This is a genomic window from Pseudomonas sp. FW305-70, from assembly GCF_058783925.1.
The window spans coordinates 56,748-114,418 of record NZ_JBYSYZ010000008.1; the positions used below are offsets into that span (position 1 = coordinate 56,748).

The window sequence follows — 57,671 nt, forward strand, 5'->3', positions numbered from 1 at the left end:
TGTGGTGACTTCGCGCAGGATGCGCCGTTCGTTGGCGATGTAGTCCTTGAGGGTCGGACCGGCGCTGTTGGGACACCAGGGCTGGCCCCAGAGGGTTTTGTCCAGGTGTACGTGGCTTTCCACCAGGGCGGGGGTGAGCAACTGGTTCTGTCCGTCGATGTCGGTGGCGAGCAGTTCGGTAGTCGAGGCCGGGCGACGCAGGGTGAACCGGCCGTTTTCGATCAGCAGGTCTTCGGCGGGGGCGCCGTAGGGGCGCACGTTGCGCAGCCAGCGGGATTGGGTCATACAAACCTCATTCAGGTCTTTGAATTTTGTAGTGCCTGGGCCGGCCTCTTCGCGAGCAAGCCCGCTCCCACATTGTCCGTGTGAACATTGGAGATCCCTTGTGGGAGCGAGCTTGCTCGCGATGGCCGCGACTCGGTTTCAAGTCAAACAATCAGCCCTTGAGCTTGGCCCAGATCCGGTCCTGCAGCTCACGCGCCTTGTTGCTGCATTCCTTTTCCGGACGCAGGCGCGAGGCGAATTCGTCGGGCATGTTGATGGCATCCATCACCCGCCATTTGGCGTCGATCAGCTTGTCGCTCTGGATGCCGTTGGCGTAGGCGATGGCGTTGGACACGGCGGCGGCGTTTTCCGGTTTCATCATCCAGTCGATGAAGATCTTCGCGTTGCCGGGGTGGGGCGCACTCTTCGGCACGGCGAAGTTGTCCTGGAACATGGCCAGGCCTTCCTTCGGATACACGTACTTGATGGTGCTCTTCTGCAGGGTGGCGCGGGCAGTGGAGCCGTTCCAGTTCTGCATCATGATCACTTCACCGGAGGCCATGCGGTCGACGGTGTTGTCCGAGCTGTACATCTTCAGGAAGGGTTTCTGTTTTTGCAGCAGTTCGAGGATGCGCTTGGCGTCCTGCGGGTTTTCGCTGCACTCGTCGACATTCAGGTAGTGGCTGGCGGCGTTGATCACGCTACTGGAAGTGTCGAGGGCGGCGAGCTGGCCTTGCAGTTCCTTGCGCGGCTCGAAGAACTCTTTCCACGAGTCGTCGAGCTTGCCGCCGGGCACCCGGGCGCTGTCATAGGAGAACCCGGTGGTGCCCCACAGGTACGGTGCCGAGAACTTGCGGCCCGGGTCGAAGCTCGGGTCGCGGAACGCCGGCTTGACGTACTGGAAGTTGGGCAGGGCCGAGGCGTCGATTTCCAACAGCAGGTCCTGGTTGATCAGGGTGCGCATGATCGATTGCGACGGCACGATCACGTCGTACGCCGCGCCGCCGGCCTGCAATTTGGCCAGCAGGGTTTCGTTGCTGTCGTAGCCGTCCATGGTGACCTTGATGCCGGTCTCCTTTTCGAACTTGGCCAGCAGGTCGACCGGGTAGTAATCGGTCCAGTTGTAGAAGAACAGTTCCTTGGGCTCTGCGGCCTGGGCGCTGGACGCAGCGAACGCGGTGAAGCAACTCAAGGCCAGACCGGCAACGGCGAAACTGGCAGCAGCAAAACGGGGGCTTTTCACTTTCTTGCTCATAAAGAAGTCTCCAGGCTCATTGTTGTTTGCCGCGCTGTCCCAGCCAGAAGGCCAGCACCACCAGCACGATGGATATCACCAGCATCAGGGTCGAAATCGCATTGATCTCCGGCGTCACGCCGGCCTTGATCGCCGAGAAGATGTACACCGGCAAGGTGGTTGAACCGGGACCTGCGACGAAGAAGGTCATGATGAAATCGTCGAGGCTGACCACGAACGCCAGCACCGAACCGGACAGCACCGCCGGCCACAGCAGCGGCAAGGTCACCCGGCGAAACACCTGCCAGGGGTTGGCGTACAGGTCGTTCGCCGCTTCCAGCAGGCTCTTGTCCAGGTCATTGAGCCGCGCGCGGATCGGCAGGTAGGCAAAGGGGATGCAAAAGCCGATGTGGGCGACGATCACCGTCAGCAGACCGAGCTTGATTCCCAGCGCCATGAACAGCAGCAGGGTGGCGACGGCCGTGACGATCTCCGGCAGGATCAGCGGCAGGTTGATCCCGCCTTCGACCATTTTCTGTCCGTAGAACGGCCGGTACGTCGCCAGCGCCGCGAGCAGGGCAATCGCCGTGGCGCAGACCGTGGCGATGCTGGCGATGATGATCGAGTTCAACGCCGCGGTCTGGATCGACGGGTTGGCCAGGATGCGTCCGTACCAGGCAAACGAGAACTCGGTCCACACCGTCGCCGAACGGTTGGCGTTGAAGCTGTAGGCGATCAGCACGAAGATCGGCAGGTACAGATAGGCCAGCATCAACAGGCTGACTTCACGGGTCAGCGGCAGTTTCTTCAGGTGCAGGGCAATCATGCTTGGGCTCCTGGGCGTTGGGTCTTGGCGGCATTGCGGCTATAGAGGGCGTAGAGCACCAGGGACAGCAACATGATCCCCAGCAGCAGGAACGACAGCGAACTGCCCAGCGGCCAGTTGCGCGCGGTGCCGAACTGCTGCTGGATCAGGTTGCCGATCATCAGCGTCTTGCCGCCACCGAGGATCGCCGGGGTAATGAAGGCACCCAGGCTCGGCACGAACACCAGCAAGGCACCGGCAATCACCCCCGGCATCGACAGCGGCAAAATGATCCGCCGCAACGCATGCCAGCGGTTGGCGCCCAGGTCGTAGGCGGCTTCCACCAGACGCCAGTCGAGTTTTTCCAGGGTGGAGTAGATCGGCAGGATCATGAACGGCAGGAAGCTGTACACCAGGCCGACGCTGACGGCGAAGTCGTTGTAGAGCAGGGTGATGCCACCGGCCTGGGGGAACAGCGCGTTGAGGCTCTGGGCGACCCAGCCGTGTTCGCGCAGGATGATCAGCCAGGCATAGTTGCGGATCAGCAGGTTGGTCCAGAACGGGATGGTGATCAGCAATACCATCAGGTTGCGCCGGCGGGGCGTCAGGCTCGACATCCACAACGCCACCGGAAAGCCGAACAGGAAGCACAGGACCGTGGTGCCACCGGCCTGGAACACCGAACGCAGCAACGCCTGGGCGTAGACCCAGTTCAGTTCCAGTTCGCCGTCGAAACCTTCCTGGAAGAACAGCTGCACATAACTTTGCAATTGCCAGTTGGCCTGCCAGTCGACGCCGCCATAGACGTTGCGCGGCAACAGGCTGATGTAGCCCATGATGCCCAGCGGAATGGCGATCAGGGCCAGCAGGGTCAGGACGACCGGGCTGAGCAACAGCGCGCGGTTGAGGGCCGGGGAAGTGCTGCTGACGCTCATCTCAGGCCTCCATCAGCAGGCAGGCGTGGGGCGGCAGGTTGACCGCGACGCGATCGCCCACCACCCGCCCGTGGTTAAGGCCTTCGTTGTTCTCGCGCAGCATGACCTTGATGTCGTTGTTCAATCGGCACTGATAGAGCGTGGCCGTGCCGACGTACAGCACGGCCTCGATCACGCCGCGCAGGTGATGGGGCTGCGACGGCTCGACCAGTTGCGAACGTTCGGGGCGGAACGCCAGTTGCACCTTGCTGCCGTCAAAGCCCTGGGCCGGGCAGGGGATTTCCACGGGCATGCCGTTGGGCACGAAGAGCTTTTCGTTCTGCTGGCCGCGCTTGAGGTGCCCGGGGAGGAAGTTGATGTCGCCGATGAATTGCGCGACGAACTGATGCTGCGGACGCTCGTAGATTTCGTTGGGCGTACCGATTTGCAGGATCTTGCCGGCGGACATCACGGCAATGCGATCGGACAGGGTCAGCGCTTCTTCCTGATCGTGGGTGACGAAAATGAAGGTGATCCCGGCCTCTTTTTGCACGCGCTTGAGTTCGACCTGCATTTCCTTGCGCAGCTTGAGGTCCAGCGCCGACAGCGGCTCGTCGAGCAACAGCACTTTCGGTTTCGGCGCCAGGGCCCGGGCCAGAGCCACCCGTTGCTGCTGGCCGCCGGACAGTTCGGCCGGTTTGCGTTTGGCCAGGTGCTGCATTTGCACCAGCGCGAGCATTTCCTCGACCCGCTGCGGGATCAGTTTGCGATCAAGGCCCTGCATCTCGAGGCCGAAGGCGATATTCTGCGCAACACTCATGTGCGGAAACAGCGCGTAACTCTGGAACACCGTGTTGACCCGACGCTTGAACGGCGGCAAATCGTTGACCGGCTCGCCCGCGAGGCGGATCTCACCGTCGCTGACGTGCTCGAAGCCGGCAATGGTGCGCAGCAGGGTGGTCTTGCCACAGCCCGAGGGGCCGAGCAGGGTGAAGAATTCGTTGTCGGCGATGTCGACGGAAACATTGTCGAGGGCTGGCGCCAGCCCGGGGTCGTCGGAATATCGCTTTGAGACGTTTCGCACTTCAATTGCAACTGGATGACCCATAATGGTGCATTCCTCTAATTATTGTATGCAAAATCTGGATGCAATTTAGAAATACCCGGATTAATCTGCTCGTGCAAGCCCCTTTTTCAAAGGCTGATCATTCGCCAGGGTTGTTTGCACGGGGCGCAAGGAGTTGATGAATGACGGAAAAGAAACTGGAAACCACGGTCGACCGCGTCTACCAAGGGGTTTACGAGGCGATCAGCAAGCGCTCGTTGCGTCCGGGGATGAAGCTGGGCGAAGCCTCGCTGGCCGAGCTGTTCAGCGTCAGCCGTACGTCTGTGCGGGCTGCCCTCAAGCAGTTGGAAGCCGATGGCTTGGTCACCACCGAGCCCAATAAAGGTGCATCGGTGTCATTGCCCAGTGACGAAGAGATCCGCTCGCTGTTCGAAACCCGGCGCCTGGTCGAGATCGGTATCGTCAGTGAACTGTGCCGTCGCCGGGATACGGCGGTGACCCAGGACCTGCGCGATCACCTGCTGCTGGAAGATGAAGCGCATCAAAGCGGTGATCACGAACGGCTGATTCACCTGCTCGGCGAGTTCCACATCAAACTGGCCCGCAGCCTGAACAACCCGGTGCTGCTCGACTGGTTCCAGAAGCTGATTTCCCGGGCCTCGCTGTATGCCGCCGCGCTCGATGACGACAGCCACGAAGCCTGTCGCGACGATGAACACCTGCGGTTGATCGAGTACATAGAGGCGGGCAACCAGAGCGCGGCCATCGAGCTGACCTGCATGCATTTGAATGGCATCGAGAAGGCCATTCTCGATGTCGCGGCCACCCTGAAAAGCAGTTACAACCCGCTCAAGCATTTGATTGAGGTGTAGTGCACGGTCTCTCGGTTACTGAGGACCAAAATGTGGGAGCGGGCTTGCTCGCGAAAGCGGTGTATCAGCAGACGAATATGTTGAATGACACACCGCTTTCGCGAGCAAGCCCGCTCCCACAGGGGATCTCCGGTGGCCCGCCAGAATCAGCTATACCTCTATGAAACGAATCGCGTGCAGCATGCTCGAAACAAACGGGTGCCATTTACCGGGATAGAGCCAGCCGATGCAGTTTCTAGCGGATAGCCACGGGTGTGCCGGGTGGAACGGCGAAATGGCCGGGCGCATTCGTGCGTTCGACTGGAGCCAGACCGAGCTTGGCCCGCTCGACTCATGGTCCAGGAGCCTGAGCAGCGCGGTGCAGTTGATGCTCGCCTCGCCACTGCCGATGGTGATGCTCTGGGGCCAGTCCGGGTACATGATCTATAACGACGCTTATTCCAAGTTTGCCGGTGGGCGTCATCCGTACCTGCTCGGCTCCGCCGTGGAACTGGGTTGGCCCGAGGTCGCCGAATTCAATCGCCACGTGGTCGACACCTGCCTGGCGGGCGGCACCTTGTCCTATCGCAACAAAGAACTGGTGCTGCTGCGTGACGGGGTTCCGGAAGATGTCTGGATGGACCTCTACTACAGCCCGGTAGCCGACGATGACGGACGCCCGGCCGGGGTCATGGCGATGGTGGTGGAAACCACGGATCGGGTGATCTCCGAACGTCGGCGACAGGCGGCTGAAAACGCCTACCGCGCCGACAACGAACGGGTGCGCCTGGCGCTGAACGCCGGTGCATTGCTCGGCTCTTTTGTCTGGGACATCAAGGCCAACGTGCTGTCGGGCGATGAACGTTTTGCCCGCACGTTTTCCTATCCCCTCGGACAAGACCTGGAAAACCTGTCCCAGGAAATCGCAGAAAGCCGCATCCATCCAGATGACCGCAGCTGGGTCCGGGAACGCGTCAAATTGTCGGTGGAGACGGGCGAGCCCTATAACGTCGAATACCGGATCCGGCGCCCCGACGGCAGTTACCTCTGGGTACTCGCCAGTGGCTGTTGCGAGTTCAATGAACAGGGCGAGGCGTTTCGTTTCCCCGGCGTGCTGATCGACATCCACGAACGCAAGACCGCCGAAGAGTCCCTGCTCAAGTTCACCCGCAACCTGGAGCACCGGGTGGCCGACGAGGTCGAGGCGCGGCTGGCGGCGGAAGAACAATTGCGCCAGTCACAGAAGCTGGAAGCCATCGGCGGCCTCACCGGCGGTGTGGCCCATGACTTCAACAACCTGTTGCAAGTGATCGCCGGCAACCTGCACTTGCTGGCGCGCCATGAGCGAGGTAACGCCAATGTGCAGCGCCGGGTCTCGGCGTCGATTGCCGCTGTCGAGCGCGGTGCCAAGCTGTCCTCGCAATTGCTGGCGTTCGCCCGCCGCCAACCCTTGTCGCCCGCGGTCTTCACATTGCGGCAGATTTTCGATGGCCTGGCGGAGTTGTTGCTGCGTGCCCTGGGTGAAACCCTTCAGGTTCACATGACGGCACCCGAAGATTCATGGAATGTGTTTGTTGATCGCAACCAACTGGAAAACGCCATTCTCAATCTGGCGATCAATGCCCGTGACGCCCTTCAAGGCGAGGGCAGGATTGACCTGTGCGCGGAAAACATCGTCCTCGATCGCAAGTTTTGCGCCGGTAGGGGCATATCCCCGGGGGACTATGTGCGGGTGTCCGTGACGGATACCGGTGTCGGCATGCCGCCGCAGGTGCTGGCCCAGGTGTTCGAGCCATTCTTCACCACCAAGGCCGATGGACAGGGCACCGGTTTGGGTTTGAGCATGGTGTTTGGCTTCGTCAAACAGAGTGGCGGTCATATCGAAATCGCCAGTGACGTGGGGCGGGGGACCCGGGTGCAGTTGTACTTTCCGCGCACCTTGCGCGCGGTACCCAGTGAAACGCCGGGCCCCGATATGCCGCAACGGGGTGGGCACGAACGCATCCTGGTGGTCGAGGACAATGAGGCCGTGAGAGTGTCGGCGGTGGAGTTGTTGTGCGAGGAGGGCTATCAAGTCCTCACGGCCACCAACGCAGACGCTGCCATGCAAATGTTGCTGGAAGGGGTGTCGGTGGACCTGATATTCACCGACGTGGTCATGCCCGGCCTGATCAAGAGTTCGGACCTGGCGGCCTGGGCGAAGGTGCAGGAGCCGCCGGTGGCGGTGCTGTTCACTTCGGGGCATACCCGCGACATCATCTCGCGCAATCACCAGCTTAGTCCGGATACTCATTTGCTCAGCAAACCCTACAGTCCTGAAGCGTTGACGCAAATGGTGCGGACCGTTCTTAACGGGTGACAAGGCCAGCGATGGCGCGGCGCAGCGTCAGTCAGCTATGAGGGCCAGGTAACGCACGTTGAGTCTGTCCATCGGTGATTCTCCACACAGGTTTTCAAAGGTGATCGAGTGATCGTTAACCGGTGGAGGCGGCGGTGCAGACAAAGGTTTTATCGCATTTGCGACAGGACGACGAACGGGCACCGCTGGTCTGACAGATGGTCGACAGAACGGGCCAACCGAGGCCATTCTGATAGTTGGTGAACGCAATCAGTCGGCGTTTGCTACCGATTAACAAACGGAGGTGTTCCATGCCGGTGCCCCATGACCTTTTTCAGGATCTGAGTTGCACAAAGGAAGAAATCCAGCAGAAACGCACCAAGGATCCGTTACTGGATTCACTGATCAACAAGTATTCCCTGGCTGATGCCGAAGTGGTGAAAGCGGAGGAAGCCAAATCCAGCGATGATGCGGTGACGAAGCTCAAGGCGAAGCGCTTGGAGGTCAAGGACAAGATCGTCAAACAACTCCAGTTACGGTCCTGATCCAGCGTGCCTGACACCGACGATCGGTGACTGGAAAGTTGGAAGGACCACCAGAACCGGCACCTCGAATGCTCAGAGACCGATATTACGGCTCTCAACGAGGTGCCTCACGACCCGGCCCGAATATCCCGGTGAACTGAACGCTGTCCCCTGTGGGAGCGGGCTTGCTCGCGAATGGGGCCTGCCAGTCAATGTCGATGTTGAATGTGCTGACGCCTTCGCGAGCAAGCCCGCTCCCACAGGGGTTCTACGGTGAATTCAGACCGGTGCACTGTTTATTGCAACGCCTTGCTCAAAGGCAACCGCGCCATGTTCTGTGCCTTCAGTGAACCGAAATACAACCAGTCCCCATACTCGCGCACCGTGGTGATCGGTGAGTAGTTGTCGGTGCTGGCGTCCTGCAGGTTGGCGATCACCTTGCCTTCAAGGTCCAGGCCCAGGGCGAACCCGCGCTTTTCCACCGGTTTGGGCAGGACGGTCATGGCTCGCACGATCATCTTGCGCACGAACGGATGCGCCGCCGTGCCGTCGAGCAGGGCATTTCGAGGGGCATACAATGCCACCCAGAACCGGTCGTGACCATTGAACGACAGGTTGTCCGGCAGGCCCGGCAGGTTGTCGATGAACAGGTCTTGGGTGCCGGCCTTGGGGCCGCTGAGCCAATAGCGGCTGATGCGGTAGGCGCCGGTTTCATTGACCAGCACGTAGGCATCGTCCGGTCCCAGGGCCACGCCGTTGGCAAACTCCAGCTTGTCCAGCACAACCGACGTTTTGCCGGTCTGGAAGTCGTAGCGCAGCAATCGACCGTCACCACCGTGTTCGAGCACGGCCTCACCGTCGTGGCCATAACCGAAGCGGCTCGAAGCATCGCTGAAATAAGCGTAGTGACCGGGTTTGTCGATGACCACATCATCGGTAAAACCGAAGGGAACGCCGCCGGCCTCTGTGGTCAAGGCCACCAGGCGACCCTGGGCGTCGAGGGACAACAAACCCTTGACGGCATCGGCGATCACCAGCAGGCCATTGGGATGCCGGGCCAGGCCCAGTGGCCGGCCACCGGTGTCGGCCAGGACTTTGGTGGTCTTGCCATCCAGGCTGGTGCGGATCAGGCGCCCGTCGTGCAGGCCGGTGATGAGCGTGTCGTTTTCCAGCAACAGGGCTTCCGGCCCGTCGATGTCGGCGGCACCGACGCGCTCCATGCCTTTGAGGCGCTGATTGTCGGCGTAGACTCCGCTGGAGAGGGACGGCGCGGGTTGTGGCGTCCAGGCCACCGGTCGCACCTTGGTCGGCATCAGCAGCAGGAAGGCGCCGATGACGACAAAGACCAGCAGCAGGCATTTGAGGATTCTGCTCACGCGTTGACTCCGGTTGCCACCAGGTATTTCTGCGCCATCTCGCGCAACGCTTGCATCGACGCCGCCGATTCCCGGTCGATGCGCCGCTTGAGCAACAACCGGTTGGCAAGCCGCATCGCCAGGCCGCTGAATTGGTACTCCAGGGTGCGGACGAAACGTGTGTCCTTGCCCAGGGCTTCGCATTCGTAGGTGACCACCAGCGACAGGCCATGGTCACCCTGGGCACGCGCGCTCCAGCGCTGGCCGGGCAGGTACTGCGCCACTTCCCAGCGCAAGTGTCCTTCACGACCGCCGGCGCGGATGTCCTCCTCGAAACGTGCGCCGGCTTGCAATGGACCTTTGGGCCCATCGATGTGCAGCGACGACGGGTGCCATTGCGGCCAAAGGGTCACGGTGCTGGCGTAGGCCAATACATCAATCGGGTGTCCGGCAATGACAATCTGATGCTGCATGCGGGTCATGGGCGTTCTCGTCGGGTTGAGCGGCACGGGCTCCGGCTCCCAATAGAGGGTGCCGAACAGGTAGTCCATCAGCGGGAAAACGATGTTGAAATTGCGCTCCTGCATCAGTTCGCGGCGGTGGTGCAGTTCGTGCAGCCGGCGCATCTGGCGGATCCACGGCAGCCGTGTGACCGGGTTGCGCGACGGCAGATGCTCGCAGGCATGGAACACTTCATAAGCCAGGTAGCCGAGTACAAGAACGCCGCCGACCAGTCCGGCGACGTTGGTATCGATGTGCTTGAGCAGCCACCAGAGGGGCAGGGCCACGGCGAGCGTGTGCAGTACGATCAGCCAGGCCGGAAACAGGATCACCCGCCAGTCGCGGGCGCTGTCGTAGGTCATGTGGCCTGGGGTGAAAAAACTGTGGTGATCGCCGGCGTGACGGGTATAAAACAGCCGGGCGAAGCGTTTTTTATGATGCCCCAGGTGGCGATGCACCATGTACACGCCGAGGTTGAACACTAGCAGCGTGACGGGCACCGCAAGCCATTGAGCCGGCTGTACCTGATGCACGTTGCTCCAGAAGGCGCTGATCGCCAGCGCCCCGAACAACAGGACAAAAGCGCCGTGCAGCCAAGGGTTGTAGAGCGGATGAATGGCGGCGCGGTAGCGGCTGCGGAACCCTTCGGTGGTCTGCCTCACTGCAATCACCTGTCGTTATTGTTATCTCCTGCAGATTAGTCGATTGCGCTGTTCTGGCGGGGCGAACCTTGAGGACACAACGGCCATGATCCGGTGCAAACCGGTCTCAAGTCAGCGGGTCCCAGCGTTGCGACCAGTCTTCGTCGGAATCGATCACCTCGCGCAGCAGGTCGAAGGCGCGTTGCAGCGTCGGCGAGTCACGATCGCGGGAGTAGACCAGATAGGTCGGGTAGCTGAACTCCGGAGCCTTGGGCACCCGTTCCAGGGCACCGCTATCGAGATAACTCTGCACGACACGGGTGCGGAAGTAACCACTACCGCCGTTTTCGAGAAGGTATTGCAGGCCCAACGGACCGAGATTGAAACTCAGCGCAGCCTTGGCTTTTTCCGGCAGGGCGGCATCGTGCTGACGCCGGAATTCGGCGCCCCAATCGATGTACACATAAGGATCGGGCCTGTCGGCCAGGCGCACGAGAATCAGTTTTTCTTCGAGTACCTGCTCGACCTGCAAACGCGGCCAATACTCGGGCTGATACACCAGCGCAGCATCCAGAACGCCCAACTCCAGTTGGCGCAGGAGGTTTTCTCCGTCATGGATTTCCATGCGCAGGGCGTGGCTGGGGATGTGCTTGCGGATTTCGCCGGCCCAGCCGAGCATCAGCGGGTTACACAGGCTCACCTCGCCACCGATGTGCAGCACATCGCGATAACCCTCGGGCAAGGGCAGATCACGCCGCGCGGCGTCCCAGGTTTGCACCAGTTGGTTGGCGTACACCACGAATGCTTCACCGTTGGGCGTCAGGCGAGCACCGGCACGGTTGCGCACGAACAGGGTACTGCCCAGTTGGCTCTCGAGTTTCTGCACCCGAGCGGTGATCGCGGTCTGGGTGACATGGAGCTTTTGCGCGGCGGCAGCCAGGCTGCCATGGCGGACGATTTCGAGGAAAGTGCGGGCGAGGTCGATGTCCATGGGGTGGCCGGTGTGGGAGGTTGAGGCATTGTAAGAGCACAAACCTCACAGGCACCACTCATACCCCTCGCCACAGGGCAGGCAAAAACGACGAATCCCGCCACTAGGGGCGGGATTCGTTTGCAGCAGGCACGCTCCCGAAGGCCGGGAGCCAGGTGCTTACGACGGGAACAGCTCGGACAGTTTCATGGCCAGCATCATGTCGCCTTCAGCGCGCAGTTTGCCGCCCATGAACGCTTGCATGCCGTCAGTCGAACCGTCGACGATGCCTTCAAGGGTTTCGCCGTCCATCACCAGAGTCACCTGGGCGTCCGGGTTCTCGCCTTCCTGCAGCTCGCAGGTCTGGTCTTTGACGATCAGCGAGAAGTTCTTGGTGTCGTCGATGCGGAAACCGAAGACCAGGTCCAGACCGGCAGCAGCGGCTGGGTTGAACTTGGCTTTCATTGCTTGTACGGCGTCTGCTACGGAGGTCATGGTTCGATCCTTTCTTGGGTAATAAGAGCAGGGTGATTACTGCCAGGGTCACAATAGTCCGGACTCAGCGAAACGTGATGAGTTCCGGGGCCTTCAACAGTTGCAGGTGCGCATGACTGTTGAAGGAAGCCAGCGACACCTCACGACCACGAAACTTCAGCTGGTTGAGCGAGGTGTTGACGATTTGCCAGTTCAATTCAAAGGCCTGCCGGGCAGGCATTTGGGTAATCAGGTGGAGCAGGGCGGTGATGGTGCCGCCGGACGTGAACACGGCGATTTTCTGGGTGTTGTCGGCCTGGTCGAGAATGCGATGCAAGCCGGCCCGCACCCGCTCGACAAACCCCAGCCAGCTTTCCAGGCCCGGTGTGTCGTAGGTACCGGCGAGCCAGCGTTCGATGATCAGGGCGAAGATGCGTTGGAACTCACCACGGTTTTGCGCGGCGTTGCGCAAGATGTTCAGCGCTTCGGGTTCGTCCGGCAACATGGCCGGCAACAGCGCGCGGATCACCGCATCGGCGTCGAATTCGTTGAAGGCGGAGTCGGTTTCCAGCAGCGGCACCGGCAGGCCCACCGCGGCGAATTGTTCCAGCGCGCTGTTGGCCGTGTGCTGCTGGCGGCGCAGATCCCCTGCCAGGCAGCGGTCGAAGCTGATCCCGAGTTCGGCCAGGTGCCGGCCAAGGATTTCAGCCTGACGAATGCCGGTCGGCGACAGGACGTCGTAGTCGTCTGCACCGAAGGAGGCCTGGCCATGTCGAATCAAATAGATACTGCCCACGTCCGCGTCATCCCGGTACGTTGAAGGTTTGGCGAGGTTATGAGGATGGCGGTGAGCTGTCAATGAAAAAACATACGCTTGTTTGAAATGCTTGTTACAGGCCCGTTGCCAGAGGTTTCACGGCTGGTCGCAAGGTCGACGCATGGGTATGCTGGAGGTATCCCGCGCGCGTTCAAGCCGCGCATCGTTTGAGGAGTCCCCGTGGAGTTTTTTTCCGAGTACGCCATTTTTCTGGCCAAGACCGTGACCCTGGTGATCGCCATTCTGGTGGTCCTGGCCAGTTTTGCGGCCCTGCGCAGCAAGGGGCGGCGCAAGTCGTCCGGCCAGTTGCAGGTCAGCAAGCTCAATGATTTCTACAAAGAGCTGCGCGAACGCCTGGAGCAAACCTTGCTCGACAAGGACCAGCTCAAGGCCCTGCGCAAGACCCAGGCCAAGACCGACAAGAAGCAGAAGAAAAAAACCGAGGTCAAACCCCGGGTGTTCGTGCTCGATTTCAACGGCGATATCAAGGCTTCGGCCACTGAAAGCCTGCGCCACGAAATCACGGCCTTGCTGACCCTTGCCACGCCCAAGGACGAAGTGGTCCTGCGCCTGGAAAGCGGCGGCGGCATGGTTCACAGCTACGGCCTGGCCTCCTCGCAACTGGCGCGTATCCGCGAAGCCGGTGTGCCCCTGACCGTGTGCATCGACAAGGTCGCGGCCAGTGGTGGCTACATGATGGCGTGCATCGGCCAGAAAATCATCAGCGCACCGTTCGCGATCCTCGGCTCGATTGGCGTGGTGGCGCAGTTGCCCAACGTCAATCGCCTGCTGAAAAAGCACGACATCGACTTCGAAGTGCTGACCGCCGGTGAATACAAACGCACCCTGACCGTGTTTGGCGAAAACACCGAGAAGGGCCGGGAGAAGTTCCAGCAAGACCTGGACATCACCCATCAACTGTTCAAGAACTTCGTGTCGCGCTACCGTCCGCAACTGGCGATTGATGAAGTGGCCACCGGCGAAATCTGGCTCGGCGTCGCGGCGCTGGACAAGCACCTGGTCGACGAACTCAAGACCAGCGATGAATACCTCGCCGAGCGCGCCAGCAAGTCCGAGCTCTATCACTTGCATTACGCCGAACGCAAAAGCCTGCCGGAGCGCATCGGCATGGCCGCCAGCGGCTCGGTTGATCGCGTGCTGTTGAGTTGGTGGAGCCGTTTGACCCAGCAACGTTTCTGGTAGCGGGCCAGGAAATTTTGCCAAACATCCAGCCGGGGCATTTGCCCCGGTTTTTTTTGTGGGGTGTTTTCAGTTGTTTGGAGGCCGCGCGGGCGCGATCCCTTGTGGGAGCTGGCTTGCCAGCGATGGTCGTTAACGATTACGCGTGTGAACTGGATTAGCGCGGCGCACTGGAGTCCATCGCCAGCAGGCTGGCTCCTACAGGTACCCGGGAATCTTTTTTTGCCTGCGAACGCTTGCCCGATGTCTTCCACGGCACGGCGAAATCTCTGAAGGCGTCAGGCGATCGTTCCTGCTTTCGGCAACGCGGCGGCTGGGTATGTTGGTGTTCCAAAAACAGTTGCCATGGAATGCACATGAATGACCATCAGACACCGCTAAATCCCCAGCCTGCGCCGCTGCGCGAAACACTGCAATCTGTGGTGAGCGCGGCCTTACCGCAATCACCCGAGCAGTTCGGTGCGCAGTTGATCAGGGAGAAATGGGGGCAAGACATCGACCCGCACACTGCGCTGTTAGTCACTCTTGATTACCACTACCGCGGGCACCCGCCGCAGGACGGCATCGAGCAAGGTCAGGTGGCAAGCACCCAAACCCTGGTCCAGGCGTTGCTGCAGAACTACCAGACCGTCAGCGACGGGCGCTTCGCCGAAAGCGTGTTTGGCTTGTACACACCCCCCGATGTCGGCCCGTCCATTCGCATCGTGGAGCAGGTCGATGAGTTCGCCGACCACGGCAATGGCAACCACCATACCTATGAAGGCATCTATCGCCAGACCACGCCCCAGGAGTATGGACCGGCAACGCAAATTGCCCTCAGGCCGGCGGCGTTCAAACAGTGGGTGTGGGAGCTGGATTTGCAAACCCGCTATCAGGCTTACCTTGATCGCACCTGGCCCTCCGATAAGCGAATCGTCCAGGCGCAGCCTTACGACTTGAGAACCTCGGCCAAGGCCGCCTTCATCATGAGCGCCTGCCTGCAACAGCAGGAGGGCAGTTTGAGTCAGGAAGGCCTGGCCCTGGCCATGCAGGCCGCCGGCTTGCCAGCGGGGCAGGCGTGGAGTGCGTTGACCCTCGATCAGCTACAGGCGCCGACGCGTGTCGGCGCGCCGATCGAGGCCGGTCGGCTGACGATCTATCGCTACACGTCGGACGATATCTGGTGTTATTGCCACCGTCACAGCGGCAAGGTCCTGCTGAATATCCCGGGCAACTCCTCACCCTTGCATGAATTCACCGACTGGCGACACCTGCGCCAATGGATCGTGGCCCAGGGCCAGGTACCGGCCACACGCCAGGCGCTGCTCGCGCATTTTGCCGAGAACGATCGGGAAGACGGCACCTTCCATGCGGGCGTGTCGACCGCGCTGGAGGGCATGGCGGTTTACCCGAACGAACACTGGCTGAAAAGGAGCGCCGGGCTCTTCAACGACGACGGTTTCTGGGACCCGCAGGATTACATCGATCTTGAGCGAGCTCACTCCGACACCGATCCGTTCGCGCAACTGGTGCTGACCATGAAGCAGGCCTCGATGGCCAGCGTCAAAACCATCCGTGACGATGCCCAGGTCAATCGCGACAACCTGAGCGCGGTGGTGGAACCGCTGGTGCGCTGGATCAACAGGTTGGGGCCATTGGCATTGTTCATTCCGGGAGGCGAGGGCGTCCTGGTGCTGGCCGGCCTGATCGACGCCGGTTATGGCCTTGATCAGGCCATCAACGGCAAGACACCGGAGCAGCGCTCCGAGGGCGTGACGCGCACCGTGTTCGGCTTGCTCAATGCGCTCCCGCTGGTCGGGGCCGTGGTGGCACTCAAGGGCGAAGAAAAAATCGCCGGAACCGTGAACGAGTCTGGAGAACCCGCAAGCGAGCCGCATCCCGGAACGCCGGTCAAGCCCGTAGCCGGATCGACTCCGGTGCCGGTGTCGACCCGCGTAGCGCTGTTGCGTGAGGTGTGCGCACCCCATGCTGCCTTCAGTGATGAGGTATTGGGGCAGATCGCCCGGGTCAGCACGGTCGACGACGATATGCTGCGCCTGATGCAGGCAGGTCGCCCGCCAACGCCGCTGCTGGCCGATACCATCATACGCTTCAAGCTCGATCAGGAACTCGAAGGCGTCACCGATGCGCAAGCACGGGCCGGATTGTTCAACACCCGCTATCAGGCGCTCCAGCACTCGGAGCAGGAATGGGTTCGCCTGTTTCAGCGCGAATACCCAGGATTGCCGAAAGGCGCCGTGGAGCAAATCCTCGACCGTTCGGGAGTCGACATCCATCGGCCCTTCGACGCTGACGAGGCGCTGCAATTGCTCAAGCGACTGGACAACAAATCGCGGGACTACCAACAGCATGTACGACTCAACCGGGCCTATGAAGGCTTGTACTTGCGTTCGGTCCTGCACCCCGAAACTGATGTCCTGGCACTGCACTCCCTGCATCGCCTGCCCGACTGGCCGCAAGGCCTGCGCATCGAGGTACTCGACGGGGCAATCAGTGGCCGTGTCCTGGACCGCTGCGGTCCGCTCGATTCCACGGATTGCCGGCGTTTGATCAAGGTCGGTGAGCGCTATCGATATACCGCGGTGGCGGCTAGCGACGGCGAGGGTTCGGACCTGTTTACCGCGCTGCTCGACCTCTTGTCCGTGGAGGAACGTACGGCGATGTCGCTTGACTCGCCGGATGCTGCCAGCGCGTTGCGGTTGCGCATTGGCGGTCATGCCTTGGCCCGTTCCGAGTTGATACTGGGCTTGAATCGAATGGATTCGCGGTTGCCTTTCGAAGCCTTGGGGTTGCGCGGTGGCGGCTTCCCGAACACGCCACAGGCCGCAGCGCTGACCCACGGAGTCATGCGTCTGCAGGTCAAGGATCTGTATCCGGATTTCACCGATGCCCAGGCGGATGAGTTACTGAATGAAGCGGGTGCCGGGGCTCAGGCGCTGGTGGATCGCCTGATTGCGCAGATGCAGCAGTTGCATGCCGATCTGCGTCAGTGGATCGACCAGTCCGTGCTGGATGCCGATGACATGGACATCGATTTTCTGTCCGTTGGCGATGATGAAGCACAGGGAATGACCCTGGGGCAGGTGGCGGCGCACAATGTCCAACTGCTGCAAACCGTGATCGATTACGAGCGTGAAACTCGAACCGAGCTGGGCGATGAACTGATGAGCATCTGGCAAAAATGCGCGCCCCGGATCAATAGAGTGATGTCGGGTGAGGCGTTCTCCGGGTACAGGCTGGACCTGGCTTTCGAGGACTACCATCGGTTGCCGACAATGAACGTACGCTTCAATGAGGTCGTCGAGTTATCGATGCTGGGCCTGCACCTGGTCGAGCGCGAGAGCCTGAGCGCCTTTCTCGAAAGTTTTCCGAACCTGCGTTCCCTGAACCTGGAGCGTGTCGACCTGCGTCTACTCAACGCAGACGGCGTACTGGAAGGTGTGTTGCCTCCACCGATTCGGCAAATGACCCGTCTCACTACGCTGAACCTGAGCGCCACTTTGCTGCAGTTTCAGGAGAACACGGCTGCACAATTGGGTGATCTGGTGAGCTTGCAAACGCTGGACCTGAGTGACAACCCCTTGACCGTCCCGCCCGTTGTCCTGGGCCTCAATGAGTTGCGTGTATTGAACCTGAGAAACACCGGGATCAGCCGTTGTCCGATAGGCATCACCGATCAGCCGTACTTCACCTCGCTTGACTTGCGAGGCAACCGCATCAGCCGGGTTCCCCAATCGATACTGAATCAGGCGGTCTCCCGGGACCGGGTGAAACTGTGGGGTAATCCGCTGACGGATGAAGATACCTTGCTGCGCCTGGTCGATCATCGCGAGCGTACCGGCATCAACTTGTGGCTGAGTGAACCGGGTGCCGATTACGGCAGTGCGACACCCTGGCTGGAGGAGGGCGACGAAAGTGTGCGCGAAGCGCGGCAACAGATCTGGCAACGACTGGCCGTCAAGCCATCGGGCAGTGCGTTGCTTCGGGTCATGGATGGATTGCGCCTGACGGCGGATTTCCAGGTCGGCTATCTGTCGCTGCAGGCGCGTGTGTGGCGCTTGCTGCACGCAGCGGATACGTCAGAGGAGTTGTGGGGCTGGTTGCGTCAGAGTATCGAAACGCGGGTTGGCGATGCAGAAAACCCGTTCAGGATGTTCGTGGTGCTGGAAGAACGAGTCCGGCTATATCGTGACTGGGTCGCCATGGGGCGGCCGATTCCGCTGGTGGAACATCCGGTGTTCTAGCGCGAAGGGTAAACCCCCTTGAACCCCGGGGTCGGAGCTCAAGGGGTGACGGTCAGCGGCGACGGAACAGCGGCAGCGGTTCGTCGGTCGCGGCCTGATAGCTCACCGAGAAGTCCTTGAGACCTTCAAGGGCTTCGTGCGGATCCTTGTCGGGGCGAATGGCAAACGCGTCGAAACCACAGCGATGCATGTAGAACAGCTGGTCACGCAGCACGTCACCAATGGCCCGCAATTCGCCCTTGAAACCGTAACGGTCACGCAGCAGGCGGGCGTTGGAGTAGTTGCGGCCATCGGTGAATGCCGGGAAGTTCAGGGCAATGACCTGGAACTGCGCGACGTCTTCACCGATTTCCTCGGCTTCTTCATCGGCGTCAAGCCAGATGCCCAGGCCGCCGTCGCGGGCCATGAGCATACGGCTGTGTTCGCGCCACAACTGCAACGGCACGATGTAGTCGTCGCAGTTGGTGATCTCGTCGATGCTGAAGTCCTTGGGCAGCAGGTGCCAGGTCTCGTCGACGACCTCGTTGTTCTTAATGATTCGCTGCATAGACACGCTCCTTGAAGAGGTCGATACCAATACGCTGATAGGTGTCGATGAAGCGTTCGTCTTCGGTACGTTGTTCGATGTACACGTCGATCAGCTTTTCGATCACGTCAGGCATGGCTTCCTGGGCAAAGGACGGGCCGAGGATCTTGCCCAGGCTGGCGTCACGGCTGGCGCTGCCGCCGAGGGAAACCTGATAGAACTCTTCGCCTTTCTTGTCCACCCCGAGGATGCCGATGTGGCCCACGTGGTGGTGGCCGCAAGCGTTCATGCAACCGGAGATGTTCAGGTCCAGCTCGCCGATGTCGAACAGATAGTCCAGGTCGTCGAAACGGCGCTGGATCGATTCGGCGATCGGGATCGACTTGGCATTGGCCAGGGAGCAGAAGTCGCCACCCGGGCAGCAGATGATGTCGGTCAGCAAGCCGATGTTCGGCGTGGCGAAGCCTTGCTCGCGCAGCTCGCCCCACAGGACGAACAGCTTGTCCTGCTCGACGTCGGCCAGAATGATGTTCTGCTCGTGGGAGGTACGCAGTTGACCGAAGCTGTAACGCTCGGCCAGGTCGGCCACGGCGTCGAGCTGTTTGTCGGTGATGTCGCCCGGTGCAACGCCGGTAGGCTTGAGGGACAAGGTCACGGCCACGTAGCCCGGTTTCTTGTGGGCCAGGGTGTTGCGTGCGCGCCAGCGGGCGAAGCCCGGGTGCTGCAGGTCGAGCTCGGCCAGGGCGGCGCACTGGTTGTCCAGCGCCTTGTAGTCCGGGTCGACGAAATGTTTGGCGACGCGCTGCACTTCGGCTTCGGTCAGCGTGGTCTGGCCACCGCGCAGGTGCTCCATTTCCGCGTCGACTTTCTGTGCGAAGACTTCAGGCGTCAGCGCTTTCACCAGGATCTTGATCCGCGCCTTGTACTTGTTGTCGCGACGGCCATAGCGGTTGTAGACCCGCAGGATGGCGTCGAGGTAGCTCAACAGGTCTTGCCACGGCAGGAACTCATTGATGAATGCACCCACCACCGGCGTACGGCCCAGGCCACCACCGACCAGCACACGGAAGCCCAATTCGCCAGCGGCGTTGTGCACCGGCTCAAGGCCGATGTCATGGACTTCGATGGCGGCGCGGTCGGAAGTCGAACCGTTGACGGCGATCTTGAACTTGCGCGGAAGGTAGGCGAATTCCGGGTGGAAAGTCGTCCACTGGCGCACGATCTCGCACCATGGGCGCGGATCGATCAGTTCGTCGGCGGCGACACCGGCAAACTGGTCGGTGGTGACGTTGCGCAGGCAGTTGCCGCTGGTCTGGATCGCGTGCATCTGCACGGTGGCCAGTTCAGCGAGAATGTCCGGAATGTCTTCCACGGCCGGCCAGTTGAACTGCACGTTCTGCCGGGTACTGATGTGGGCGTAGCCCTTGTCGTAGTCCCGGGCGATTTTGGCCATCATTCGCATTTGCCGCGAAGTCAGTTGGCCGTAAGGCACCGCGACTCGCAACATGGGCGCGAAACGCTGGATATAAAGGCCATTTTGCAGGCGCAGAGGGCGGAATTCTTCTTCGCTCAGCTCGCCTGCCAGATAGCGTCGGGTCTGATCACGGAACTGCTTGACGCGGTCCTCGATGATCCGCTGATCGTATTCGTCGTATACGTACATATAAGTCCTGTTCTCAGGCTTGGGCCGGTCGGAAACAGCGGCGTTTTTTGGCTGGCTGGCGTCCGATAAAACCTCGGCAATTCTGCGCGCACGGCCGCGCACTCCCTACGGAGCCGGGGCAAGATACCAGTTTGCAGTTATGCGTAAAAGTGATGTTTGAGCATATGTAAAGAACCAAATCGCCTAATGAGAATCGTTGTGGCAAAGACCCTGTTTGTGATGCGGGCAATCGTCGTCTTTACTCTGCTCGAGTCTTTATGCAATCACCGATAAAACCGACAAGAGGCGATGCAATGAGCAACCCAACCAAAGCACGGAAAAGCGATAGCACTGTAGATGCCTGGGCAATCTTGTTCCTGATCATGCTGGTCGTGGGGACGGCGGTTTTCTGGGTCAGCCACCAATAAACGACCCCGTCCGGGCCCGGTTCCGACGATTGTCTGACAAAAACCGGAAAAATCGCCGTTTTACGGACCTTCGCTGGCTATAATGCGCGGCGAATTTCCGGGGGCTCGGACGACCAATGTTGAAGTTTCTGTATGGCGTATTGCTGACGCTGGGCATGGTCGTGGGACCTTGTGCCCAAGCGGCGTCAGTGCTGTTCCTGAATCCGGGAACCCCAACGGAAGCGTTCTGGGCGAGTTACTCGCAGTTCATGCAGGCTGCGGCGACGGACCTGGGGATGGACCTGCGTATCCAGTATTCCGACCGCGTCTCCGAAAACACCATCCGCCAGGCTCGTGAAGCCCTTCAGGGCGACCATCGTCCCGACTACCTGGTCTTCGTCAACGAGCAATACATCGCCCCCGAGGTCCTGCGGCTGGCCAAAGGCAGCGGGGTGAAGCTGTTCATGGTCAACAATGCCCTGACGGCGGATCAGATGAAACTGATTGGCGCGCGGCCTGACAAATATCCCGATTTGCTCGGCAGCCTGGTGCCCAATGACGAGGAGGGCGGCTACCTGATGCTCAAGGAACTGATCCGGCAGCACGGCCCGGTGGCCCCCGGCCAGACGATTGAACTGCTGGCCTTTTCCGGTTTGAAGGTCACCCCGTCCGCGCAATATCGCGAGAAAGGCCTGCGGCGTGCCTTGGCCGAGCACCCCGAAGTGCGTTTGCGCCAACTGGTGTACGGCGGCTGGACCCGGCAACGCGCCTACGAGCAGGCCAGGTTGTTGTTCAAGCGCTACCCGCAGACGTCGCTGGTCTGGGCCGCGAACGACGAGATGGCGTTCGGTGTGATGCAGGCGTATGTCGAGGCCGGTGGGGAGCCAGGCAAAGGCGTGCTGTTCGGCGCGATCAACAATTCACCCGCGGCGTTGCAGGCACTGCTGGACCGTCGCCTGAGTGTGTTACTGGGCGGGCACTTCACTCTGGGTGGCTGGGCGCTGGTGCAATTGCATGACTACGATGAAGGCGTGGACATCAGCCAGTACGGCGGCCGTGACCGCCAGATACCGTTGCTGCAACTGATCGACCGGGCACAGGCCAGGCGACTGCTGGCGATGGGGGCCACCCAGGACTTCGGTGTGGATTTTCACAAACTCTCGGCCAAGGGCCGTCCCGCGTCCTGGCGTTACCCGTTCACCCTGCAAACCCTGATGCACTGAGCCGCGTCAAACCCCGGCCAGGAGTAGCACCAGCTTGACGATGCCGAACAGCGTCAAGGCAAACACCACCGTGAACAGGACCCCCAGAATCACGAAATGACTGGGCTTGCCGTGCGTGAAATCACGGGCCCGGTTCTTCCCGCTCTGCACCCCGAACGCCGCCGCCATGACGCTGTGCAGCATTTGCCAGAAGCTCGGCGGCTTGTTGTCGGCCGGATCGTCCATAAAACCCTCGCCATGAATGTGTGTGAGGCAAGCATAGACAAATCACGGCATGCACAAAACAAATGTGGGAGCGGGCTTGCTCGCGATGAGGCCGTAACAGTCGATATCCATGCGACTGTCAGTCCGCCATCGCGAGCAAGCTCGCTCCCACAGAGGTATGTGTTGGCCACAATATCGTGGCCAATAGAGCCGTTTAGTTGTCGTAACCCAGGTTCGGCGCCAGCCAGCGTTCGGTCACGCTCAACTCCTGGCCTTTGCGCGAGGTGTAGCTCTGCACCTGGTCCTTGTCGACCTTGCCTACGGCAAAGTACTGCGCCTGCGGGTGAGCGAAGTACCAGCCGCTGACTGCTGCTGCCGGGAACATGGCGTAGTGTTCGGTGAGGAACACGCCGCTGCGGCCGGCGCGCATTTCCTGAGCTTGCGGATCGAGCAGGGCGAACAACTGGGCTTTTTCGGTGTGATCCGGGCAGGCCGGATAACCCGGTGCCGGACGGATGCCGGTGTATTGCTCCTTGATCAGTGCTTCGTTATCGAGCACTTCATCCTTGGCGTAGCCCCAATAGTCTTTACGCACCTGCTGGTGCAGCCACTCGGCGCACGCCTCGGCCAGGCGGTCGGCCAGGGCCTTGACCATGATCGAGTTGTAGTCGTCGCCAGCGTCCTGGTAGGCCTTGGCCACTTCTTCGGCGCCGATGCCGGCGGTGGTGATGAAACCACCCACGTAGTCGGTCACTTCACTGTCCTTGGGCGCGACGAAGTCGGCCAGGGAGAAGTTTGGCTTGCCGTCGGTCTTGATGATTTGCTGGCGCAAGTGGTGCAGCTTGGCCATTGGCTTGCCGTCATCGCCATAAAGTTCGATGTCGTCGTCATGCACCTGGTTGGCCGGCCAGAAACCGAACACCGCGCGGGCGCTGATCAGCTTCTCGTCGATCAGTTTGGTGAGCATTTCCCGGGCATCCTTGTACAGCGAGGTGGCGGCTTCACCGACCACTTCGTCCTGGAGGATGCGCGGGAACTTGCCGGCCAGATCCCAGGAGATAAAGAACGGGGTCCAGTCGATGTACTCGGCCAGAACGTTGAGGTCGATGTTGTCCAGCACCCGGGTGCCGGTGAAGGTCGGTTTGACCGGCGTGTAGCTCGCCCAGTCGAACTGTGGTTTCTTGGCGATGGCCGCGCCATAGCTCAGGCGTTCGGTGCGGGCGCTGCGGTTGGCGGTGCGCTCGCGAACTTCGATGTAGTCCTGGCGGGTTTTCTCGACGAAACCGGCCTTGAGTTCCTTGGACAGCAATTGGGTCGCCACGCCCACGGCGCGGGAGGCGTCGGTGACGTAGATCACCGCGTCGTTGCTGTACTTGGGCTCGATCTTCACCGCCGTGTGCGCCTTGGAGGTGGTGGCGCCCCCGATCATCAACGGCAGGTGGAAGTCCTGGCGCTGCATTTCGCGGGCAACATGGACCATCTCATCCAGCGACGGAGTGATCAGGCCGGACAGGCCGATGATGTCGCACTTCTGCTCCCTGGCCACCTGGAGGATTTTCTCCGCCGGGACCATCACGCCGAGGTCGACGATGTCATAGCCGTTGCAACCGAGCACCACGCCGACGATGTTCTTGCCGATGTCGTGCACGTCGCCTTTCACGGTCGCCATGAGGATCTTGCCCTTGGCTTCAGGCTTGTCGCCTTTTTCCAGTTCGATGAACGGGATCAGGTGCGCCACGGCCTGCTTCATCACGCGAGCGGATTTCACCACCTGGGGCAGGAACATTTTGCCGGCGCCGAACAGGTCGCCGACGATGTTCATGCCGGCCATCAGCGGGCCTTCGATCACCTCGATCGGGCGAGCGAAGGACAGGCGCGATTCTTCGGTGTCTTCGACGATGTGGGTGGTAATGCCTTTGACCAGCGCATGTTCCAGGCGCTTGTTGACGTCCCAGTTGCGCCACTCTTCGGTCTCGGCTTCCTTGACGCTGCCGTCGCCCTTGTACTTGTCGGCGATGGCGAGGAGGGCGTCGGTGCCTTCCGGGGTGCGGTTGAGGATCACGTCTTCGACGGCGTCGCGCAGTTCCACCGGGATCTGGTCGTAGATCTCCAGCTGCCCGGCGTTGACGATACCCATGGTCAGCCCGGCGCGAATGGCGTAGAGCAGGAACACCGAGTGGATCGCCTCACGCACCGGGTTGTTGCCACGGAACGAGAACGACACGTTGGACACGCCACCGGAGGTCAGCGCGTACGGCAGCTCGTCGCGGATGTAGGCGCAGGCGTTGATGAAATCGACGGCGTAATTGTTGTGCTCTTCGATACCGGTGGCCACGGCGAAGATGTTCGGGTCGAAGATGATGTCTTCCGGCGGGAAGTCCACTTCGTTGACCAGGATGTCGTAGGAGCGTTTGCAGATTTCCTTCTTGCGCGCTTCGGTGTCGGCCTGGCCGGCCTCGTCGAAGGCCATCACCACCACCGCGGCGCCGTAGCGCTTGCACAGTTTGGCGTGGTGAATGAACTGCTCCACGCCTTCTTTCATGCTGATCGAGTTGACAATGCCCTTGCCCTGGATGCATTTCAGGCCGGCTTCGATCACTTCCCACTTCGAGGAGTCGATCATGATCGGTACGCGGGAGATGTCCGGTTCGCCGGCAATCAGATTGAGGAAGGTCACCATGGCCTTCTTCGAATCGAGCATCCCTTCGTCCATGTTGATGTCGATCACCTGGGCGCCGGCCTCGACCTGCTGCAGGGCGACTTCCAGGGCTTCGGTGTAATTGTCCTCGCGGATCAGCCGGGCGAACTTGGCGGAACCGGTGATGTTGGTGCGCTCGCCGACGTTGACGAACAGCGAGCTGCGATCGATGGTAAAGGGTTCCAGACCCGAAAGGCGGCAAGCCTTGGGAATGTCCGGGATCTGGCGCGGCGCATAGCCGGCCACGGCCTTGGCGATGGCTTCGATGTGGCCCGGCGTGGTGCCGCAGCAGCCGCCGACAATGTTGAGGAAGCCGCTTTGGGCGAACTCTTCGATGACCTTGGCGGTTTGCGACGGCAGTTCGTCGTACTCGCCGAATTCGTTCGGCAGGCCGGCGTTCGGGTGCGCCGAGACGTGGGTGCCTGCCTTGTTCGACAGCTCTTCGAGGTACGGGCGCAACTCGCTGGCGCCGAGGGCGCAGTTCAGGCCAACGGAGATTGGCTTGGCGTGGGCCACGGAGTTCCAGAAGGCTTCGGTGGTCTGGCCCGACAGGGTGCGGCCCGAAGCGTCGGTGATGGTGCCGGAAATCATGATCGGCAGTTCGACGCCCAGTTCTTCGAACACGCCCTGTACGGCGAAGATCGCGGCCTTGGCGTTGAGGGTGTCGAAGATGGTTTCGATCAGGATCAGGTCGGCGCCGCCCTCGATCAGGCCTTTGGTGGATTCGGTGTAGTTTTCCACCAGCTCATCGAAGGTCACGTTGCGGTAGCCGGGGTTGTTCACGTCCGGGGACAACGAGCAGGTGCGACTGGTAGGACCGAGCACGCCGGCGACGAAGCGCGGCTTGTCCGGGGTTTCCAGGGTCTTGGCGTCGGCGACCTTGCGTGCCAGGCGAGCGCCTTCTACGTTTAATTCATACGCCAGGCCCTGCATGCCGTAGTCGGCCAGGGAGATCTGGGTGGCGTTGAAGGTGTTGGTTTCCAGAATGTCGGCGCCAGCGTCGAGGTAGGCTTTCTCGATGCCGCCAATCACGTCCGGGCGAGTCAGTACCAACAGGTCGTTGTTGCCTTTGACATCGCTCGGCCAGTCAGCGAAGCGTTTGCCACGGTAATCCTGCTCTTCGAGCTTGTAGCTCTGGATCATCGTGCCCATACCGCCATCGAGAATCAGGATGCGCTCTTTGAGGGCGTGCTTGAGAGCTTGAAGGCGAACGCTGCGATCGGACATTTGGACTACTCGGTAAGACCATGACGAAGGGCCGGGATGATAGCAAACCTGTGCGCTTTTAGAGCATTACTCGGATTTGCATGAATATCGTTCATGTTGTCAGGGGTGGCAGATCGGTAGAATCGCGGCGTTTTTTCAGGATCCAGGACCAGGGACATGTCTTATCGCTTCGTCATCAGCAGTGTGTTGATGCTTTTAAGCTGGGGCGCTGCGGCGCAAAGTCCGGCGAACTCCTCTGCCATTTCCTACAGTCGAGACATTCAACCGATCTTCACTGAAAAGTGCGTGGCCTGCCACGCCTGCAACGACGCCGCCTGTCAGCTCAACCTGGGTAGCGGCGAAGGGGCGGCACGCGGCGCAACGAAAGTCCCGGTTTACGACGGTGACCGTACTAAAGCGGTGGCGCCGACGCGGTTGTTTCTGGACGCCTCCGGCAAAGCCGCCTGGCAGCAAAAGGGCTTCTTTTCGGTGCTCGATGCCCAGGGCAGCCAGGCCGCCTTGATGGCGCGGATGCTGGAACTGGGCCACAACACCCCTTTGCAACCCAACGCCAGGCTGCCGCAAGACATCGTCCTGGGCCTGAACCGGGAGAACATGTGTGCCAGTCCCGCGCAGTTCGATGGCTACGCCGCTTCGCACCCGAAGGAAGGCATGCCGCTGGCGGTGACCGGCCTGACCGACCAGCAGTACCAGACGCTGCAACTCTGGCTGGCCGCAGGTGCACCTATCGATCAGCAGGCCCTGGCCCCGAGTGCGCAAGAAGCGCAGCAAGTGATCCAGTGGGAAAACCTGCTCAATTCGCCGGGCGCCCGGCAAAGCCTGGTGGGACGCTGGCTGTATGAGCACTGGTTCCTCGCCCATCTTTACTTCAAGGAGGGTGAACCCGGGCATTTCTTCCAGTGGGTGCGTTCGCGCACGCCGACCGGCCAGCCGATTGACCTGATCAATACCCGGCGCCCCAACGATGATCCGGGCACGGAGTTCTACTACCGCCTGTGGCCGGTGCAGGGCGTGATCGTGCACAAGACCCACATCACCTATCCGCTGAGTGCGGCGAAGCTGGCGCGGGTCAAATCCCTGTTCTACAGCGGCAACTGGGAGGTCAATGCACTGCCGGGCTATGGGCCGCAGAGCCGGGCCAACCCCTTTGCCACCTTCGAAGCGATCCCGGCCCAGGCGCGCTATCAGTTCATGCTCGATAACGCCGAGTATTTCGTGCGCACCTTTATCCGTGGGCCAGTGTGTCGTGGGCAGATCGCCACGGACGTGATTCGCGATAACTTCTGGGCGCTGTTCCAGGCACCTGAACACGACCTCTACATCACTGACCCGAACTATCGCGGGCAAGCCACGCCCTTGCTGGCGATGCCGGGGCAGAATGATGATGTCGGCAGCGTCCTGACCCTGTGGCACGACTACCGCGACAAACGCAACGAATACGAGGCCTTGCGCCGCGACAGTTACGCCGACGAGCCCGCACCGAGCTGGTCGACCCTGTGGGCCGGAAACGACAACGCACTGCTGAGCATCTTTCGCCACTTCGATAGCGCCTCGGTGACCAAAGGCCTGATCGGCGAAGTGCCGCAGACGATGTGGCTGTTCGACTATCCGCTGCTGGAACGCACCTACTATCAACTGGCAGTCAATTTCGATGTGTTCGGCAACGTGTCCCATCAGGCCCAGACGCGCCTGTATTTCGACCTGATCCGTAACGGTGCCGAGCAGAACTTCCTGCGTCTGATGCCCGCCGATTCGCGGGAGGGCTACCTCGACGACTGGTATCAGAACAGTGGCAAATTCAAAATGTGGCTGGACTACGAGTCCATCGACGATGACAAACCGACGGCGCTGAAGCTTGATCCGCAGGATCCCAAGCGCGATTTCGCCATGCAATTGCTGACCCGTTATGGCGACCTCAATGCCAGGCCCGACCCGATCAACCGCTGTGATGGCGCCTACTGTTCGCGGCCGAACATTGATCCTGGCCTGCAAAATGCCGAGCAGGTGTTGAGCCGCCTGACTTCGCGTCCGGCGGCGGGGTTGAAAGTGATTGATCAACTGCCGGAAGCGACCATGCTGCGCATCGAAACCGGCAGCGGCAAGCGTGAGGTCTACAGCCTGCTGCGCAACCGGGCCCACAGCAACGTGGCGTTCCTGCTCGGCGAATCGCTGCGCTATCAGCCGGGGCTCGATACCCTGACGATTTTCCCGGGCGTTCTCAGCAGCTACCCGAACTTCATGTTCAACGTTCCGGCCGGGCAAGTGCCGGCGTTTGTGGATGCGATGGAGAACGCCAAGGATAGCGACAGCTTTGAGAAAATCGTCGAACGTTGGGGAATACGCCGTAGTCATCCGCAATTCTGGTTCTATTTCCATGACCTGAGCCGCTACATCCAGGAGACCGATCCGGTGGAAGAGGGCGTGCTGGACATGAATCGCTTCGAGAACCTCTGACCAGGCGCAGACCCCCTGTGGGAGCGGGCTTGCTCGCGAAAGCTGTGTGTCAGTCGCAGTTGATTCGCCTGACACGACGCCTTCGTCGGAACGCCGCCCGGAGCAAGCCCGCTCCCACAATTCTTTCCCGACAAAAATACTGGGACTTTGTCCGGCGCGCCGATTGGCGTAAACTGCGCCCAAGCCTGCGAGGAGTTTCCATGACCGCTATTACCATTACCGACGCCGCCCACGATTATCTGGCTGATCTGCTCTCCAAGCAGAACACCCCGGGCATCGGCATCCGCGTCTTCATCACCCAGCCTGGCACCCAGTACGCCGAAACCTGCATTGCCTACTGCAAGCCGGGCGAAGAAAAACCCGAAGACACCGCGCTGGGGCTGAAAAGCTTCACCGCCTACATCGACCATTTCAGCGAAGCCTTCCTGGACGATGCCGTTGTCGACTACGCCACCGACCGCATGGGCGGCCAACTGACCATCAAGGCGCCAAACGCCAAAGTACCGATGGTCAACGCCGACAGCCCGGTCAACGAGCGCATCAACTACTACCTGCAAACCGAGATCAATCCGGGGCTGGCCAGCCACGGCGGTCAGGTCAGCCTGATCGACGTAGTCGAAGACGGCATCGCCGTCCTGCAGTTCGGCGGTGGTTGCCAGGGCTGCGGCCAGGCCGACGTGACGCTCAAGGAAGGCATCGAGCGCACCCTGCTCGAGCGTATTCCCGAGCTCAAGGGCGTTCGCGACGTGACCGACCACACGCAGAAAGAAAACGCCTACTACTAAGGTGTTCGCTGCGAAATAAAAAAACGGCGCTGTGGCGAGGGAGCTTGCTCCCGCTTGATGGCATAGCCATCACAAAATCAGTCGATGCATTTTCCCGTGATGAATGCATTGGCTGATGTTGGGACCGCTACGCGGTCCAGCGGGAGCAAGCTCCCTCGCCACAAGTGCTTCAGGGTCTGTAGAGATGCGCATGCCCCGCGCGATACAGCGACGATTCGCTGAAGTGATCACTGCCCAGCACCCGTCCCACCAGAATCAATGCCGTGCGCCGAAACCCTTTGGCGGCAACCTTTTCGGCAATGTCCTCAAGCGTTCCCGTCACCCAGTCCTGATCTGGCCAGCTCGCGCGGTGAACCACCGCAATCGGGCAATCGGCGCCGTAATGCGGCAGCAGTTCCTCAACGATCTTCTCCAGGTGATTGACTCCCAAATGAATCGCCATGGTCGCGCCGTGCTGCGCCAGGCTGGCGAATTCCTCTCCGGGTGGCATGGCGGTCTTGTCGGCGTAGCGAGTCAGGATCACGCTCTGTGAAACGTCCGGCAGCGTCAGTTCTGCACCCAGAAGCGCTGCACACGCGGCAGTGGCCGTCACGCCCGGGACGATTTCGAAGCCAATGCCCAACTCACGCAGATAACGAATCTGTTCGCCAATGGCGCCATACAGGCTCGGGTCGCCGGAGTGTACCCGGGCCACGTCCTGGCCCTTGGCGTGGGCGGCCTTGAACAGGTCGATGATCTGTTCAAGGTGCAGTTCGGCGCTGTTGACTACCTGCTCCGCACAATGACCTTCCAGTACCGCGGCTGGCACCAGCGAGCCGGCATAAATGATCACCGGGCAACTGCGAATCAGCCGCTGGCCCTTGACGGTAATCAGTTCGGGGTCGCCGGGACCTGCGCCAATGAAGTAGACGGTCATCGTCGGTTCCTGTGGGAATAAAAAGGGCTGAACAGGGCTTCAGATGAAGAATGTTCATGATCGAGGCGGGGATTATCGGGGATTTTATGCCGCGCCAGCCAATGCCAGGGTTGCCTGGGCATATTTTTGTCGGGGAATCAGCAGTTTTGCCGGGGCCTGGGCCAGTTGTTCGGCCAGGGCCAGTGCGGCGCTTTCCGCCACGCCGTAGCAACCGGTGCGTTCAAACGCTATTTGCGATTGATGGCTGAGTTGCGGCTCATAGGGGGCCAGTTGTTCGCTGCTGAAGTACAGCAATTCCAGGCCAAGCTGCTGAGCCAGTTCGATCAGTGCAGGTTCGTCGCGTTTCGAATCGATGCTGGCCAGGGCCTTGATTTCATGGCGCGCAATCTGGTGCGCCTCCAGTGCCTGGTCGAGCAGCGCCAGCAAGGTGCTGACGGGGCAGCCCTTTTGGCAGCCCAGGCCGACCACCAGGGTCGGCGCGGTGCTGACGTCCGTCATGCGTGGTATTGGCCATCGCTTTTGCGACGGAACAACCAGGCGCTGATCAGGCCCAGGGCCAGCCAGAACGCCACGTTGGTCAGTTGCGAAGCGATTTTGAATTGGGTTTCCAGCGCCTCCGGAGCGAGCATCGAATGCACTTGCGGTTGTGGTGCGCCAATCACATGGGGAACGGCAAGGATTGCCGCACCGAGAACTTTCATCAGCCAGTGACGGCTGAACACGATCAGCGCGATACCGACGGCGGTAGAGGCGGCGGTACCGATCCACCACAGTTGCCGTTGTGCCAGATCGGCGGCGGCCGTGCCTGGCAGTTCAGGTGGCAGGCCGAGGGTTGGCGCGAGCACGAAGGTCGCATAGCCGGCCAGGCCCCAGAGCAGGCCCTGGGAAGTTTTGGTCGGCGCACGCAAGGTGTACAGGCCGGCCAGCATCAGGGCGAAACCGACGGCCACCACCAGGTTGCCGCCAGTGGTCGACAGCACGCGCTGCCAGCCGTCTTCCGGCTCCCAGGCTTCGGCGTCGTGGGTATGGGCAGCCATCGCGCCATCGGCGTGTTCATGCATTTCAACGGCAGCCGGTTCGGCTTTTTCGTAGGTTTCGGCCTGCAGAATCAGGGGCGCGACCCAGAAACTTTGCAGCAGGGTCAGCAACAGGGCGGCCAGCAGCCCGGTGAAACCTGCGGTTTGCGCAATACGCTTGATCATGTCAGCAGGTCTCAATGGCACGGGAACGCGGAGCTGTGACGGGTATCGTGGGCGGCATTGTGCACCGCTTCGATGTGCGAGAAACCGGCGAAATACACAAGGCACGCGCCCAGGATCGACGCGCAGACGGCGGCGGTCAGACGTTGAGTCAGGGTAGAAGTGGTGCTGGCTGTAGTGTGGCCGGTGCTGCTGATGATCGACATGGCGTTTCCCTCTGGTCTGTCAGCGGGGAATCAAGAGCGCATGCAAAACCCTGCACGACCAGGCGCGCAGGGTTTCAAACAGCGCCCGCCCACCGCGGGTTTGTTGTTTCAGTGATCGTTATGGTCACTTTATGTTGCGGGCCGGTCTCCGGGCTCACGAGGGGCAAAGGCCTGGGCCTGAACCTGAAAACATCACCTTCCCATGCCGTAATGGCACAGTGGATCTGATGCTTCGCTCGCTTACCGTTGCGGGGGCAGCACCGGACTGACATGGCTTTAGAGTAAAGCACATGATTCACCGGTTTCCCGTTTCACCCTGTGAAGGGCACCCGTAACAAGATGCGTAGGAGAGCATGGGCGAGGGTTGGGCGTCAATTGGCAAGGGTTCTCAACTGGAAACCGAGTCGCTTTCTTCGCGAGCAAGCCCGCTCCCACACTTGACCCTTTTCCTCTGAAAGAACCCGATCAAATGTGGGAGCGGCGGTGCGGCGATCCGACTTGCTCGCGAAGGGCACACCGCAGAAGTCACGTGAACATTGACCCGCCCCAATACCATGCGTAGCCTTGCGCTTTCGAGGTTCTTCGGCGTTTGTCGAAGCTAAGAAGGGAACGCGGTCAATGCCGCGGCTGCCCCCGCAACTGTGAACGGTGATGTTCGTTGCCACGCCACTGCAGGCTCAATCCATGAGGCCGGCGGGAAGGCGCAGCGAATGCCAGGCCCAAGGCCGGCACGCCGTCAGCCAGGAGACCTGCCTCGACACAGATTCTCAAATTCAACCGGGCGGGGTGATCCGGTGGCGAACTCTTCAGGCACGCGCATCTGCGTTGCCGGTCGTCGTCCCGTATGCCCGCCACCTAGCCATAGGGCATCCGATGAAAACACTGGCCAAACTTCCCGTCACCATCGTCACCGGCTTCCTCGGCTCGGGTAAAACCACGCTGCTGCGGCACATGCTCGACAACGCCCAGGGTCGCCGCATCGCGGTAATCGTCAACGAATTTGGCGAGCTGGGCATCGACGGCGAAATCCTCAAGCAGTGCTCCATCGGTTGCACCGAAGAAGAAGCCAGCGGCCGTGTGTATGAACTGGCCAACGGCTGCCTGTGCTGCACCGTCCAGGAAGAATTTTTCCCGGTGATGCGCGAACTGGTGGCTCGTCGCGGCGATCTCGACCACATCCTCATCGAAACGTCGGGCCTGGCCCTGCCAAAACCGCTGGTCCAGGCTTTCCAGTGGCCGGAAATCCGCAGTGCCTGCACCGTTGACGCGGTGATCACCGTGGTCGACAGCCCGGCCGTGGCCGCCGGTACCTTTGCCGCCTTCCCGGACCAGGTCGATGCCCAGCGCAAACTCGACCCGAACCTGGACCACGAATCGCCATTGCACGAGCTGTTTGCCGACCAACTGGCCAGCGCCGACCTGGTGATTCTCAACAAATCCGACCTGATCAACCCGGCCGACCTGGCCCGCGTGCGCCTGGAAGTCGCCGAAGAGTTGCCGCCAGCGGTGAAAATCATCGAAGCCAGCAGCGGTCGCCTGCCGCTGGACGTGCTGATTGGCCTGGGTGCCGGCTCCGAAGAACACATCGACAGCCGCCACAGTCACCACGACCATCATCACGATGGCGACGATGATCATGACGACCACGATCACGACGCCTTCGATTCGATCTCCATCGAACTGCCGCAAGCCGACGAAAGCCTGCTGATGGACGCGCTGACGCAACTGGTGGTCCAGCACGGCATCCTGCGCGTCAAAGGTTTCGCCGCCGTCCCGAACAAACCGATGCGCCTGCTGATCCAGGGCGTGGGCACGCGTTTCGACAAGCACTTCGACCGCCAGTGGGGGGCCGAAGAGGCGCGCATCACCCGTCTGGTGCTGATCGGCCAGGAACTGGACGCCGCCGTACTTGAAGCGCAATTGCGCGCTGCGCTCAGCGTGTAACCCATGCACCTGCTCAGGACCCAGCCCGGCGGTTTCGTGTCGGATGACAACATCGCCGACCTTGGACAAACCCCCGCCGAGCTGGTGGTCCTGTGCAGCGGCGACTCCAGCCTGGCGCTGCTCGCCGAGGCGGCGCAGCAGTTGCCCGAGGATTACCCGAGCGTGCGCCTGGCCAACCCGATGCAGGTGCAGAACCATGCCTCGGTCGATTTGTACGTCGATGAAGTGCTGCGTCACGCCAGGGTGATCCTGATTTCGCTGCACGGCGGCATCGCCTATTGGCGTTACGGCATCGAGCGTCTGGTCGAACTGTCCCAGCGCGGCGTGCAGGTGATTCTGGTGCCGGGCGATGACCGCCCGGACCCGGAGCTCAGTGACCTGAGCACCGTCGGCGCCTTGGACCGCGACCGGCTCTGGCAGTTTCTGCGTCAAGGTGGCATGGGCAACGCCCTGGATTTCTTCCGCTGCCTGGCCAACCGTTGGCTGGCACGCGATTACACCTGGGGTGAGCCGCAAACCCTGCCGCGCACGGCGATTTACCACCCGCACAAACATTCTGCCGCACTGAGCGACTGGCAGGCCGACTGGCACGCCGATCAACCGGTGGCGGCGGTGCTGTTTTACCGTTCGCATTTGCAGGCGGCGAACACCGCTTTCATCGATGTTTTCTGCCAACGCTTGCAGGCAGCGGGGTTGAATCCGGTGCCGATTGCGCTGGCCAGTTTGAAAGAGCCCGGCTGCCTGGGCGCGGTCGAGGATTGGCTGGATGAAGCCGGCGTCTCGGTGATCCTGAACACTACGGGTTTCGCCCAGTCCAGCCCCGAAGCGCCGCATCTGCGGCCGTTCCGTCGCAATATTCCAGTGATCCAGGCGATTTGTGCCCAGGACAACGAACCGGGTTGGCGCGCCAGTGAACAGGGGCTTGGCCCGCGTGATCTGGCGATGCACATTGCCTTGCCGGAGCTGGACGGGCGCATCATCAGCCGTCCGATCAGCTTCAAGGACCTGGCGTGGCGCAGTGAGCGCAGCCAGTCGGATGTGGTCTGCTACCGGCCGCAACCGGAGCGCATGGACTTCGTTGCCGAACTGGCGCGACGCTGGGTCGAACTGGCGCGGGTGCCAAACGCCGAAAAACGCATCGCCTTGATTCTCGCCAATTACCCGACTCGCGACGGGCGCATTGGCAATGGCGTCGGCCTCGACACTCCGGCCGCCGCACTGAATATCCTGCGGGCGCTGCATGCCGAAGGTTATCCGTTGCCGGCCGAATTGCCGGACAGTGGCACCGCGCTGATCCAGCAGTTGCTGGGCGGTGTCAGCAACGATCTCGATACCCTCGACCTGCGTCCGTGCCAGCAAAGCCTGGCAATGGACGACTATCTGGCGATGTTCAATGCCCTGCCCGAAGCCAATCGTGCGGCGGTGCTCGAACGTTGGGGCGCGCCGGAAAACGACCCGATGTGCCGCAGCGCACGGATGATGATCGCCGGCCTGCGCTTTGGCCTGACCTTCGTCGGCATTCAACCGGCGCGGGGTTATCAGGTCGATCCGAGCGCGGTGTATCACGACCCGGACCTGGTTCCGCCCCACGGCTACCTGGCGTTTTACTTCTGGCTGCGCCACACCTATGGCGCCCATGGCGTGATCCACGTCGGCAAGCACGGCAATCTCGAATGGCTGCCGGGCAAGGGCGTGGGGCTGTCTGAAAACTGCTGGCCGGATGCGCTGCTCGGGCCGCTGCCGAACATCTATCCGTTCATCGTCAATGACCCGGGCGAGGGTGCCCAGGCCAAGCGGCGCACCCAGGCGGTGATCATCGATCACCTGATGCCACCGCTGACCCGCGCCGAAACCTATGGCCCGCTGCGCAACCTCGAACTGTTGGCCGACGAGTATTACGAAGCGCAGTTGCTCGATCCGCGTCGCGCGCGCGAGTTGCAGCGCGACATCCTGCAACTGGTGCGTGACTCGCACATCGACCGTGAACTGCAACTGGACGAGCAACTCGACAGCGATGCCGACGCAGCGATCTGGTTGCCGCGACTCGACACGTACCTGTGCGATTTGAAAGAGTCGCAGATCCGCGACGGCCTGCATGTGTTCGGCGAATCGCCCACCGGGCGTTTGCGTATCGACACCTTGCTGGCGTTGTTGCGCATTCCACGGGGCGATGGCCGAGGAGCGCAATCGAGTCTGCTGCGGGCGTTGGCCAAGGCGTTTGCGTTGGGGTTTGACCCACTGGATTGTGCGCTGGCCGAGCCATGGACCGGACCGCGTCCCGAGTCTCTTTTGCTTATCAGTGACGAGATTTGGCGCACGGCGGGTGATACCCGCGAGCGCCTGGAACTGTATGCAGCGCAGTTGATTTCGGGCGTGTTGAATGACCCCTGTGGGAGCGGGCTTACTCGCGAATCGGTGGACCATTCAACATTGATGTCGATTGACCCACCGCTTTCGCGAGCAAGCCCGCTCCCACAGGAGGCAGGTTGGGCTGAAGTGAGTGCCATAATCGATAGCCTTCGCGAAGTGGTTGCCCCGCGCCTGGACGCCTGCGGCCCAGCGGAAATGCGCGGTCTGCTCGACGCCCTCAGCGGTCGCTTCGTCCCGGCCGGCCCCAGCGGTGCGCCGAGTCGCGGTCGCCTGGACGTGCTGCCCACCGGGCGTAACTTTTACTCGGTGGATGTGCGCAATTTGCCGACCACCACGGCGTGGCGCATCGGTTTCCAGTCGGCCAACCTGATTCTGGAGCGGCACCTGCAGGACCACGGCGATCATCTGCGCCAGCTCGGCCTCTCGGTGTGGGGCACCGCGACCATGCGCACCGGCGGCGATGACATTGCCCAAGCCATGGCGTTGATGGGTGTGCGCCCGGTCTGGGCCACCGGCAGCCAGCGGGTCGATGATTTCGAGATTCTGCCGTTGAGTCTGCTCGACCGTCCTCGGGTCGACGTGACCTTGCGCGTGTCCGGTTTCTTCCGCGATGCCTTTGCCAATCTGATCCGCCTGTTTGACGCGGCGGTGCAAGCGGTGGCCGACCTGGATGAGCCGGACGACCTCAATCCGTTGGCGGCCAAGGTGCGTGCCGAGCGTGCAGCCTTGTTGCAGGCCGGGCTGGATGAAGACGCTGCGCGACGTCAGGCCGGCTGGCGGATTTTCGGGGCCAAGCCCGGGGCCTACGGCGCAGGCGTGCAGGGCGCCATCGACGGTCGCCTGTGGCAAACCCGCGAGGACCTGGCCGAGGTTTACCTCAACTGGGGCGGCTACGCTTACGGCGGTTCCGACGAAGGCACCGCCGCACGAGAACAGTTCAGCCAGCGCCTGAGCCAGGTGCAGGCGGTGCTGCAAAACCAGGATAACCGCGAGCACGATTTGCTCGACTCCAACGATTACTACCAGTTCCAGGGCGGTATGCTCGCGGCGGTGGAAAGCCTGAAAGGCGAGGCGGCAGCCAGTTATCATGGCGATCACAGTCAGCCGGACCTGCCGAAGATTCGCACCTTGAAGGAAGAGCTGAACCGGGTCATCCGTTCCCGGGCAGCCAATCCGAAGTGGCTCGATGGGGTAAAGCGCCACGGCTACAAAGGTGCGTTTGAAATGGCCGCGACCGTCGATAATCTGTTCGCCTTCGATGCCACCACGCAGTTGATCGACGATCACCAGTACGCGTTGCTGGCCGACGCCTATTTGCTCGACCCTGACACCCGGGATTTTGTCCGTGAACACAATCCCCATGCCTTGCGCGACATGACTGAACGCATGCTCGAGGCGCAACAACGCGGGATGTGGAAAGACCCCGGCGCCTACCGCGAGGCATTGGAGAATCTGTTGCTGGATATAGAAGAAGACAGCTAGTCACCGCAAACCCTGTGGGAGCGGGCTTGCCCGCGAAGAGGTCGTGTCAGTCGCCATATAGGTTGGATGAGACACTGCTTTCGCGAGCAAGCCCGCTCCCACCGGGACTGAGGCGCCTGTGAGATCACCGACCATGACCGAGATAGAACAATGACCGACACCCCGCATTTCCCGCTCTCCGCCGTGGTCGGCGCCGACGATTTGAAGCTGGCCCTGTACCTGACCGCCATCGACCCGAAAATCGGCGGTGTCCTGATCGAAGGCCCGCGCGGCATGGCCAAGTCGACCCTGGCCCGTGGTCTGGCGGACCTGCTGGCCAGCGGGCAGTTCGTCACATTGCCGCTGGGCGCCACCGAAGAGCGCCTGGTCGGCACCCTCGATCTCGACGCGGCGCTGGGGGAAGGTCGCGCCCAGTTCTCGCCCGGCGTGCTGGCCAAGGCTGACGGTGGTGTGCTCTACGTCGACGAGGTCAATCTGTTGCCTGATCACCTCGTTGACCTGCTGCTCGATGTGGCCGCCAGCGGCACCAATCTGGTTGAGCGTGACGGCATTTCCCATCGGCACTCGGCGAAGTTCGTGCTGATTGGCACCATGAATCCCGAAGAGGGTGAACTGCGTCCACAGCTGCTCGACCGTTTCGGCTTGAATGTCGCCCTTGGTGGCCACACAGCGCCGACCGAACGAGGCCAGATCATCCGTCGTCGCCTGGATTTCGACAGCGATCCGCAAGGTTTCTGCGCCGAATGGGAGTCGGTGCAGGCGTCTCTGCGTGAACGTTGCCAGCACGCACGCAACGCCCTGGCGAGCATTCCTCTCGACGACCAGGCGCTGGCCCGGATTACCGAGCGCTGCTTTGCCGCTGGCGTCGATGGTTTGCGCGCCGACCTGGTCTGGCTGCGTGCCGCCCGGGCTCACGCCGCCTGGCGCGGGGCGAACGCTATTGCCGAAGAAGATATCGACGCCGTTGCCGAGTTCGCCTTGCGCCATCGTCGTCGCGAGCATTCGCCGCCGGCACCTGCGCAATCTCAAACTGCGAAACAAACCGCGCCGCAGAACGACAATCCGGGTGAAGGGCAGGGCCAGTGGGGCGAATTGCCTGCCCAGGCGCTGGCGACCGGCGCCCGACGTGAAGTGCCGAGCTGGCCAAAAAAGCCCTAGGCATTCGCCCTCGCTGCGACGCGGGGGCGAATGCCAGACCCCGAGCCGGGCGACTGGACCATGGCAAACAGGGCAAGCGTCACGCAGCCCGCAGCGGCTCGGTCAACTGGCCCGGCACCTTGCTCAATGGCCGGCCGCGTCAGCGCGACGATCTGATGTTCCAACTGCGCACGCGTTCGCCCCATGAACTGTGGCTGGTGATAGTCGACGCCTCCGCATCGACCCGCCGTCATCAGGCATTGAGCGATGCCAAGGGCTTGCTGGCGCAGTTGTTCGACGATGCCTATCGCCAGCGCGCACGTCTGGCGTTGCTCACGGCCAGCGGTGCTGCTCCCAAGTGGCAGGTGCAGGGATTGAAGGCTTCCACGGGGCTGCGCCATTGGCTCGACGGCCTGGGTGCCGGCGGTGGCACGCCGCTGCTGGCGGCATTGAGCGAAGCAGGGCGGTGGCTTGCAGCAAGGCAAAAGCGTTTTCCGTCGGAGCAGCAGCGGTTGTTGCTGCTGACCGATGGCCGGCTGAAGGACTGGTCGCTGCTGCCGACGCTTGCGTGTCCGGGGCTGTTGATCGACATCGAACGCGGGCCGATCCGGCTTGGGCGTAGCCGGGTGTTGGCGGCGCAGTTGCAGGCTGAGTATCGGCATATTGACGAGTTGCTGCCTGGTTGAATTCTCCTTTGCCCAGGCTGGCCTCTTCGCGAGCAAGCCCGCTCCCACAGGGTGGAACGCATTCCAAATGTGGGAGCGGGCTTGCTCGCGAAGGCGGTGGATCAGTCAATATCAATTGTGGATTACTTACCCATCGCCTGCCGGTACTGCCGGGTACGCTTGCCTATGTACAACCGGTCGACAATCAACGCCCATAGCGCCGAAACCTCAGGCCGGGTTTTGCGCCCACGGCTCAAGCGATGCAGCTGGAACTTCACCACCGCCATGCTCGCCAGCGCCGCCAGGGGTTTGCGCTTCCAGCGAATCGGCGGCAGTTGTGGGTGGCTGTTCTTGCCCTCGCGCCAATGCTTGACCAGGTGCGGCTCCACGGCCAGGGCGGTGCCGATGCCGGCCATGGCGATGCCGCTGTCGAGGACCTGTTCGACGATTGCCAGACGCCGGATCCCGCCCGTCACCATCACTGGCATGCGCGCCACGCTGGCCAGTTCGCCGGCCATTTCCAGAAAGTACGCCTCCCGGGCCAGGGTCCGGCCGTCGCGCGCTTCGCCTTGCATGGCCGGTGCTTCGTAACTGCCGCCGGAGAGTTCGAGCAGGTCGATCGCTTGCTCGTTGAGCCACTGGATCACTTGCCGTGCATCATCGGCATCGAAGCCACCGCGCTGGAAATCCGCTGAGTTGAGCTTTACCGACACACAAAATTGCGGCGATACCACCTTGCGAACCGCCTCGACGACGGACAACAGCAGGCGCGCGCGATTCTCCAGCGAACCACCCCAGCGATCAGTGCGTCGATTGGTCAGCGGCGACAGGAACTGGCTGAGCAGGTAGCCATGGGCGGCGTGGATCTGCACACCGGTAAAACCGGCTTTCTCCGCCAGTGCGGCGCTGGTGGCGAAACGTCGGATGACCTCCTGGATGTCGTCCTCGCCCATGGGCTTGGGTTCGGCGAACATCTTCGAGAATTGGCCGAGATCCAGCGCAACCGCCGAAGGCGCCAGTGCTTGCTGGCCGAGGTTGGCCATGGTCTGGCGGCCAGGGTGGTTGAGTTGCATCCAGAAGTGCGCACCGCCGGCCCGGCCGACACTGGCCCACTGGCGGAAGCGCTCCAGATGCCGCTCGTCCTCCAGTGCGACACCACCAGGGCCGGTCATGGCGCGGCGGTCGATCATCACATTGCCGGTCAGCAACAAACCGGCTTCACCTTCGGCCCAGGCTTGATACAGGCGAAGCAGTGCCTGATCGGGTACTTGATCGGTGTTGGCGAGGTTCTCTTCCATCGCGGCTTTGGCAATGCGATTGGCGATGGTCTGGCCGTTGGGCAAATTCAAGATTCGGAAGGGTGACATGCTTGACTCCTCATACTGATGAGTAGAGCCTAAGCTTAAAGTTAACTTTAATGTCAAGCAGGAAAATGAGGCCGCAATGGAAATTGGTGAATTGGCGCAGTTGAGTAGATCAATAGGCAATAGGTGTGTAGCCGATCAAACTCATGCTGGAAAACTCGGCTTTAACCTCAGCCGGCGCCGATTTTTTTCAACACTTCGTCTTCAATGATTTTGTACATCACCGACCTTGCTCCACGCTTGAATTGACTCGATATTTTCCAGAGTTGCCCCAGCTATCCAGATGTCTTTTTTCTTGGAAACCTCGATTTTTCATTCTTGTTTTTTATTGGCAAGAACTGTTTGCGACACGAGGTAGGCAAACGACTCGTTGTTTTTGTTCTCCGCATAAACACGAGATTCATCTCCAGGCTGTAACGGAGCGACGGACATTTGATATGCAATGGTTCTGTCCGGCTTCCAATTGATAAAATTCAACCCCATAAAATTCGGGAGAAGCGTTGCGCCCCCAAAGACGTCTCCCGGGGGAATCAAGAATATTGTGGTGATGGACGTTTTTATCGGGAAGAAAATCGCGCCAGGGTAAGTACCGCACAGTGGAAACCCGGGGGTGCCTTGCCTGCACTTCGCCGGGGGTTCTTGCCCAACGACCAGTTTGGTGGGAGGCGAACTGACACCGTTAACGAAAACCGAGATTGAAATCCCCTTGCCAGGCAGGCTCTGCAGATTTAGCGGGGTCATTGCGAAGTCACCATTGGCGAGGGTGGTGACCTGTTTAAGGATGGTTCCATCGCTGGTTAATGCAGTCACCATGAACGGCCCCGTTGTTCCGGTACCAACGATAGTTCCCGTAATCGATGTGGCGCTTTTTGACAGCGGTGTCGTGACGCAAACTTCCGGACCGTTTTGGCCGATAAATTTTCCGTTGACCAGATATTTGCATTCTTCGGTTACAGAGGTGACAGACGTCTCCTGTTGAACGTTACAGCCTGCTAATCCAACTCCCAGTAAGGCACAGAAACATAATCCCTTTGGCGTCTTCATTTCACATTCCCTTGAATGGGGGGTATGAATCAGATGAGACTCCAGTATTTCTACATGTCTTGCGCAGGTCTACTGTCAGAGTTGACAGTAGTGACAGCCGGCCTGGACGCAGATGCTCGCTAGCACTTGTTTGACGGGAAGATGGCTTTGCCATGACACAGACTCAAAACCATGCACAAAATCCTGCTCAAAACGGCCAGCCCCCCAAGGACCTGTTCGAACGCCCGCAATCGCCACGACTGGCGGAATTTCTCAAAAGCCCCCGTTTTTGATCTTTCAGTTTTCAATCAGGAGAAACACTCATGAGCATTACTCGTTACGGCACCGGCAGTACCGCCGCTGGCGGTCAGCCTCGTCCTTTCGCCCGCGCCGTTGAAGCCGATGGCTGGCTGCACGTTTCCGGGCAGGTGCCGGCGGTGGACGGCGAGATTATTACGGGCGGCATTGTCGAACAGACCCACCAGACCATGAAGAACCTGATCGCGATTCTCGAAGAGGCCGGTTATGCCCTGGAAGATGTGGTGCGTGCTGGCGTGTGGCTGGAGGATCCGCGGGATTTCACCAGTTTCAACAAAGTCTTCGCCGAGTACTTCAAACCCGAGCACGCCCCGGCGCGGGCCTGTGTGCAGGCGAGCATGATGGTCGACTGCAAGGTCGAGATCGACTGCATTGCGTACAAGAAAAAGGCTTGAGGTTTGCGGTGAATTCTTCGCGAGCGAGTCCAATCGTCGCACCGCCGCTCCCACAGATGGAATGCGTTTACCGACGCGTGCTGATCGCAAGCGCCAACAACCTGGCCCGTCGCATCAACGAATAACAGCGGCTACCTGCAGCCGCGTGAACGAGGAGTTCGACCATGTCTTCTGCCCCCCAAACTGCCAACGTGGATAAAGGTGCGGCGCCCATCGGTGCCAGCCTGGTGCGTGATGTCAGCCTGCCTGCGCTGGTACTGCATCGCGAGGCGCTGGAACACAACATCCGCTGGATGCAGGCGTTCGTCAGCGACAGCGGAGCGGAACTGGCGCCCCATGGCAAGACCAGCATGACCCCGGCGTTGTTCCGTCGCCAACTGGATGCCGGTGCCTGGGGCATCACCCTGGCCAGCGCTACGCAAACCCGCGCTGCCTACGCCCATGGCGTGCGCCGTGTCCTGATGGCCAACCAGTTGGTCGGCACGCCGAACATGGCATTGATCGCCGACCTGCTGGCTGACCCGACGTTCGACTTCTATTGCATGGTCGATCACCCGGACAACGTCGCCGACCTCGGTGCCTACTTCGCCTCCCGTGGCGTGCGCCTGAACGTGATGATCGAATACGGCGTGGTCGGCGGGCGTTGCGGTTGCCGCAGCGAACAGCAAGTGCTCGACCTGGCCAAGGCCATCGCCGCGCAACCGGCACTGGCCCTGACCGGGATCGAAGGCTACGAAGGCGTGATCCATGGCGATCACGCCGTGACCGGTATCCGCGATTTCGCCGCGTCGCTGGTGCGTCTGGCGGTGCAGTTGCAGGACAGCGGCGCGTTCGCCATTGCCAAGCCGATCATCACCGCGTCGGGTTCGGCCTGGTATGACCTGATTGCCGAATCCTTCGAAGCACAGAACGCCGCCGGCCGCTTCCTCAGCGTGCTGCGTCCCGGCAGTTACGTGGCTCACGACCATGGCATCTACAAGGAAGCGCAGTGCTGCGTGCTCGACCGTCGCAGCGACCTGCACGAAGGCCTGCGCCCGGCGCTGGAAGTGTGGGCGCACGTGCAGTCGTTGCCGGAGCCAGGGTTTGCAGTGATTGCCCTGGGCAAGCGCGACGTCGCCTACGACGCCGGTTTGCCGGTGCCGTTGCGGCGCTACAAGGCGGGCGTGGTGCCGGCCAGCGGCGATGATGTGAGTGCCTGCAAAGTCACCACGGTCATGGACCAGCATGCGTTCATGACCGTGGCGCCGGGGGTTGATCTGCGGGTCGGCGACATCATTTCGTTCGGCACTTCGCACCCGTGCCTGACGTTCGACAAGTGGCGTGTCGGCTGCCTGGTCGATGAGCAACTGAACGTCATCGAGACCATGGAAACCTGTTTCTAAGATTGAAACCGCGGCGCGGCTTTCGCGAGCAAGCCCGCTCCCACAGTTGACCGCGTTTCATTGTGGGAGCGGGCTTGCCCGCGAAGAGGCCCTCAAGCCAACAGCATCAATCCCGGTAAAACACCTGCACCAGGTGATACCCGAACTTGCTCTTGATCGGCCCATGCACCACCCGCAGCGGTTTCTTGAAGATCACCGCATCGATCACGCCGACCATCTGCCCCGGCCGCACTTCGCCGAGGTCGCCGCCGCGCTTGCCCGACGGGCAGGTCGAATACTTCTTGGCCAGCACATCGAACGCTTCACCCTTGGCGATGCGTTGTTTGAGCTGCTCGGCTTCTTCCGAGGTTTTCACCAGGATATGGCGGGCTTGAGCTTTCATGGGGCGGTTACCTTGCAACGATGCTGGTTATGTGAGTGGCAGCGGGGGGGCGCGATTATGCCTTAACTCAGTCCGGTTGACCGATCATCGTGCGAATCTTGTTGGCCAGCAGGTCGATGGAAAACGGTTTGGTCACCATGTCCATGCCTTCTTCAAGGAAACCCTGGCGCTCGGCAGCGATCTGCGCGTAACCGGTCATGAACAACACTTTCAGTCCGGGACGATGCTGGCGGGCGATTTCTGCCAGTTGTCGGCCGTTCATGCCCGGCAACCCCACGTCGGTCACCAGCAGGTCCACCCGCAGGTCCGACTCCAGCACCGGCAGCGCGTCCTTGGCATCTTCGGCTTCATGGGCGCGGTAACCGAGTTCCTTGAGCAGATCCAGCACCAACATGCGCACCGCCGCATCATCCTCGACCAGCATCACCGTTTCGCCGGCAATCGCCGCTGGCGCCTCGCCGACCACGGGTGACAAGACTTTTTCCGGCTCGGTCGAATGCAGGCGCGGCAGGTACAAACGCACGCTGGTGCCCCGTCCGGGCAGGCTGAACAGGCTGACATGGCCCCCCGATTGCTGGGCAAAACCGTAGATCATCGACAAGCCCAGGCCGGTGCCCTGGCCGATGGGCTTGGTGGTGAAGAACGGGTCGAATGCCTTGGCCAGCACCGAGGGCGTCATGCCGGTGCCGTTGTCGCTGACGGCAATCATCACGTAGTCGCCGGCCTTGACCGGTTCCAGGGTCGTGATGTCGCTGCCGTCGAGGTACACGTTGGCCGTTTCGATCTGCAACTCGCCGCCGCCTGGCATGGCGTCCCGGGCGTTGATCACCAGGTTGAGCAGGGCGTTTTCCAACTGACTGACATCGGTGTTGACCCGCCAGGTGTGCTCGGCCAGTTGCAGCTTTAGTTCAATGTGGTCGCCCTTGGTACGTCTGAGCAGGTCCTCAAGCGAGCGAATCAGGTCATTGGGGTTCAGCGGCGTGCGATTGAGCGACTGACGCCGGGAGAACGCCAGCAAGCGATGGGTGAGGGCGGCGGCACGGTTGGCCGAGGACACTGCCGCCTCGGTGAACCGGCCGATCTCGCTGGCGCGGCCTTCGGCGATGTAGCGCTGCATCAGGTCGAGGCTGCCAATGATGCCAGTGAGCATGTTGTTGAAGTCATGGGCGATACCGCCGGTCAGCTGGCCGACGGCTTCCATTTTCTGGGCATGACGCAAGGCGTCTTCGGCGCGCTCACGCTCGAACATCTCGTTTTGCAGACGCTCGTTGGCCTCGGCCAGTTGTCGGGTGCGGGCGGCCACCCGTTCCTCAAGGGTTTCGTTCAGGTTGCGCAAGGCTTCTTCGGTCATTTTGCGTTCGGTTTCGTCGATCACGAAGATGTAGAAGCCGTTGACCGCACCATCTGCACCGTGGCGCGGCAGGTAATTCATCAAGGCCTGGCGCAGGCTGCCGTCGCGGTGCGGCGTGCTGATGCTGAAACTGCAGGGCCGGCCGGACAGTGCTTCGGTGATGTACGGGGCGCGTAGCGCGTAGGCTTCTTCGCCGAGCACTTCAAGAATGGTTCGCCCGTATAGCTCTTGCGGCGTCAGCCCGTACCAGTCGAGGTACGCCGCGTTGTTGAGGCGAAAGCGTTCTTCGCGGTCGACGTAGCTGATCAGGACCGGCATGGCGTTGATGATCAGTTGCAGCTCGGTCTGGCTCTGGCGCAGGGCCTGTTCGGTGAGTTTGCGCTCGGTCAGGTCCAGGGCGGCGCCGAGGAATCGGATCGGCCGGCCGTGATGGTCCTTGTAGCAGCGACCGCGGGCAAACACCCAGCGCATCTGGCCGTCGGTTTGCAATAGGCGATACTCCTCGGCGTATTCGCTGCCGTGGGTGATGCAGTGCTTGATGCTGCGGGCGATCAGGGCGCGGTCTTGCGGGTGTACGCCGTGCAGGTATGCGCTGATCGGCAACTGGTTGGCCATGGCCGGGTCGACGCCGTGGAGCTGGGCAAAATGCACATCGGCGACGAAACGGTCCTCGCTGATGTCCCAGTCCCAAGTGCCGACCGCATCGGTGGCGGCGAGGGCCAGTTGCAGGCGTTCCTCGGTTTCACGCTGGGCCTTGAGGCTGGCCGCCGAGCGTTGTTCGAGTTCGAGGGCGATGCGCCGGCGCTCGTTGGTTTCGATGGCGGTGACCAGGATCCCGGCCACCTCGGCACCTTCGTCGCGGATCGGGCTGTAGGTCAGGTCGAGCCAGAAGTCGGACTCCTGGCCCTCACGTTGCAGGGTAAAGCGCTGCTCGCTGTAGGTTCGTACCTGACCTTGCAGGACGGCGCTGTAGATCGGGTCGGTAAAGTCTTTCAACTCTGGCCAGATCAGGTGTGTCGGTTGTCCGAAAGCCTGCGGATGCTTGCTTGCGGTGAGCAGGGCGAAGCCGTCGTTGTAGATCTGTGTCAGTTGCGGGCCCCATAGCAGCAGCATCGGCATCGGTGAGTGAATGACGATGTCCACGGCGGTTCGCAGGCTCTGTGGCCAGGTGCTGGCAGCGCCCAGCGGGCTGCTTGCCCAGTCGATCCGGGCGATCAGGGCCTGGGCATCGCTGGCGGTGGGTATAGCGTTCATCCGGGAGTCCTGCGCCTGAGTCGCTTTAGCTGGCGTCTATTCTTGCACAGGTGATCGATTGTGGAGGAACCGTCATGGTGAACGGTTAAGCGACACAAAACCCTGTAGGAGCGAGCTCGCTCGCGATGGTTGTCAACGATAACGCGGGTTGGCAGGTGCCCCGTGGCGCTCTCGGGTTTATCGCGAGCAAGCTCGCTCCTACAGTCAATCCTGGAGTTCTGGACGATCGCGGTACTGCTCCAGCGCTTCGGGATTGGCCAGGGCATCGGTGTTTTTCACTTTCTGCCCATGCACCACATTGCGCACCGCCAGTTCAACCACCTTGCCGCTGATGGTCCGCGGAATGTCGGTGACCGCGACAATCTTCGCCGGCACATGACGCGGCGTGGTGTTGGCGCGAATCGTCTGGCGGATCTGTTGTTGCAGCGCCTCGTCCAGCTCAAGCCCGTCGCGCAAGCGTACGAACAGCACCACCCGCACGTCATCCTGCCATTGCTGACCGATGGCCACGCTGTCGAGCACCTGCGGGATCTTTTCCACCTGGCGATAGATTTCCGCCGTGCCGATGCGCACACCGCCGGGGTTGAGCACGGCATCCGAGCGGCCGTGAATCATCATCCCGCCATGGGGCAATTGTTCGGCGTAGTCGCCCTGGGCCCAGACGCCGGGGAACAGGCTGAAATAGGACTGGCGCAGTTTCTCGCCATCGGCATCGTTCCACAGGCCAACGGGCATCGCCGGGAAATGCCGGGTGCAGACCAGTTCACCTTTTTCGCCGATCACCGGCTGACCGGCGTCGTTCCATACCTCGACGGCCATGCCCAGGCTCTTGCCCATGATTTCGCCGCGCCGCACCGGCGACACAGGGTTGCCGTTGACGAAGCACGAGACGATGTCGGTGCCGCCGGACATCGAGGCCAGGCACAGGTCAGCCTTGAAGTCGCGATAGACAAAGTCGTAACTCTGCGGCGACAGCGCCGAGCCGGTGCACAGCAACGTCCTGAGGCTACCCAGGTCATGACTGTCTCGGGGCTTGATGCCGCTGCTTTCCAGGGTGGCGAGGTATTTCGGGCTGGTGCCGAAGACGCTGATCCCTTCGTCGTCGATCAGGTCGATCAAGCGTTGCGGGTCAGGGTGGAACGGCGAGCCGTCGTACAGCACCACCGCGCTGCCTACCGCGAGGGCCGAGACCAGCCAGTTCCACATCATCCAGCCGCACGTGGTGTAGTAGAACAGGCGCTCGCCGGGGCCAAGATCGCAGTGCAGGCCGTGTTCCTTGACGTGTTGCAGGAGTACGCCGCCGGTGCTGTGGATGATGCATTTGGGCACGCCGGTGGTGCCGCTGGAATAGAGGATGTACAGCGGATGGGCGAAGGGCACCGGGACGAAATCCGGTTCGCCGCCGGGTGCGTAGAAATCGTCCCACAGTGTCACGTTGGCCGGGGTGCGGAAGTCTGCGATGTGCGCCTGAGGCCGCGCATACGGAACCACGATCAACTGTTGCAACGACGGCAGGCGCTGGAGGATCTCGTTGATCTTGGCGGTCTGGTCGATCTCTTTGCCGGCATAGCGGTAACCGGCGCAGGTCACCAGCACTTTCGGTTCGATCTGGCCGAAACGGTCAACCACCCCCTGGGTGCCGAAGTCCGGTGAAGAACAGGACCAGACAGCGCCAAGGCTGGTGGTGGCGAGCATGGCCACCAGGGTTTGCCAGGTGTTGGGCATGCACGCGGCGACCCGGTCACCCACACCGACGCCGGCGGCGATCAAACCGTTTTGAAAGCCGGCAACATGCTCTGCCAGCTCGGCCCAGGTCAAATGTTCACGCTGACCGTTTTCGCCAACGGCGACCACGGCGATCGCATCATCGCGGCGCTGTAGCAGGTGTTCGGCAAAGTTCAGTGTGGCGCCCTGGAACCACTGGGCGCTGGGCATCTGCGGGCCTTCGAGCAGCACGGCGTCGGGTTGCTCGTGGAAGCGAATGTCGAAGAAGTCGACAATGGCCTGCCAGAAGTCGGGGCGTTGCTCGATGGACCATTGGTGCAGGGCCGGGTAGTCGTCAATCTTGAGGTGATACCGCTGATTGATGAAGCGCCGGAAGGCCTCCATGCGGGTTTTGCCAATGCGTTTGACGTCGGGTTGCCAGAGGATGTCGGACATGGTTTGCCTCTTCTTATGTCTTTAGATCCATTCGCGGGCAAGCCCGCTCCCACAGGGGATCACATTTCCATGTGGGAGCGAGCTTGCTCGCGATGAACGATCACGCGGTCTGGCAGATGATTACTGCGCCAACCAGCCACCATCCACATTCCACGCCGCGCCCCGCACCTGGCTGCCGGCGTCGCTGCACAAAAACAGCACCAGTTCACCCAGTTGCGGCGGTGTCACGAACTCCAGCGATGGCTGCTTTTCAGCGAGCAGATCATGCTGCGCCTGCTGTGGGTGAACCCCGCTGGCGGCACGGTCGTCGATCTGCTTCTGCACCAGCGGCGTCAGTACCCAGCCTGGGCAGATCGCGTTGCAGGTGACCTGGGTGGTCGCGGTTTCCAGGGCGACCACTTTGGTCAAGCCGATCACCCCGTGCTTGGCGGCGACATAGGCGGACTTGCCCACCGAACCGACCAGGCCATGCACCGAGGCAATGTTGATCACCCGGCCCCAGCCCTTGGCGCGCATGCCCGGCAGACTCAAACGGGTGCTGTGGAACACCGACGACAGGTTGATCGCGATGATCGAATCCCAACGCTCCACCGGAAACTCGTCCACCGCTGCCACGTGTTGAATGCCGGCATTGTTGACCAGGATATCGACGCCGCCGAACTCGCGCTCGGCGTAGGCGATCATGTCGGCAATCTGTGCCGGATCGCTGACATCGGCCGGGTGGTGGCCGACCTTGCCGCCAAACTGTTCGACCTCGGCAATAACGTTGGACGCATCGCCAAAACCGTTGAGGATCAGGTTGGCCCCGGCCCTGGCCAGGCTGAGGGCGATCCCCAGGCCGATGCCGCTGGTGGAACCGGTGACCAGTGCGGTCTTGCCCGAAAGAGTCGTCATGAATACCTCACACAATGCCAGTGGCGTAGAAGGTGCCGATCACCACGAAGACCGCCAGGGTCTTGATCAGCGTAATACAGAAAATGTCTTTGTAAGCCTCGCGGTGGGTCAGACCGGTGACCGCCAGCAGGGTAATCACCGCGCCGTTGTGCGGCAGGGTGTCCATGCCGCCACTGGCCATCGCGGCGACCCGGTGCAGCACTTCCAGCGGGATGTTCGCCGCATGGGCGGCGCTGATGAATTGCTCGGACATGGCCGCCAGCGCAATGCTCATGCCGCCCGAGGCAGAACCGGTGATGCCGGCCAGCAGGGTCACGGTAATCGCTTCGTTGACCAGTGGGTCGGGAATGCTCTTGAGCCAGTCGGCCAACACCAGAAAGCCCGGCAGGGACGCGATCACCGCGCCGAAGCCGTATTCCGAGGCGGTGTTCATCGCCGCCAGCAACGCGCCGCTGACTGCGCTTTTACTGCCTTCGGCGAGTTTTCGGCTGATCGCCTTGTAGCCAAACACCAGCACCATGAGGATGCCGACCAGCAAGGCGGCCTGTACCGCCCAGATCGCCGTGAGCTTGGCGATGTCCGTGGTCACCGGCGCGGCCATGCCTGGCAGCGCGAGGCTGTGGGTCTTGCCATACACCTGCGGAATCCAATGGGTGAACAGCAGGTTCATGATGCCTACCGCCAAGAGTGGCGACAGTGCGAGCCACGGGTTGGGCAGCTTGAGGTCGGCGGCGGTTTCCGGCTCGTTGCGCAGGTCGGATCCATAACCTTCACCGGCGCGCTGTGCCTTGTTGCGTTGACGCTGGAGAAACAGCATGCCGGCACAGAACACGAAGATCGTGCCGATCACGCCCAGCCACGGCGCCGCCCAGGCAGTGGTGTTGAAGAAAGTGCTGGGGATGATGTTCTGGATTTGTGGCGTGCCGGGCAGGGCGTCCATGGTGAACGAGAACGCGCCCAGGGCAATGGTCGCCGGGATCAGGCGCTTGGGGATGTTGCTCTGGCGGAACATTTCAGCGGCAAACGGGTAGACCGCGAACACCACCACAAACAGCGACACGCCGCCATAGGTGAGCAGGGCACAGACCAGCACGATCACCAGCATTGCCTGGCGGGTGCCGAGCAGGCGTATCGCCGCGGCGACGATGGAGCGCGAGAAGCCGGACAGTTCGATCAGCTTGCCGAACACTGCGCCGAGCAGGAACACCGGGAAATACAACTTGATGAAACCGACCATTTTTTCCATGAACACCCCGGTGAAAGCGGGGGCGACGGCAGAGGGGTCGGTGAGCAGGACTGCGCCGAGGGCGGCAATCGGGGCAAAAAGGATAACGCTATAGCCACGGTAGGCAGCCAGCATCAGCAGCGCGAGGGCTGCCAAGGCAATGATCACACTCATGGTGTGTCTCCTGGGTTGTTATTTTTGTAGGGTGGAACTGGGTAGTAGAGGCGTATAGCGGGTTTTGTGCCAAATACTTAACTTATTGAAATATAAAGATATATTCTGATGTTGGTGAGCTGGTTCGGGATTGTTGTCTCTTGTTTGAGACTTGTATTGGGAGTGCCGGCCTCTTCGCGGGCAAGCCCGCTCCCACAGTTGACCGAATTGATCAGGGGAATGCCTTCTCCTGTGGGAGCGGGCTTGCTCGCGAAGGTCTGTCCAGCAATGGAGATGTATGTCTCTTTATTGAGACTCTGCAATCCCCAACGCCACCATCTTCTTGTACAAAGTCGACCGCCCCAGCCCCAATCGTGCCGCCGCCTCAATGACCTTGCCCTCGCATTGCGCAAGGGTCGTTTCGATCAGTTGCCGGTCAAATCGCTCCCGCGCCGCACTGAAGGTTTCATGGGCAAAGGGCTCCTGGGCCAAGGGCGTCACGCGCTCAACCCGGGTGAACGTACCAATCGCCGCGCGTATGTCCGCCGCTGTCAGGCGCAAGTCATCGCTGAGCAGCGCCGCGCGCTCCAGCACATTGCGCAATTCGCGGATGTTCCCCGGCCAGGCGTGTTGCCCCAACAATTCCAGGGCTTCGTGGTGCAGTTCATGCTGGCTGCGCAGCTCCTCGAGAATCGCTTCACTGAGCGCCGGCACGTCATCGAGGCGGTCGCGCAGGGGCGGAACCTGAATCGGCAGCACGTTGAGGCGGTAGTACAAGTCGGCGCGGAACTCGCCGCGTTTGATCGCCGCTTCCAGGTCGGTCGAGGTCGCGGCGATCACCCGCACATCGCTCTGGATCACCTCATTGGACCCCACCGGCTCGAATTCCTTTTCCTGCAGCACGCGCAGCAGTTTGCTTTGCAGGGGCAGCGGCATATCGCCGATTTCGTCGAGGAACAAGGTGCCGCCCTGGGCGATCTGCAATTTGCCGGCGCGGCCCTTGCGGTCGGCACCGGTAAACGCGCCGGGGGCGGTGCCGAAGAATTCGGCCTCCAGCAATGATTCGGGAATCGCTGCGCTGTTGATGCTGACAAATGCCTTGTGCGCACGGGGCGAGGCATTGTGGATGGCCTGAGCCAACAACTCCTTGCCGGTGCCGGTTTCGCCGAGCAGCAGTACAGGCGATTCGGTACTCGCACTGCGCCGGGCGCGGCGTTTGACTTCCAGGCTGGCGGCGCTGGTGCCGATGAAATGGGCGAAGTTGTATTTGGTCTGCCGCGCCCGCAGCAGCGAGCGGGTGGAGGCCAGTTCTTCCTGCATGCTCATGTAGCGCTTGAGCATCGGCGACAGGCTGCGCAGTTCGTCGAACAGGGCGAAACCGATGGCGCCGATGACCACGCCGGCATCGTCGTGAATCGGCAGGCGCATGACCACCAGCGGTTCTTTTGGGGTGTCTTGCATGTCCAGCAGAATCGGCCGGCCGGTGCGCACCACTTCACGCAACAGGCTGCCGGGGATCACGCTTTCGCAGGGCTTGCCGATCGCCACTTGCGCCGATTGCAGGCCGAAGCGTCGGGCATAGCGCTCATTCATCCAGACGATGTTGGCATCGCGGTCGACAATCACCGTGCCCTCGCTCGATTGCTCGATGATTTCGAACAATGAACGGATCGCCAGCAGGCGAACGCGCTGGTAGTCCTTGAGGCTTTCGGTGGTGTTCATGGGTTTGATCCTGATGATTTATTGCCTGTGCCGGCCTCTTCGCGAGCAAGCCCGCTCCCACACTTGATTTGTGTCGTTCACAAATCCCCTGTGGGAGCGGGCTTGCTCGCGAAGGCCGCGCCGCGGTCCAACTGAATGCAATGGATTATGCCTGCCCCAACAACGCCGCCGCCAACAGCTCCTTGGTGTACGGATGCTGCGGTGAATCGAACACCTCATGGCTGGCGCCGCGTTCTACCACCTTGCCGTCCTTGATCACGATCATGTCGTGGGCCAGGGCGCGCACCACCGCCAGGTCGTGGCTGATGAACAGGTAGGTCAGACCGTGCTTTTCCTGGAGCTGGCGGAGCAGGGCGACCACCTGTTTCTGCACCGTGCGGTCCAGCGCCGAGGTCGGTTCGTCGAGCAGGATCAGCGCCGGCTTGAGCACCAGCGCCCGGGCGATGGCGATGCGCTGGCGCTGACCACCGGAGAATTCGTGGGGATAGCGATGGCGGCTTTGCGGGTCGAGGCCGACTTCGCTCAGTGCGCGGATCACTTCGGCGTTGCACTCTTGGGGGCTCAACTGGCTGTGCACTTCCAGGCCTTCGCTGATGATCTGCGCCACCGACATTCGCGGGCTGAGGCTGCCGAAGGGATCCTGGAACACCACCTGCATTTTCTTGCGCCACGGCCGTAGCTGTTTTTGCGTCAGGCCGTCCAGCGCCTGGCCCTGAAAGCGGATGCTGCCTTCGGAGTCGAGCAAACGCAGGATCGCCTGACCGAGCGTGGACTTGCCGGAACCGGATTCACCGACAATGCCCAGGGTCTTGCCGCGCTGAATATTCAGGCTGATGCCATCGACGGCACGCAGCCAGGTCTTGCGCTGGAACAGGCCGCCACTGACGGGAAACCGCACCTGCAGATCGTTCACCTCCAGTACGTTTTCGCGCTCGTCCCGGGGCAAGGCTTCGCCCTCGGGTTCGGCGTGCAGCAATACGCAGCTGTAAGGGTGCTTTGGTTCGGTGAACAGGGTTTCGCACGGCGCTTGCTCGACGATTTCCCCGGCCTTCATCACGCACACGCGCTGGGCGATGCTGCGCACCAGATTCAGGTCGTGGCTGATCAGCAGCAGCGACATGCCCAGCCGCTGTTGCAGGGACTTGAGCAGCAGCAGGATCTTGCGCTGCACCGTCACATCCAGCGCGGTGGTCGGTTCGTCGGCAATCAGCAGTTCCGGTTCGCACGCCAGGGCCATGGCAATCATCACCCGCTGGCGCTGGCCGCCGGACAGTTGATGCGGATAGGCCTTGAGGCGTTCCTCGGGTTTCTGGATGCCCACCAGGTGCAGCAGTTCAAGGATCCGCACCTGCGCCGCTTTGCCTGCCAGGCCTTTGTGCACCAGCAAGGTTTCGCCGATCTGTTTTTCGATGCTGTGCAGCGGGTTCAGGGACGTCATGGGCTCCTGGAAGATCATCGCAATGCGATTGCCGCGCAGTTGTCGCAACTTGCCGGCATCGGCACCCACCAGTTCCTGGCCGCGATAGCGGATGCTGCCGGTTGTCCGGGTATCGGTTTGCGGCAGCAGTTGCAGGATCGAGTGGGCCGTCACCGACTTGCCCGATCCCGATTCGCCCACCAGCGCCAGGCATTCGCCGGGGCGTATGTCCAGGCACAGATTGCGCACCACGGTCTGGCCGCTGAAGGCCACGCTGAGGTCACGGATTTCGATCAGGTTGGTCATTTCAGCCGTCCGCTCAAGATCTCGGATCGAAGGCGTCTCGCAACGCCTCGCCGATAAACACCAGTAAAGAAAGAATCAGCGCCAGGGTGAAGAACGCCGTCAGGCCCAGCCACGGTGCTTGCAGGTTCTGCTTGCCCTGGCCGATCAGCTCACCCAGGGATGCACTGCCCGCCGGCATGCCGAAGCCGAGGAAGTCCAGTGCTGTCAGGGTGGAAATCGCCCCGGTAAGAATGAACGGCAGGTAGCTCAAGGTCGCGTTCATGGCGTTGGGCAGAATGTGCCGGACGATGACTTTGCGGTCGGTCAGGCCCAGCGCGCGCGCGGCCTTGACGTATTCCAGATTGCGCCCTCGCAGGAACTCGGCGCGCACCACGTCCACCAGGGCCAGCCATGAAAACAGTGCCATGATTCCCAGCAACCACCAGAAATTCGGCTCGACGAAACCCGACAGGATGATCAGCAGGTACAGCACCGGCAGCCCGGACCATACCTCCAGCAGGCGCTGGCCGAGCAAATCCACCCAGCCGCCGTAATAGCCTTGCAGGGCACCGGCCGCGATACCGATCAGCGCACTGACAAACGTCAACATCAAGGCAAACAGGATCGACACCCGGGCACCGAAGATCACCCGGGCCAGAACGTCCCGAGCCTGGTCGTCGGTGCCCAGCCAATTGACGCTGGTGGGCGGACTTGGAGCGGGTTTGTTCAGGTCATAGTTGGGCGTGTCGTCGCTGAATGGAATCGGTGGAAAGAGCAACCAGCCACCATCCTTCTTGATCAGCTTCTGCACGTAGTCGCTGCGATAGTCGGCCTGGAACGGCAGTTGCCCGCCGAACTCCTGTTCGGTGTGGCGCTTGAACACCGGGAAGTACCACTGGCCTTGATAGCTGACCATCAGCGGTTTGTCGTTGGCGATCAGTTCGCCGCCCAGGGTCATCAGGAACAGGCCGACAAACAGCCAGAGCGACCACCAGCCCCGACGGTTTTTCTTGAAACGCTCGAAGCGCCGACGCGCCAGCGGTGAAAGCTTGAGCATCAGGCGTTCCTCGCGGCGAAGTCGATACGCGGGTCGACCAAGGTGTAGCAGAGGTCACCGACCAGTTTTATCAAAAGGCCAAACAGGGTGAAGATGAACAACGAGCCGAACACCACCGGATAGTCCCGGGAAACCGCTGCTTCGTAACTCATGCGGCCCAGACCGTCGAGGGAGAAGATCACTTCGATCAGCAGGGAACCGGCAAAAAACACACTGATGAACGCCTGGGGAATGCCCGATACCACCAGCAGCATGGCATTGCGGAACACGTGTCCATAGAGCACCCGTCGCTCACTCAAACCCTTGGCCCGGGCAGTGACCACGTACTGGCGGGTGATTTCATTGAGGAACGAGTTCTTGGTCAGGATGGTCAGCGTGGCGAAACCGCCGATCACCAGCGCGGTCACCGGCAACACCAGATGCCAGAAGTAATCGGCCACTTTGCCAATGGTCGACAGCGATTCGAAGTTGTCCGAGACCAGTCCGCGAACGGGGAACCAGTTCAGCGAAGTGCCGCCGGCAAACACCACGATCAGGAACATCGCAAACAGGAACGCCGGCATGGCATAGCCGATGATGATCGCGGTGCTGCTCCAGATGTCGAAATGGCTGCCATGGTGCACGGCCTTGCGGATGCCCAGGGGAATCGACACCAGGTAAGTGATCAGCGTCGCCCAGAGCCCGAGGGAAATGGTCACCGGCATTTTCTCGAGGATCAGGTCGGTGACGGTGGCGCCGCGGAAGAAACTCTTGCCGAAGTCCAGGCGCGCGTAGCTGGTGAGCATCAGCCAGAGGCGTTCGTGCGCCGGTTTATCGAAGCCGTACTGTTTTTCAATGTCCTTGATCAGCTGCGGATCGAGCCCGCGACTGGCCCGGGACTTGCCGTTCATGGACTCGCCGGAGCCGCCGCCGACCGCTGCACCGCCGATGCCCTGCAAGTGTGCGATGGCCTGTTCGACCGGCCCGCCCGGTGCCGCCTGGACGATGACAAAGTTGACCAGAAGAATGATCACCAGCGTCGGAATGATCAGCAGCAGGCGCCGCAGTATGTAAGCCCACATCAGTGCGGCCCTCCGGGTTTGCCACGGCGGATACGCTCGGCCGTCATCTGTTGGTTGGTCAATGGCGTGGTGCTCATCTCCCACCAGCTCTCGATGGCTTCGTCATTGCTCGCTTGCACGTTCGGGATGCCGAAGCGGTTCCACCACACCGTCGAGGTGCCCGGCGGGTAATAGTTGGGAATCCAGTAGTAATTCCATTGCAGCACCCGGTCCAGGGCATGGGCGTAATGCAGCATGTCAGCCTGGGTGTTGGCCCGGATCAGCCCGGTGATCAGGGTGTCCACTGCCGGGTTCTTCAACACCATGTAGTTGTTGGAGCCCGGGTCGGTGGCCGCCTCGGAACCGAAGTAATTGAGCAGCTCGCCTCCTGGAGAAGTGGTGACGGGGTAGCCGGTGACGATCATGTCGTAGTCGCGGCTCATCAGGCGGTTGACGTACTGGGACGAGTCGATGCGGCGGATATTGAGGTCGATGCCGATCTGTTTCAGCGTGCGTTTATAGGGCAACAGCAGACGGTCCATGCCGTTCTGGCTGACCAGGAACGTGAAGCTCAGCGGCTCGCCGTCGGCATTGACCAGTTGGTCGCCATCGGGTTTCCAGCCGGCCTGTTCGAGCAAGTCCAGGGCCTGTAGCTGCTTGTCGCGAATCACACCGCTGCCATCGGTCTTCGGCGCCTCGAACACCTGGGTGAAGACTTCGTCGGGAATCTGGCCGCGCAGCGGTTCGAGAATCGCCAGCTCCCCGGCATCCGGCAGTTGCCGGGCGGCGAGATCGGTGTTGGAGAAAAAGCTCTGCTGGCGAATGTACATGTCGCGCATCATCTGCCGGTTGCTCCACTCGAAGTCCCACAGCATCACCAGCGCCTGGCGCACGCGTCGGTCCTGGAACATGGGCTTTTGCAGATTGAACACAAAACCCTGGGCCGGCTGCGGCGCCTCGGTGGCG

General features: G+C 61.3%; 45 protein-coding genes and 2 riboswitches (2 of these 47 cut by a window edge). Of the genes, 14 read left to right on the plus strand and 31 right to left on the minus strand.

Annotated features, from left to right (window positions below):
* The 5 genes from AC3WN7_RS08635 to AC3WN7_RS08655 all read right to left on the minus strand — a co-directional run.
* Window positions 1–285 carry the 5' end (the start) of an amidohydrolase family protein gene (locus AC3WN7_RS08635; RefSeq protein WP_102674047.1) on the minus strand. 912 nt of this gene lie to the left of the window's left edge, so 285 of the gene's 1,197 nt are visible here — the first part of the coding sequence; it begins with the start codon at window positions 283–285; its stop codon lies beyond the left edge, outside the window.
* Window positions 286–436: 151 nt separating this feature from the next.
* Window positions 437–1,519, minus strand: coding sequence for an extracellular solute-binding protein (locus tag AC3WN7_RS08640; protein WP_102674048.1), 1,083 nt, complete (start codon window positions 1,517–1,519; stop codon window positions 437–439).
* A gap of 16 nt (window positions 1,520–1,535) precedes the next feature.
* Window positions 1,536–2,324 (minus strand): ABC transporter permease, encoded by a 789-nt coding sequence (locus AC3WN7_RS08645; protein WP_102674049.1) that lies wholly within the window; start codon window positions 2,322–2,324, stop codon window positions 1,536–1,538.
* A complete protein-coding gene (locus AC3WN7_RS08650) occupies window positions 2,321–3,238 on the minus strand; it encodes an ABC transporter permease (RefSeq protein ID WP_007973317.1) in 918 nt (305 codons plus the stop codon). Before AC3WN7_RS08650 ends, AC3WN7_RS08645 begins: the two co-directional genes overlap by 4 nt.
* Before the next feature lies 1 nt (window position 3,239).
* Window positions 3,240–4,325, minus strand: coding sequence for an ABC transporter ATP-binding protein (locus AC3WN7_RS08655; RefSeq protein ID WP_015094871.1), 1,086 nt, complete (start codon window positions 4,323–4,325; stop codon window positions 3,240–3,242).
* 140 nt (window positions 4,326–4,465) lie between these two features.
* Between AC3WN7_RS08655 and AC3WN7_RS08660 the strand changes: the two genes are divergently transcribed.
* Both AC3WN7_RS08660 and AC3WN7_RS08665 read left to right on the plus strand, forming a co-directional pair.
* A complete protein-coding gene (locus AC3WN7_RS08660; protein WP_102674050.1) occupies window positions 4,466–5,155 on the plus strand; it encodes a GntR family transcriptional regulator in 690 nt (229 codons plus the stop codon).
* A gap of 226 nt (window positions 5,156–5,381) precedes the next feature.
* Window positions 5,382–7,493 carry a hybrid sensor histidine kinase/response regulator gene (locus tag AC3WN7_RS08665; protein ID WP_102674051.1) on the plus strand — a complete coding sequence of 704 codons (2,112 nt, stop codon included), beginning with the start codon at window positions 5,382–5,384 and terminating at the stop codon, window positions 7,491–7,493.
* Between the two features lie 115 nt (window positions 7,494–7,608).
* Here AC3WN7_RS08665 and AC3WN7_RS08670 read toward each other — a convergent pair whose 3' ends face one another.
* Window positions 7,609–7,785, minus strand: coding sequence for a hypothetical protein (locus AC3WN7_RS08670; RefSeq protein WP_158247832.1), 177 nt, complete (start codon window positions 7,783–7,785; stop codon window positions 7,609–7,611).
* Here AC3WN7_RS08670 and AC3WN7_RS08675 point away from each other — a divergent pair.
* Complete coding sequence (locus tag AC3WN7_RS08675) at window positions 7,784–8,017, plus strand: DUF465 domain-containing protein (protein WP_095966813.1); 234 nt, start codon at window positions 7,784–7,786, stop codon at window positions 8,015–8,017. The two genes, AC3WN7_RS08670 and AC3WN7_RS08675, sit on opposite strands and share 2 nt — an antisense overlap.
* 275 nt (window positions 8,018–8,292) lie before the next feature.
* On the opposite strand, the gene AC3WN7_RS08680 is transcribed toward AC3WN7_RS08675, so the two are convergent.
* The 5 genes from AC3WN7_RS08680 to AC3WN7_RS08700 all read right to left on the minus strand — a co-directional run bounded on the left by AC3WN7_RS08680 (window position 8,293) and on the right by AC3WN7_RS08700 (window position 12,733).
* On the minus strand, window positions 8,293–9,372 hold the full coding sequence (locus AC3WN7_RS08680; RefSeq protein WP_102674052.1) for an SMP-30/gluconolactonase/LRE family protein: 1,080 nt from the start codon (window positions 9,370–9,372) through the stop codon (window positions 8,293–8,295).
* Window positions 9,369–10,514 (minus strand): sterol desaturase/SRPBCC family protein, encoded by a 1,146-nt coding sequence (locus AC3WN7_RS08685; protein ID WP_102674053.1) that lies wholly within the window; start codon window positions 10,512–10,514, stop codon window positions 9,369–9,371. The genes AC3WN7_RS08680 and AC3WN7_RS08685 overlap by 4 nt, the downstream gene beginning before the upstream one ends.
* Before the next feature lie 106 nt (window positions 10,515–10,620).
* Window positions 10,621–11,484 carry a LysR family transcriptional regulator gene (locus tag AC3WN7_RS08690; RefSeq protein WP_095966810.1) on the minus strand — a complete coding sequence of 288 codons (864 nt, stop codon included), beginning with the start codon at window positions 11,482–11,484 and terminating at the stop codon, window positions 10,621–10,623.
* A 159-nt stretch (window positions 11,485–11,643) separates the two neighbouring features.
* Window positions 11,644–11,958 (minus strand): SCP2 sterol-binding domain-containing protein, encoded by a 315-nt coding sequence (locus AC3WN7_RS08695; protein WP_015094878.1) that lies wholly within the window; start codon window positions 11,956–11,958, stop codon window positions 11,644–11,646.
* 64 nt (window positions 11,959–12,022) lie between these two features.
* Window positions 12,023–12,733 (minus strand): histidine phosphatase family protein, encoded by a 711-nt coding sequence (locus AC3WN7_RS08700; protein ID WP_015094879.1) that lies wholly within the window; start codon window positions 12,731–12,733, stop codon window positions 12,023–12,025.
* Window positions 12,734–12,934: 201 nt separating this feature from the next.
* Between AC3WN7_RS08700 and sohB the strand changes: the two genes are divergently transcribed.
* Together sohB and AC3WN7_RS08710 are read left to right on the plus strand one after the other, a co-directional pair.
* Window positions 12,935–13,957 (plus strand): protease SohB, encoded by a 1,023-nt coding sequence (gene sohB / locus AC3WN7_RS08705; protein WP_102674054.1) that lies wholly within the window; start codon window positions 12,935–12,937, stop codon window positions 13,955–13,957.
* A gap of 353 nt (window positions 13,958–14,310) precedes the next feature.
* Window positions 14,311–18,198: a dermonecrotic toxin domain-containing protein gene (locus AC3WN7_RS08710; protein ID WP_102674055.1), complete on the plus strand. Its 3,888-nt coding sequence runs from the start codon at window positions 14,311–14,313 to the stop codon at window positions 18,196–18,198.
* 52 nt (window positions 18,199–18,250) lie between these two features.
* On the opposite strand, the gene AC3WN7_RS08715 is transcribed toward AC3WN7_RS08710, so the two are convergent.
* On the minus strand, window positions 18,251–18,745 hold the full coding sequence (locus AC3WN7_RS08715; protein ID WP_095966808.1) for a DUF934 domain-containing protein: 495 nt from the start codon (window positions 18,743–18,745) through the stop codon (window positions 18,251–18,253).
* Window positions 18,729–20,387, minus strand: coding sequence for a nitrite/sulfite reductase (locus tag AC3WN7_RS08720; protein WP_102674056.1), 1,659 nt, complete (start codon window positions 20,385–20,387; stop codon window positions 18,729–18,731). Before AC3WN7_RS08720 ends, AC3WN7_RS08715 begins: the two co-directional genes overlap by 17 nt.
* Window positions 20,388–20,910: 523 nt before the next feature.
* Between AC3WN7_RS08720 and AC3WN7_RS08725 the strand changes: the two genes are divergently transcribed.
* Window positions 20,911–21,996, plus strand: coding sequence for an ABC transporter substrate-binding protein (locus AC3WN7_RS08725; RefSeq protein WP_102674057.1), 1,086 nt, complete (start codon window positions 20,911–20,913; stop codon window positions 21,994–21,996).
* A gap of 6 nt (window positions 21,997–22,002) precedes the next feature.
* Here the strand turns inward: AC3WN7_RS08725 and AC3WN7_RS08730 are convergent, their stop codons facing one another.
* Both AC3WN7_RS08730 and metH read right to left on the minus strand, forming a co-directional pair.
* Window positions 22,003–22,221, minus strand: coding sequence for a DUF2970 domain-containing protein (locus AC3WN7_RS08730; protein WP_095966805.1), 219 nt, complete (start codon window positions 22,219–22,221; stop codon window positions 22,003–22,005).
* A 193-nt stretch (window positions 22,222–22,414) separates the two neighbouring features.
* Window positions 22,415–26,125, minus strand: a complete 3,711-nt coding sequence (metH, locus tag AC3WN7_RS08735; RefSeq protein ID WP_102674058.1) for a methionine synthase — start codon at window positions 26,123–26,125, stop codon at window positions 22,415–22,417.
* A gap of 156 nt (window positions 26,126–26,281) precedes the next feature.
* On the opposite strand from metH, the gene AC3WN7_RS08740 reads away from it, so the two are divergent.
* Together AC3WN7_RS08740 and nfuA are read left to right on the plus strand one after the other, a co-directional pair.
* Entirely contained in the window at window positions 26,282–28,579 is a 2,298-nt protein-coding gene (locus tag AC3WN7_RS08740) for a fatty acid cis/trans isomerase (protein ID WP_102674059.1), read from the plus strand.
* Between the two features lie 200 nt (window positions 28,580–28,779).
* Window positions 28,780–29,364, plus strand: coding sequence for a Fe-S biogenesis protein NfuA (gene nfuA, locus AC3WN7_RS08745; RefSeq protein WP_007912592.1), 585 nt, complete (start codon window positions 28,780–28,782; stop codon window positions 29,362–29,364).
* A 169-nt stretch (window positions 29,365–29,533) separates the two neighbouring features.
* Here the strand turns inward: nfuA and cobM are convergent, their stop codons facing one another.
* The 4 genes from cobM to AC3WN7_RS08765 form a co-directional block, all read right to left on the minus strand.
* Window positions 29,534–30,280, minus strand: coding sequence for a precorrin-4 C(11)-methyltransferase (gene cobM / locus AC3WN7_RS08750; RefSeq protein ID WP_102674060.1), 747 nt, complete (start codon window positions 30,278–30,280; stop codon window positions 29,534–29,536).
* A gap of 84 nt (window positions 30,281–30,364) precedes the next feature.
* Window positions 30,365–30,778 carry a cobalamin biosynthesis protein gene (locus AC3WN7_RS08755; RefSeq protein WP_095966802.1) on the minus strand — a complete coding sequence of 138 codons (414 nt, stop codon included), beginning with the start codon at window positions 30,776–30,778 and terminating at the stop codon, window positions 30,365–30,367.
* Window positions 30,775–31,482 carry a CbtA family protein gene (locus AC3WN7_RS08760; RefSeq protein WP_007974649.1) on the minus strand — a complete coding sequence of 236 codons (708 nt, stop codon included), beginning with the start codon at window positions 31,480–31,482 and terminating at the stop codon, window positions 30,775–30,777. The genes AC3WN7_RS08755 and AC3WN7_RS08760 overlap by 4 nt, the downstream gene beginning before the upstream one ends.
* An 11-nt stretch (window positions 31,483–31,493) precedes the next feature.
* Entirely contained in the window at window positions 31,494–31,685 is a 192-nt protein-coding gene (locus AC3WN7_RS08765; protein ID WP_007974650.1) for a CbtB domain-containing protein, read from the minus strand.
* A gap of 122 nt (window positions 31,686–31,807) precedes the next feature.
* Window positions 31,808–32,033, minus strand: a riboswitch (cobalamin riboswitch).
* A 210-nt stretch (window positions 32,034–32,243) separates the two neighbouring features.
* A riboswitch (cobalamin riboswitch) is annotated at window positions 32,244–32,456 on the plus strand.
* A gap of 102 nt (window positions 32,457–32,558) precedes the next feature.
* Between AC3WN7_RS08765 and cobW the strand changes: the two genes are divergently transcribed.
* From cobW to AC3WN7_RS08785, 4 genes are all read left to right on the plus strand, one after another.
* On the plus strand, window positions 32,559–33,629 hold the full coding sequence (cobW, locus tag AC3WN7_RS08770) for a cobalamin biosynthesis protein CobW (RefSeq protein WP_095966800.1): 1,071 nt from the start codon (window positions 32,559–32,561) through the stop codon (window positions 33,627–33,629).
* 3 nt (window positions 33,630–33,632) lie between these two features.
* The gene (gene cobN, locus AC3WN7_RS08775; protein ID WP_102674061.1) at window positions 33,633–37,481 is read left to right on the plus strand and encodes a cobaltochelatase subunit CobN; all 3,849 of its coding nucleotides are present in this window, start codon (window positions 33,633–33,635) and stop codon (window positions 37,479–37,481) included.
* Window positions 37,482–37,631: 150 nt separating this feature from the next.
* On the plus strand, window positions 37,632–38,639 hold the full coding sequence (locus AC3WN7_RS08780) for a magnesium chelatase ATPase subunit I (protein WP_102674062.1): 1,008 nt from the start codon (window positions 37,632–37,634) through the stop codon (window positions 38,637–38,639).
* Between the two features lie 119 nt (window positions 38,640–38,758).
* Entirely contained in the window at window positions 38,759–39,304 is a 546-nt protein-coding gene (locus AC3WN7_RS08785) for a vWA domain-containing protein (RefSeq protein WP_173862069.1), read from the plus strand.
* 122 nt (window positions 39,305–39,426) lie between these two features.
* Here AC3WN7_RS08785 and AC3WN7_RS08790 read toward each other — a convergent pair whose 3' ends face one another.
* Entirely contained in the window at window positions 39,427–40,650 is a 1,224-nt protein-coding gene (locus AC3WN7_RS08790) for an NADH:flavin oxidoreductase/NADH oxidase family protein (protein WP_102674064.1), read from the minus strand.
* A gap of 309 nt (window positions 40,651–40,959) precedes the next feature.
* Complete coding sequence (locus AC3WN7_RS08795; RefSeq protein WP_095966795.1) at window positions 40,960–41,691, minus strand: hypothetical protein; 732 nt, start codon at window positions 41,689–41,691, stop codon at window positions 40,960–40,962.
* Between the two features lie 302 nt (window positions 41,692–41,993).
* Here AC3WN7_RS08795 and AC3WN7_RS08800 point away from each other — a divergent pair, with 302 nt between their 5' ends.
* Together AC3WN7_RS08800 and AC3WN7_RS08805 are read left to right on the plus strand one after the other, a co-directional pair.
* Entirely contained in the window at window positions 41,994–42,383 is a 390-nt protein-coding gene (locus AC3WN7_RS08800; protein ID WP_015094895.1) for a RidA family protein, read from the plus strand.
* Window positions 42,384–42,547: 164 nt separating this feature from the next.
* Window positions 42,548–43,765 carry an amino acid deaminase gene (locus AC3WN7_RS08805; RefSeq protein WP_102674065.1) on the plus strand — a complete coding sequence of 406 codons (1,218 nt, stop codon included), beginning with the start codon at window positions 42,548–42,550 and terminating at the stop codon, window positions 43,763–43,765.
* Between the two features lie 106 nt (window positions 43,766–43,871).
* On the opposite strand, the gene AC3WN7_RS08810 is transcribed toward AC3WN7_RS08805, so the two are convergent.
* The 10 genes from AC3WN7_RS08810 to AC3WN7_RS08855 all read right to left on the minus strand — a co-directional run.
* A complete protein-coding gene (locus AC3WN7_RS08810) occupies window positions 43,872–44,147 on the minus strand; it encodes a peptidylprolyl isomerase (RefSeq protein ID WP_007898282.1) in 276 nt (91 codons plus the stop codon).
* A 67-nt stretch (window positions 44,148–44,214) separates the two neighbouring features.
* On the minus strand, window positions 44,215–46,752 hold the full coding sequence (locus AC3WN7_RS08815) for a PAS domain-containing hybrid sensor histidine kinase/response regulator (protein WP_102674066.1): 2,538 nt from the start codon (window positions 46,750–46,752) through the stop codon (window positions 44,215–44,217).
* A 204-nt stretch (window positions 46,753–46,956) separates the two neighbouring features.
* On the minus strand, window positions 46,957–48,912 hold the full coding sequence (locus AC3WN7_RS08820; protein ID WP_095966792.1) for an acetoacetate--CoA ligase: 1,956 nt from the start codon (window positions 48,910–48,912) through the stop codon (window positions 46,957–46,959).
* 120 nt (window positions 48,913–49,032) lie between these two features.
* Window positions 49,033–49,806 (minus strand): 3-hydroxybutyrate dehydrogenase, encoded by a 774-nt coding sequence (locus tag AC3WN7_RS08825; RefSeq protein WP_095966791.1) that lies wholly within the window; start codon window positions 49,804–49,806, stop codon window positions 49,033–49,035.
* 7 nt (window positions 49,807–49,813) lie between these two features.
* The gene (locus AC3WN7_RS08830) at window positions 49,814–51,205 is read right to left on the minus strand and encodes a GntP family permease (protein ID WP_095966790.1); all 1,392 of its coding nucleotides are present in this window, start codon (window positions 51,203–51,205) and stop codon (window positions 49,814–49,816) included.
* A gap of 285 nt (window positions 51,206–51,490) precedes the next feature.
* On the minus strand, window positions 51,491–52,906 hold the full coding sequence (locus AC3WN7_RS08835; RefSeq protein WP_095966789.1) for a sigma-54 interaction domain-containing protein: 1,416 nt from the start codon (window positions 52,904–52,906) through the stop codon (window positions 51,491–51,493).
* A gap of 145 nt (window positions 52,907–53,051) precedes the next feature.
* Complete coding sequence (locus AC3WN7_RS08840) at window positions 53,052–54,629, minus strand: ABC transporter ATP-binding protein (RefSeq protein WP_095966788.1); 1,578 nt, start codon at window positions 54,627–54,629, stop codon at window positions 53,052–53,054.
* A 13-nt stretch (window positions 54,630–54,642) separates the two neighbouring features.
* Window positions 54,643–55,665 carry an ABC transporter permease gene (locus AC3WN7_RS08845; RefSeq protein ID WP_007974697.1) on the minus strand — a complete coding sequence of 341 codons (1,023 nt, stop codon included), beginning with the start codon at window positions 55,663–55,665 and terminating at the stop codon, window positions 54,643–54,645.
* On the minus strand, window positions 55,665–56,726 hold the full coding sequence (locus AC3WN7_RS08850) for a microcin C ABC transporter permease YejB (RefSeq protein ID WP_102674067.1): 1,062 nt from the start codon (window positions 56,724–56,726) through the stop codon (window positions 55,665–55,667). Before AC3WN7_RS08850 ends, AC3WN7_RS08845 begins: the two co-directional genes overlap by 1 nt.
* A protein-coding gene (locus AC3WN7_RS08855; RefSeq protein ID WP_095966786.1) for an extracellular solute-binding protein crosses the window boundary here: on the minus strand, window positions 56,726–57,671 show its 3' portion. 923 nt of this gene lie beyond the right edge of the window; 946 of the gene's 1,869 nt are visible here — the last part of the coding sequence; the start codon falls outside the window, past its right edge — the gene reads right to left on this strand; it ends in the stop codon at window positions 56,726–56,728. The genes AC3WN7_RS08850 and AC3WN7_RS08855 overlap by 1 nt, the downstream gene beginning before the upstream one ends.

Coding starts and splice junctions, on each gene's coding strand:
- AC3WN7_RS08640 (WP_102674048.1), bottom strand. CDS start 1,519: ATGAGCAAGAAAGTGAAAAGCCCCCGTTTTGCTGCTGCCAGTTTCGCC.
- AC3WN7_RS08645 (WP_102674049.1), bottom strand. CDS start 2,324: ATGATTGCCCTGCACCTGAAGAAACTGCCGCTGACCCGTGAAGTCAGC.
- AC3WN7_RS08650 (WP_007973317.1), bottom strand. CDS start 3,238: ATGAGCGTCAGCAGCACTTCCCCGGCCCTCAACCGCGCGCTGTTGCTC.
- AC3WN7_RS08655 (WP_015094871.1), bottom strand. CDS start 4,325: ATGGGTCATCCAGTTGCAATTGAAGTGCGAAACGTCTCAAAGCGATAT.
- AC3WN7_RS08660 (WP_102674050.1), top strand. CDS start 4,466: ATGACGGAAAAGAAACTGGAAACCACGGTCGACCGCGTCTACCAAGGG.
- AC3WN7_RS08665 (WP_102674051.1), top strand. CDS start 5,382: ATGCAGTTTCTAGCGGATAGCCACGGGTGTGCCGGGTGGAACGGCGAA.
- AC3WN7_RS08675 (WP_095966813.1), top strand. CDS start 7,784: ATGCCGGTGCCCCATGACCTTTTTCAGGATCTGAGTTGCACAAAGGAA.
- AC3WN7_RS08670 (WP_158247832.1), bottom strand. CDS start 7,785: ATGGAACACCTCCGTTTGTTAATCGGTAGCAAACGCCGACTGATTGCG.
- AC3WN7_RS08690 (WP_095966810.1), bottom strand. CDS start 11,484: ATGGACATCGACCTCGCCCGCACTTTCCTCGAAATCGTCCGCCATGGC.
- AC3WN7_RS08695 (WP_015094878.1), bottom strand. CDS start 11,958: ATGACCTCCGTAGCAGACGCCGTACAAGCAATGAAAGCCAAGTTCAAC.
- AC3WN7_RS08710 (WP_102674055.1), top strand. CDS start 14,311: ATGAATGACCATCAGACACCGCTAAATCCCCAGCCTGCGCCGCTGCGC.
- AC3WN7_RS08715 (WP_095966808.1), bottom strand. CDS start 18,745: ATGCAGCGAATCATTAAGAACAACGAGGTCGTCGACGAGACCTGGCAC.
- AC3WN7_RS08720 (WP_102674056.1), bottom strand. CDS start 20,387: ATGTACGTATACGACGAATACGATCAGCGGATCATCGAGGACCGCGTC.
- AC3WN7_RS08725 (WP_102674057.1), top strand. CDS start 20,911: ATGTTGAAGTTTCTGTATGGCGTATTGCTGACGCTGGGCATGGTCGTG.
- AC3WN7_RS08730 (WP_095966805.1), bottom strand. CDS start 22,221: ATGGACGATCCGGCCGACAACAAGCCGCCGAGCTTCTGGCAAATGCTG.
- metH (WP_102674058.1), bottom strand. CDS start 26,125: ATGTCCGATCGCAGCGTTCGCCTTCAAGCTCTCAAGCACGCCCTCAAA.
- AC3WN7_RS08740 (WP_102674059.1), top strand. CDS start 26,282: ATGTCTTATCGCTTCGTCATCAGCAGTGTGTTGATGCTTTTAAGCTGG.
- nfuA (WP_007912592.1), top strand. CDS start 28,780: ATGACCGCTATTACCATTACCGACGCCGCCCACGATTATCTGGCTGAT.
- cobM (WP_102674060.1), bottom strand. CDS start 30,280: ATGACCGTCTACTTCATTGGCGCAGGTCCCGGCGACCCCGAACTGATT.
- AC3WN7_RS08755 (WP_095966802.1), bottom strand. CDS start 30,778: ATGACGGACGTCAGCACCGCGCCGACCCTGGTGGTCGGCCTGGGCTGC.
- AC3WN7_RS08760 (WP_007974649.1), bottom strand. CDS start 31,482: ATGATCAAGCGTATTGCGCAAACCGCAGGTTTCACCGGGCTGCTGGCC.
- AC3WN7_RS08765 (WP_007974650.1), bottom strand. CDS start 31,685: ATGTCGATCATCAGCAGCACCGGCCACACTACAGCCAGCACCACTTCT.
- cobW (WP_095966800.1), top strand. CDS start 32,559: ATGAAAACACTGGCCAAACTTCCCGTCACCATCGTCACCGGCTTCCTC.
- cobN (WP_102674061.1), top strand. CDS start 33,633: ATGCACCTGCTCAGGACCCAGCCCGGCGGTTTCGTGTCGGATGACAAC.
- AC3WN7_RS08780 (WP_102674062.1), top strand. CDS start 37,632: ATGACCGACACCCCGCATTTCCCGCTCTCCGCCGTGGTCGGCGCCGAC.
- AC3WN7_RS08790 (WP_102674064.1), bottom strand. CDS start 40,650: ATGTCACCCTTCCGAATCTTGAATTTGCCCAACGGCCAGACCATCGCC.
- AC3WN7_RS08795 (WP_095966795.1), bottom strand. CDS start 41,691: ATGAAGACGCCAAAGGGATTATGTTTCTGTGCCTTACTGGGAGTTGGA.
- AC3WN7_RS08800 (WP_015094895.1), top strand. CDS start 41,994: ATGAGCATTACTCGTTACGGCACCGGCAGTACCGCCGCTGGCGGTCAG.
- AC3WN7_RS08805 (WP_102674065.1), top strand. CDS start 42,548: ATGTCTTCTGCCCCCCAAACTGCCAACGTGGATAAAGGTGCGGCGCCC.
- AC3WN7_RS08810 (WP_007898282.1), bottom strand. CDS start 44,147: ATGAAAGCTCAAGCCCGCCATATCCTGGTGAAAACCTCGGAAGAAGCC.
- AC3WN7_RS08815 (WP_102674066.1), bottom strand. CDS start 46,752: ATGAACGCTATACCCACCGCCAGCGATGCCCAGGCCCTGATCGCCCGG.
- AC3WN7_RS08820 (WP_095966792.1), bottom strand. CDS start 48,912: ATGTCCGACATCCTCTGGCAACCCGACGTCAAACGCATTGGCAAAACC.
- AC3WN7_RS08825 (WP_095966791.1), bottom strand. CDS start 49,806: ATGACGACTCTTTCGGGCAAGACCGCACTGGTCACCGGTTCCACCAGC.
- AC3WN7_RS08830 (WP_095966790.1), bottom strand. CDS start 51,205: ATGAGTGTGATCATTGCCTTGGCAGCCCTCGCGCTGCTGATGCTGGCT.
- AC3WN7_RS08835 (WP_095966789.1), bottom strand. CDS start 52,906: ATGAACACCACCGAAAGCCTCAAGGACTACCAGCGCGTTCGCCTGCTG.
- AC3WN7_RS08840 (WP_095966788.1), bottom strand. CDS start 54,629: ATGACCAACCTGATCGAAATCCGTGACCTCAGCGTGGCCTTCAGCGGC.
- AC3WN7_RS08845 (WP_007974697.1), bottom strand. CDS start 55,665: ATGCTCAAGCTTTCACCGCTGGCGCGTCGGCGCTTCGAGCGTTTCAAG.
- AC3WN7_RS08850 (WP_102674067.1), bottom strand. CDS start 56,726: ATGTGGGCTTACATACTGCGGCGCCTGCTGCTGATCATTCCGACGCTG.